This window comes from Variovorax sp. CCNWLW235, from assembly GCF_037204085.1.
Lineage (GTDB): Bacteria > Pseudomonadota > Gammaproteobacteria > Burkholderiales > Burkholderiaceae_C > Variovorax.
Genome location: NZ_JBBCBW010000022.1, coordinates 55,871 through 100,994, shown reverse-complemented (window position 1 = coordinate 100,994; position 45,124 = coordinate 55,871). Strand labels below are relative to the sequence as shown.

The following is a 45,124-nucleotide window of genomic DNA, read 5'->3' as shown; positions in this document are numbered from 1 at the left end:
TAAAGGAGGAGGGGCGCAGCCCCGGGGGACATTCGCGGAGGGGAGTACCCGGTGGCCTTTGCACAAGCCCCGAACAAGAGCGCCCCGAACAAGAGCCGCCAAACAAGCCCCTGAACACCGCACAAAGCGATCAACCACAGATGGCAAGAAACATAGAGATCAAGGCCCGCATCGACAGCGTGGACCGTGTGGCACTCATTGCTGCGAAGCTCGCCGATTCAGGCCCCGTCGAAATCGCACAGGACGACACTTTCTTCCGCTGCGAGAACAGCGCAGACCGTCTCAAGTTGCGCACCTTCGCGCCTGACCGCGCGGAGCTGATCTTCTATCGCCGCGCGAACAGCAGCGGCCCCAAGGAATCGTTCTACCTGATCTCGCCCAGCACCACGCCCGACACCTTGCGCGAATCGCTCACGCTAGCGTGGGGTCAGGCCGGCCGCGTGCGCAAGCAGCGCCGGCTCTTCATGGTGGGCCGCACGCGCGTGCACCTCGACCGTGTGGAAGGGCTCGGCGAATTTCTCGAGCTTGAGGTGGTGCTGAAAGAAGGTGAATCCGTCGAGGCTGGCGTGGCCGAGGCCCATGGGCTCATGGCGCAACTCGGCATTGCATCCGACCAGCTGGTGCAGGGCGCCTACGTCGATCTGCTGCAGCAGGCCGCCTGATCGCTATTGTCAGCGCCAGCCTGCGGCCTTGAGCTGGTCCGCAAGCTGCTCCGCGACTTTGGCATAGCCCTGTGCGTTGGCGTGGATGCGATCGGAGCGCAGCGACGTATCCGACAGCACGCTCGAATACACATTGGCAACCAGCAGCGCCTGCCCCGACTTTGCGACTTCCTCATAGAACGGTGCATCGCTCAGCGAGCCTACAGCCGCACGCATGGCATCGGGCGCCGGCGTGGCAAGCAGCGCGACATACGGCGTGTGCGCGCGTGCCTGGCTCACAAGCGACGCGAGGTTCTCGCGCGTGGCCGAGGGCGACACGCCGCGCAGCATGTCGTTGCCGCCGATGCCGATCAGGATGGCGTCATAGCTTTCCGCGGCCAGTAGCGCCGGCAAACGCTCCAGCGCTCCTGCCGACGTGTCGCCGTTGATGCCCGCGTTCTCGATCTGCCAGCCGGTGAGTTCACCCAGTTTCACGGGCCACGCCGCGCCGGGCGGTGCGCCGTAGCCGAAGGTCAGGCTGTCGCCCAGGGCGAGCACGCGGGCATCCGATTTCAACGCCGCGGTGGAGGGCTTGCGCTTGCCGCAGGCGGTCAGGAGGGCGGCTGCAGGCACGCCGGCCAGCAGGTGAAAGAGGTGTCGTCGCTTCATGCTGCGCGCGAGCTTAAACGCAGTCGCGGAACCACTGCTTCCGACACCCTGTTCAATCGGGGCGTTTGAAGAACCGGTACAGGCCGGCAACCACCATGACGGCGCCCAGGAACGCGACGGCCGTCTGGCCGCCCGCGTAGCCGCCCACTCCGGCAGGCGGGCCCGTCATGAACCACCGGAGGAGCATGCCTCCACCCCAGATTACGCCGATGGCACCGATGATCTTGTCGCGCATATGTGATTGATGGCGCCTCCAGCGCCTGATGATCTGTATTCATTCCCATTGTCCCCAAAGCTCTCGAGCCCGGCGCAAATCACCTATGCAAAACCGGGATTGAAGGACAACGCGCCGCCGCGATACCTGCGCTTACTTGATTTCACCTGACGGCGACCTGATGTGCTCCGGCCAGACACAAGCGCCACTGACAATGGACTCGTCATCAACACGAAGGAGTTCCAGATGATCATCAAGTCAAAGAGCATGGCCGTCGCTGCTGCGGCGCTCGCGATGTGCATGGCCGCGGGAAGCGCCTTCGCGCAAGACCGTGGCCATGGCCAGGATCGCGGTCATGACCGCGGCGACGACCGAGGCAATGGCCGCTATGAACAACAGCATCGCCAGTTCGATCGGCACGACAACCGGCGCGGCGACCGGAGCGACCGCGGCGATCGCTACAGCCGCGAGGACTATCGTGCGGGCCGCCACTTCGACCGCCGCGGTTATCCGCAACCGCACGCCGAATGGCGCCGCGGTGGACGCGTGCCCCATGAGTACCGTGGCCGCAACTACGTGGTGAACGACTACCGCGCCTACCAGCTGCAGGCGCCGCCCCGCGGTTACCAGTGGGTGGGTGTGGGCGGCGACTATGTGCTCGCGGCCATTGCCACCGGACTGATCGCGCAGATCATCGTGGGCAACCAGTAAGCGCCAAGCGTCCAAGCCTTCGCCATGCGCAGGCTTGGACGAAGAGAAGACCGTCGCAGGAACCTCCTGCGGCGGTCTTTTTTGTCTTGCGGGAGCGGAGCTCTCAGGCTGTCACGGTGGGCAGGGACTGGGCGCACACATTGCGCCCGGTAATGGTGAGCCGCAGGCCGCCGCCGTGCCATTCGAGCCAGTTAAGGCTCACATACGCTTCGATGTCACTGTCGTCGATGCGGTCGGCTTGGCGGCTTTGCAGCAGCTCCACGGTGGCGGGCAATGCCCGTCTCAGCCGCTCGCGCCGTTCGGCGGCGTCGGCCGCCTTGAGGGCGGCCTTGGTTTGCTGTTGCTGCTGCGGGGTCGATGCCATTGCTGATCCGTTCCGGGAAGCCAAGGAATTAACCCGAATGTACGCTCCCTGTGTGAAGCCTCATGCTTCTTTTTTAAACCTGTTGCTCGGAGCGTCGAATACGTTGCATCCGCGCTAGATTTCGTAGTGCGACCCCTTCGCTTCGCCGCCCAGAGCCTTTTCGACGACGGCTCGCGTCAACGTGGGTGCGAACGATTCGATGAACGCATAGACGTACTTGCGCAGGTAGTTGCCGCGCCGCACCGCGAGCTTGGTCAGGTTGATGCCGAAGAGCCGGCCCGCATCGAGTGCGCGCAGCTGCGTGTCGCGCTCGGCCTCGTAGGCCACGCCGGCCACGATGCCCACGCCCATGCCCAATTGCACGTAGGTCTTGATCACGTCGGCGTCCATGGCCGACAGCACGATGTTGGGTGCGAGTCCGCGCTGCGCAAAGGCCTCGTCGATGCGCGAGCGGCCGGTAAAGCCGGTGTCGTAGGTAATGAGCGGAAAGCGCGCCAGCGCCTCGAGCGTCAACGGTGCGTCGAGCAGCGCATGGCCCGGCGGCACCACCACCGAGTGGGTCCAGCGGTAGCAGGGCAGGGCCACCAGCTGGGCGTAGTCGCCGAGTGCTTCGGTCGCAATGCCCACATCGGCCTCGCCGTCGATCAGCATCTGCGCAATCTGCTTGGGCGAGCCCTGGTGCAGGTGCAGCTTCACGTTGGGAAACTGCGCGCGAAATTCCTGCACCGCCACCGGCATTGCATAGCGCGCCTGCGAGTGCGTGGCCGCCACCGAGAGCAGCCCGCTCTGCTGCGCCACGAACTCCTGTCCGGCATGCCGCAGGTTGCTGCTCTCCATCAGCATGCGCTCGATGATCGGCAGCACATGGCCGCCAGGTTCCGTGAGCCCGGTGAGCCGCTTGCCGGCGCGCACGAAGAGCTCGATGCCCAGTTCTTCCTCCAGCTCGCGGATCTGCCGGCTCACGCCCGGCTGGGAGGTGTGCAGCGTGTTGGCAACCTCGGTCAGGTTGAAGCCGCAACGAACGGCCTCGCGTACCGAGCGCAGTTGTTGGAAGTTCATCTGGCGCGAAGGAATCCGAGAGAGGGAAAACGGTGACAGGCCCGCAGCGGGCCGCCCGGCGATTCTCGGCAGAAGCGCTTATGCGGGGAACGATGCGTTTGTTGGTTTCACATGAGCAAATCATCTTTGCGGGCCTGCTGCATTGCGTCCGCAGGCCCGACTTGCAATTTCGCACGCATGTGCTAAAGTGGGTGCCATGGACGCCAAGACCCAGAAAAGCGAACTCACCCGCACCGCCATCATCGGTGCGGCGATGGACGTTGCCCTGACCGAGGGTCTGGAAGCCATCACGCTGCAGGCCGTGGCCAGCCGCCTGGCGCTTTCCAAGAGCGGCGTGTTCTCCCGCGTGGGCTCGCGCGAAGCACTGCAGAAGGCCGTCATCGAAGAGTACGGCCGCCGCTTCCTTGCCGACGTGTTCGTGCCCGCCATGCAAAAGCCCAAGGGCCTTGCGCGGCTCAACGACATCGTCGACCGCTGGATTGCCCGCACCCGCGACATCGAGGCCGAAACCGGCTGCATCTACACGGCGGGCGCTTTCGAATACGACGACCGCGAAGGCGAGCTGCGCGACCTGCTGTTCAGTGAGATCACGCGCTGGCGCGCCGCGCTGCGCCGCACGGTGCTGCAGGCGGTCGAAACCGGCGAGCTCCGCGCCGACACCGATGCCGGGCAGGTGGTCAGCGAAATCAACGGCCTCATCATCGGCCTCCTGCACGACGCGCGCTTTCTGCGCGATCCACAAGCCGCCGACCGCGCCATGCGCACCTGGCAGCGGCTTCTTTCCAGCTACCGCGCCTGAACCCCCGGACGGGCCATTTCCTTCGTCTTTCTTCGAACCAATTTCGCACAATCGTGCGATAAAAAGGAGCAGCACCATGCTGATCATCGCTCTCTGCCTCGTTGTCTATGTGGGCGCCATCGGCGCCGAAACCGTCCGCGATGCGTTGCGCAGCCTGCCGCGCAGCAACGACGACTGGGTCTGGTTCTGAACGCAGGAGTCCATTGAATGACAAGCACCGGCAGCACCTCTTCGTCCGCGACGACGCATGTTGCGCAATCGAACTACTACCGCGCGAGCCGCCTGATGCGCGCAGTGCGCCTCGGCCTGACCACTTCGGAGCGCCTTTGGCCCGCATTGGGCGTGCGTGCGGCGCATCGCATCTTCGGCACGCCGCTGCCGCTCAAGTGGCTCTACCGCGCGCAGGCGCCCGGTGCAGGATGGCGGCGCGAAGCCTGGAGTTTCGAGAACGCGAACCTCGGGCTCTATCACCTCGCCACGCAGGACTCAGGCGCCGAATCCGCGCCCGTCGTGCTGCTGGTGCACGGCTGGGGCGGTCATGCGGGCCAGATGCTGACGCTGGCGGAGGCCGTGGCCAACGCGGGCCTGCGGCCGGTGCTGCTCGAGCTGCCGGCCCATGGCCGCAGCGCCGGCATGATGAGCAACGCGCCGCAGTTCGCGCGTGCCATCTCGTATGTGGTGGCAAGGCTCGTGGCAGACGGCCTTGCCCTTCGCGCCGTGGTCGCGCATTCGATGGGCGCCAACGCGCTCGGGGTGGCCGCCGCGCAGGGCCTGCACGCCGAGCGGCTGGTGCTGCTGGCACCCCCGGCTTCGGCGCGCGAATTCACGCGCTACTTCACGCACACCTTCGGGCTGAGCGAGAAGACGCGGCTCGCCATGCAGCGGCTGTTCGAGGCACAGGAAGGCTTCTTGATGGCGCAGCTCGAACCGGCCGCCGTCGGGCCGCGCATCGTGCAGCCGACGCTCATCGTGCATGACCGCGACGACCGCGTGAACCGGTTCGCCGATGCGGAGGCCTACCGCGATGCAATCAAGGGGGCGCAGCTGGTGGCCACGCAGGGGCTGGGGCACCGCCGCATCCTCAAGGAGGAGGGGGTGATCCAGCAGGTGACGCGCTTCATTGCGCGTGGAGACTGACCGAAAGCCAGAGGCGGTTTGGGCTGGGCCGCCCTCCCGCCTGCCGGGCGCTCAGCGCGCCGGCGTGGGCGAGGCGTCGGGCAGTTCGATCTTGATGTCGAGCACTTCGAGGTCGTCCTGCTTTTCCAGGTGAACCTTGATGTCCTCGGCATTGATCTTCACGTATTTGGAGATCACCGCCATCAACTCGCGCTGGAGGTCGGGCAGGTAGTCGGGGCGCTTCTTGCCGCTGAGGCTGGACCGCTCGTGCGCGAGGATGATCTGCAGCCGCTCTTTGGCGACGCTGGCCGTCTTCTTCTTTTCGCCGAGCAGGAACGAGAAAAAGGACATGGCCTACTTGCCTCCAAAGATTCGCTTGAAGAAGCCCGGCTTTTCGGCGTCGACGAAGCGCATCGGGCGGTCTTCGCCCAGGAAGCGCGCGACCACGTCGCTGTAGGCCTTGGCCACGTCGGTGTCCTTGTCGTGGATGGCGGGCACGCCCTGGTTGGACGCCTGCAGCACGCTCTCGGATTCGGGAATGACGCCGATCAGCTTGATGCGCAGGATGTCCTGGATGTCTTCCAGCGAGAGCATCTGGCCGCCGGCCACGCGGTTGGGGTTGTAGCGGGTGATCAGCAGGTGCTCCTTGATGGGGTCGCCGCCTTCCTTCGCCCGCTTGGTCTTGCTGCTCAGCATGCCCAGGATGCGGTCGGAGTCGCGCACCGAGGATACCTCGGGGTTGGTCACCACCAGCGCTTCGTCTGCAAAGTGCATGGCCATCATCGCGCCGGTCTCGATGCCCGCGGGCGAGTCGCACACGATGTAGTCGAACTCCATGGCGGCCAGGTCGTTCAGCACCTTTTCCACGCCTTCTTGCGTCAGGGCTTCCTTGTCGCGCGTCTGCGAGGCAGCCAGCACGAAGAGGTTGTCGCACTGCTTGTCCTTGATGAGCGCCTGGCTCAGGTTGGCTTCGCCCTGGATCACGTTGATCAGGTCGTACACCACGCGGCGCTCGCAGCCCATGATCAGGTCGAGGTTGCGCAGGCCCACGTCGAAGTCGATCACCGCCGTCTTCTTGCCCGCGAGCGCGAGGCCCGACGCAAAGCTGGCGCTCGTCGTGGTCTTGCCGACGCCGCCCTTGCCTGAGGTCACCACCACAATTTTGGCCATGGCCATTCCTTCTTGTTTCGATTCGGTTGTTGGTTTTTAAGATTCGCCGCGGCCCGGTCAGGGAATCGCGTCGATCACTAGCTTTTTGCCATCGAGGCGTATCTGGGCCGGCTTGCCCAGCACCAGGTCGGGCAGCGGCACTTCGTTGGTGCGGTAGATGCCCGCAATGGCCACCAGCTGCGCTTCCATGCAGGTCGAGAAGATGCGCGCCTCGGTATTGCCGCGGGCGCCGGCAATCGCCTTGCCTCGCAGCGGTGCATACACGTGCACGTTGCCGTCGGCGATGACTTCGGCGCCAAAGCTCACCACCGCGGTCACCACCACGTCGCCGCCGCGGGCGTAGACCTGCTGGCCCGAGCGCAACGGCTTGTCGATCACCAGGGTGCCGTTGGCCGGCACCGGCACTTCGCGAACGATCTGCGGGGCTTCGCTGGCGGGCGCTGGCGCGGCCGCTGGCGGCGCGGGGGAGCGCGGCGCGGGCGCCACCGGCATGGCCGTCAGCGAGAGGCCGGCGGCGCGGGCCGCGGCATTCTGGGCGTCATTGCCCCCGCGCACCGCAATGGGTTGCGTCTGGTGGCGCGCCAAGAGGCCGCGCAGCGCCGCAAAGTCGAGCTCGGCGGGTTCCTCGCCGCTCTCTTCGTCGGGCTGGAGCTGCGAGAGATCGATGACCACCGGCTCCTGCTCGAAGAAATCGGGCGAGTCGGCCAGTTGCGCATCGAGTGCCTCGGCCAGCACGGCCAGGTCGGCCGTCTTGAGGATCACTGCAATCAGCGGCAGCGTGGCGCTTTTGAATTCGAAAACCGCCTTGGTGCGCGCGGCGGAGACATCGGCCATTGGAAAACGTCGGTGCGAAAAGCGTTGGAGTCTAACGGGCGCGGGCTTCGGGCCGGCGACCGGCCCCCGCATCAATCACCCGCAACAACACTTCTTGCACGGCGTTTCACTTTCAAAGCGCTCAGGCGTTGCGCGATCGGCCCAGCAGTGCGTAAAGAATGATTGCGCCGAAAGTGGCGGTTCCGATGCCGCCCAGAGCGAAGTCGCCGAACTTCAAGGTGAAGTCGGCAGTGCCGATGATCAGCGTGATCGCGGCCACGATCAGGTTCTTGTTCTGCGAGAAGTCGACCCGGTTGTCGACCCAGATCTTGGCGCCCGCAATGGCAATGAGGCCGAACACCACGATGCTCACGCCGCCCATCACCGGCAGCGGAATTGCCTGGATCAGTGCGCCGAACTTCGGGCTGAAGCCCAGCACCAGCGCAATGACCGCGGCCACCACGAACACCGCCGTCGAATAGATGCGCGTGGCCGCCATCACGCCGATGTTCTCGGCATAGGTGGTCACGCCCGTGCCGCCGGCAGCGCCGCTCACCACCGTGGCAATGCCGTCGCCGATGAACGCGCGGCCGATGTAGGGGTCGAGGTTGCGGCCCGTCATGGCGGTGACCGCCTTCAGGTGGCCGAGGTTTTCTGCCACCAGGATGATTGCCACGGGTGCGATCAGCAGCATGGCGTTGGCTGTGAACACCGGCGCGGTGAAGGTCGGCAGGCCGAACCATGCCGCGTTGGCAATGCCGCTCAGGTCCACCGGCTTGCCCAGGCCCATGCCGTTGGTGAGCGCGGCATAAACCACCGTGGCCAGGATGAGCCCGACCAGGATCAGCAGGCGCTGCAGCATGCCGCGCGTGAACACCGCCACCAGCCCCACGCAAAGAAAGGTCACGGCCTGCATCCAGGCGTCGAAGTTGCCGGCCGCCATGTTCTTGACCGGCACGCTCGCCAGGTTGAGCCCGATCACCGCCACCACCGCGCCGGTAACCACCGGCGGCATGAAGCGCTCGATCCACCCGGTGCCCACGGCCTGCACGATGGCGCCGATGAGGATGTAGATCACCCCGCAGGCCACGATGCCGCCCAGCGCCACCGCAATGTTCGCGTTAGGCCCCTTGCCCGCATAGCCGGTGGCCGCGATGACCACGCCGATGAAGGCAAAGCTCGAGCCCAGGTAGCTGGGTACCTTGCCGCCGGTCACCAGGAAGAAGATCAGCGTGCCGATGCCGCTCATCAGAATCGCGATGTTCGGGTTGAAGCCCATGAGGATGGGCGCCAGCACCGTGGCGCCGAACATCGCGATCACGTGCTGCACGCCCATGGCGCCGGTCTGCAGCCAGGGCAGGCGTTCGTCGGGCGCGACCACGCTGCCCTCGGTGGCGGCGACTTCGCGCCAGCTGAATAGATTGCTCATGAGTGGTTATCTCCTCGGTAGTCTTATGTGCCTTGCGGGCTTGTTCTGGCCGCTTTTTTACGGCCTGCTGCCGCCCGCGCGCCGGGCGGCTGTCTTGTTCGCTAGCGCGGCGGCAGCACCGCCATTGTGATGCGCGAGACGCAGGTCAGGTCGCCGGCGTCGTTGGTCATGTCGATCTGCCACACCTGGGTGGTGCGCCCGCGGTGCACCGGCCGGGCCGTGCCGGTGACCCAGCCGCTGGTGGCCGAGCGGATGTGGTTGGCGTTGATGTCCAGGCCCACGGCCCGGTCGCCCTCGGGCGCCGAATAGTGCGCGCCGCACGAACCGAGCGTTTCGGCCAGCACCACCGACACCCCGCCGTGCAGGATGCCGTAGGGCTGGCGGGTGCGCTCGTCTACCGGCACGCGGGCGCGGATGAAGTCGTCGCCCACCTCCAGAAACTCCATGCCCAGGGTGGAAACGGCGGTGCCGATGTGGTTGCGGGTCAGCTCTTCGACCGAGATGTCTTTCTTCCAGATGCGCATTCGTTTTCTCCGGTACGGATGTTCTGGAAACTATAGCGATGGCGGCTGACAATGGCAGTCTCCTTTGCGTGCTAACTTGCTGCGATGAAGCGCCCTCTCAGACTCTGGCTTGCCGGCATTGCCGCGGCGCTGCTGCTCGGGGCCGGGGTGCTGGTGTGGGTGGTGAGCACCCGCTTGCCCAGCGACGAAGAGGTGGCGGTCCGGATTTCCGAAGCCTTCGAGAAGCGTTTTGGCGTGGGCCTGAAGGTGGGCGGCGCGCATTGGGCGCTGCTGCCGTCGCCGGTTCTCGTGCTTTCCAACGTCTCCACCGACCAGCCCCGCCCGATCACGCTGCGCCGCATCACGCTCCAGCTCAAGCTCAGGGAGCTGCTGAGCCGGGTAGTCGCCGTCGACGAGGCCGAGATCGAAAGCCTGGTGCTGCCGCGCGAATCGTTCCGCGCATTTCGCGGCAAGGGCCCCAAGCCGAAGGACGGCGGCAACATCGTCGTGCTGCCCACGCCCTGGACGCTGGCGCCGGTACCGCTGGAGAAGCTGCGCTGGCGCGACGTGGTCTGGATCGACCGGCGCGACATTGCGCTGGCCTACGACGGCGAAATCAGCTTCGACGCCAACTGGCGGCCACGCCAGGCGCGGCTCGAACGTGCCGGCGCCTCGCCTCCCGCCCGGCTGCGCCTTGACCGCGCCGCCGCCGCGCAGGACCGATGGCGCACCCGCATCGACGTGGGCGGCGGCACGTGGAACGGCGTCACCCTGCTCGAAACGCTGCCGGACGCCAAGCTGCGCTTGTCGGCCGAACTCGAGCCGCGCCAGGTCGACCTCGAAGGCCTGGTGCAAGCCTTCGGCCGGCGCACCGCGGTGGCGGGCAAGGTGTCGGGCTATTCCCGCCTGGTGGCCGAGGCCGACGAACTGGGCGCGCTGATTCGCAGCCTGCACACCCGCACCACCTTCTCGGTGCGCCCCGCAACGCTCACCGGGCTGGACCTGGCCAAGACGGTGCTCACCGCGGGCACCGACCGCAGCGGCACCACGCCGCTCGACGAGCTCACCGGCACCCTCGACACCCAGGGCACCGAGGACGGCATCGTGCTGCGCTACACCAACCTCAAGGCGCGCTCGGGCGTGCTCACCGCCAGCGGCAACCTGCGGTTCTTCAACCGCAAGCTGGACGGCGAGCTGGCGGTCGATATCGTCGACGGCGTGGTGGGCATGCCGCTCAAGATCGGCGGCACCGCCAGCGATCCCGAGATCTCGCTGACCGGCGGCGCGCTCGCCGGCGCCGCGGTCGGCACCGCGGTGCTGCCGGGCGTGGGCACGGCCATCGGCGCGCGCGTGGGGCAGCAGATGGAAAAGCTGTTTGGCGCCGAAGAGCCCGCGAAGAAGAAAAACTCCTCGTCGCCGCAATCCCGGAAACCGGCGGCAGTTTCCCGCTGACTTGGCGCGGGGCTCGTGCCGCAGCGGCTCGAGACCTCTCAATGACCCGGGCGTATCACCTGCAGGTCGTGGTGCGCGCCGGCATGCAGCCGTGCCACGTCGGCCGCACGCCGCGTGAGCACCGCGCGCTGGTTGATGTAGCCCTTGTCGGTGATCTCGCCCGCATCGAGGCTCGGCGGCTCGGTGAGCACCAGCGCGCGCGTGGGGCACTGCGAAGATCCCGCGCCCTCATCGCGCAGGGTACGCAGCACGTCCGCGATTCGCGCGGCCAGTGCCTGCGGCGCAGCTTGGGGAGCGGCAAACACCAGCATGCCGATCTCGTCGCCGTCATGGCCGGTAAGCACCACGTCTTGCGCATGCGGCGCCAGCATCGACACCAGCTTGACGCGCAGGGTACCCACCGATACCCAGGTGCCGCTCGATAGCTTGAAGTCTTCGGCCACGCGGCCATTGAAGACCACGCCGCGCTCCGGTCGGCCGGTATCGGCCAGGTAGCCCGCATCGCCGATGCGGTAGTAGCCCTCTTCGTCGAAAGCCTCCGCCGTTTCGCGCGGCGCATGGCGGTAGCCCGGAAACACCGACACACCCTTCACGCGCATCTCGAGCTTCTGCCCATTGGGCACGAACTTGAGCTCCAGCCCCGGCAGCGGCGCGCCGATGCAGCCCGCGCCGTCGAGCTTCCAGTGTGCGGAAGTGATGGCGGGCGACGTCTCGGTCGCTCCCCACGAGGTGGTGAGCCACAGCGGCCGCTCGGGCCGCACGCGCTTGGCCACCGCCTCGAGCCGCTGCCAGGTCGAGGGCGCGAGCGCCGCCGCCGCATAGAAGGCCAGTCGCAGCCGCGAGAACACCTCGGCCGCGAGCGCATCGTCGGCTTCGAGAAAAGGCAGCAGCATGTCGAAGCCGCGCGGCACGTTGAACAGCAGCGTGGGCTTCACCTCGCGCAGGTTGCGCACCGTCTTCTCGATGAGCCCTGGTGCGGGCCGGCCCTCGTCGATGTAGAGCGCGCCGCCGTGGCAGAGTACCATGTTCAGGTTGTGGTTGGCGCCGAAGGTGTGGCTCCAGGGCAGCCAGTCGACCAGCACCGGTTTTTCCTGCGTGAGAAAGCGCCAGGTCTGCGCCATCATCTGCTGGTTGGCGCACAGCATGCGGTGCGTGTTGATCACCACCTTGGGCTTGCCGGTGGAGCCCGAGGTCAGCAGGTACTTGGCGTGGGTGTCGGGCAGCACGGCTTCGTAGGCCTGCATCACGGCCGGTGTTTCGCTGGCCTCGAGCAGCTGCGCAAAGGGCAGGGCGCCGTCGTATGCGCCGGCATTGCGGCTGAACACCGCCACCGCCTCCACGCCGCAGCCCGCGAGCGCACCGCCGTACACCTTGGCATCCGATGCATAAATCAATGCCGGTTTCAGCGCCTGCAGCATGCCGTGCAGCCGCGATGGATCTTTCGCCATGCGCGAATAGGCACTCGACAGCGAGCATGCCGTGCGGCCGATGTGCATCGTCGCGAGCATCAGCACCACATGGTCGATCGCGTTGTCCGAGAGGATGGCGATGGGCTTGCCCGCCGGCAGCTTCAGGTCGAGCAGGGCCTGCGCCACCGCACCCACGGCTTTGCGCAGCGCGCGGTAGTCGAGCCTGCGCCAGCCTTCGCCGCTCTCGTCGCGTTCCGCAAAGGCCAGCGCATCGGGCGTTTCGCGCGCCCAGCGCTCGATCCATTCGCCGATGCAGCGCGCATAGGGCTTGAGCGCCATCGGCGAACGCAGCGCGAAGGAGCCATCGTCGAAGTCGATGCGCACCGTGCGGGGCGGGGCGATCTGGCTCTCGTCCAGGAGGAAGTCGTCGTCGGTCATTTCTAGTCGAGTCTGCCGGTATCGGCTTTGGCGCGAATCAGGTCTAACAGCAGGATGTCCCGCGCGGCTTCCAGGTCGGCCACGCGCTGCGCACCCAACTCTTCTGCCACGCCTTCGGCCACCTGCTTCTTGAGCTCTTGCGTCATCGACGGCGCTCCGAGATCCTTCCACCAGTCCTCGATCGGCCCGCCCAGGTGCGCGAGCACGTGCTCGATGCCGCCCGCACCGCCGGAGAGATGCAGGTTCATGAACGGTCCCATCACCGCCCAGCGCAGGCCCGGGCCGTGCGCAATGGCGGCATCGATGTCGGCCACGCTCGCCACGCCTTCGTTGACGAGGTGAAAGGCTTCGCGCCAGAGCGCGGCCTGCAGCCGGTTCGCGATGTGGCCCTTGATTTCGCGCTTCACGTGGATCGGCCGCTTGCCGATGGCGGCATAGAAAGCCATCGTGCGTTCGATGGTCTCGGCCGAGGTGTGCTCGCCGCCGACCACTTCCACCAGCGGAATCAGGTGCGGCGGATTGAACGGGTGGCCCAGCACCACGCGTTCCGGGTGCTTGCACTCGGCTTGCACGGCACTGATGGCCAGCCCTGAAGAACTCGACGCCAGGATGGCGTGGGCCGGCGCGGCTTCGTCCATGCGCCGGAACAGGTCGATCTTGAAGTCCAGCCGCTCGGGGCCGCTCTCCTGCACGAAATCGGCGTGCGCCACGGCGTCTTCAAGCCGGGCGTGAAAGCGCAGTCGCTCCGGCGAGGCGCCCGCGGCCAAGCCGAAGCGTTCGAGCGTCGGCCAGTGCGCGGCCACGGCGGCGCGCAGACGCGCTTCGGCATCGGGCGAGGGATCGGTGGCCTCCACGTCCAGGCCCTTCGCCAGGAAAAAGGCGGCCCAGCTGGCGCCAATGACGCCCGTGGCAACCACCGCCACGCGTTGCGGGGATTCCGCAGGTTGGGGAGTCGGTTCCATCCGCATCGCCTCAGGAATCCGCCGTGAAGCCGATCTTCTTCACCAGCGGCCCCCAACGCTCCGCCTCGGCCCGCTGCGAACGCGCCATTTCATCGGCCGTGGAGCCCTGGGCGATCAGGCCGACCACAGCCAGGCTGTCCGTCACCACCTTTTCCTTGATGGCCGCATTGATCGCGGCATTGGCCGCGGCCACCACGCTGGCGGGCGTTCTCGCCGGTGCGTAGAAGCCGAACCACTCCTCGGTGGTCAGCTCTCCGAAGCCCTGTTCTGCAAAGGTGGGCACTTCGGGAGAGAAGGGTGAGCGCGCCTTGCCCGATGTGGCAATCAGCCGCAGCTTGCCGGCCTTGTGGTTGGGAATGAAGTCGCCGCTGGGCGTGACCATGGCGGCAATCTGCCCGCCCACCACATCGGTCACACCGGGAATCGAGCCGCGGTAGGGCACGTGCTTCAGGTCGACCCCGTTGTTCAGGCCCAGCAACGCGCCGATGAAGTGGGGCGTAGAGCCCGCCGCCGGCGAGCCGTAGCTCGCCTGGTTGGGGTTGGCCTTGGCCCAGGCGAGAAAGTCTTTCACCGTGCGCACCTCGGGCGGCACCAGCGGGCCGACTGCGAGGCCGTGGTGCATGACGGCGGCAATCGACACCGGCACGAAGTCCCTGGCCGGGTCGTAGCTGAGCTTGCTGTAGATGTGCGGATAGATCGACGTGCACGAGAACGGCGACAGCGCCAGCACGCTGCCGTCGGCCGGTGCGCTCTTCAGGGTTTCCAGCGCAATGCGGCCACCGGCGCCCGGCTTGTTTTCGACCACCGCCACGTTGCGGGTATAGGCCGAGCCCGCGAGCTTTTCGCCCACGCGGCGCGCCACGCTGTCGCCCGAACTGCCGGCCGGAAACCCGTAGTAGATCTTGACCTGCTCCAGCGCCTGGGCCAGCGCGGCCAAGGGCGAGAGGGTACCCAGCGCAGTGGCTGCGCCCAGGGTGTGGAGGAAGTGGCGGCGGTTGTTCATGGCATGTCTCCTGTTTTTCTGGCGGGTTCTGGCAAGGTTCTGCGGGGTCGATCGGCCGCTTCAACGCGGCGCGAACTCGGGGCGCGGCCCGCCTCGGCGCGGCAGTCCCATCATCTGCCTTGCTTCGGCCGGCGTGGCCACTTCCATGTCGAGCTCGTGGATAACGCGCACGATGCGTTCGGTGAGCTGCACGTTGGTGGCGAGCTCGCCGTGGCGAAAGTAGAGGTTGTCTTCCAGACCCACGCGCGCATGCCCGCCCAGCAGCAGCGCCGCCACGTTGGCCTCCAGCTGCGAGGTGCCGATGCCGCTCACGCCGAAGATGCTGCCGCGGGGCAATGTGTCGACCATCATCTGCAGGAAGCGCGGCGAGTACGGCATCGCGTTCTGGAAGTTGCGGTGCACGTTCATCACCAGGTTGATGAAGTAGGGCTCGTCGTCGTGGCCTTCTTCGATCAGCGTGGTCGTGTCCTGCAGGATGTGGGTGGGGCTGAACACCTCCCACTCGGGCTTGATGCCGCGCGCCTTCATGCCGGCGGCCAGTTCGCGGCCGCGGGTAATGGGCGTGTCCATCAGGATCTGCTTGCCCTCGAAGCTCAGGTTCAGCGTGGTCGCATCCAGCGTGCACATCTCGGCGCCTGCGTCCATGCCCTTGATGCGCTCTTCCCACGCAATCTCCCAGCGGTCGCCCGTCAGCGGCTTCACCATGTCGCCGTGCACACCGCCGCCCGTGGAGTTGTTGATGACGATGTCGCAGCCGGCGTTGCGGATGCGGCTGTTGATGTCGCGGTACACCTCGGCATCGCAGGTGGCGCCGTCGTCCGGGCGGCGTGCGTGGATGGCCGCCACGCTGGCGCCGGCGTTCCAGCAGCGCAGCACGTCGGCCGCAATTTCGGCCGGCTGGGTGGGAAGGTGCGGGTTCTGCGACTTGTGCGCCATGCCGCCGGTAGGGGCGATGGTCACGATCACTTTGCGCTTCGACGACATGCTCCGGGTCTCCTGGTGTCTTCGTTCATGAGGGGCGCGCTATTATTTTTTGGAGGGGCAGGCACACTCAGTCATTGCGACGACATTTGGAGTCAGGGTTTACGCGGCGCGGCCCCTTTTCCGCGCCATCAGGAGCTTTCTTTTCATGTCCACGACGAAGCCGGCCATCAAGGCGGCATCGCTGACGGTTCCACAACTGCTTCAGCGCTCGGCCTGGTTTCCGCTGCTCGACGAAGCGGCGCGCGAGCGCGTGCTCGACGAGATGCGCGAAGTCGAGGTTGCGGCCGGCGCCGCGCTGTGCCGGCGCGGCGATACGCCGCTGCACTGGTACGGCACGCTCGAAGGCCTGCTCAAGTGGTCCATTACCTCCAGTGACGGCCGCTCGGTCACCTTCGGCGGGCTCTCGGTCGGCTGCTGGTTCGGCGAAGGCACGCTGCTGCGCGCCGCCCCGCGCTCGGCCGACGTCATTGCGCTGCGCCCCAGCCGCGTGGCCCAACTGCCACTGGAAACTTTCGAGTGGCTGCACCGCACCCAGCGCGGCTTCGATCATTTCCTGCTGCAGCAACTCAACGAGCGGCTGCACTGGTTCATGGGCAACTACGCAGCGCACCGGCTGCTCGACGCCGACAGCCAGGTGGCACGTGCGCTGGCGGGACTGTTCCACCCGTGGCTTTACCCGGGCAGCGAGCTGCATCTGCAGACCTCGCAAGAAGAGATTGCGAATCTCTCGGGGGTCTCGCGGCAGCGGTGCAATGCGGCGCTGAACCGGCTCAAGGAGGCGGGCTTTTTGCGCATCGAGTACGGCGGCATCACCGTGATCGATCTGGAAGGGCTGCGGCGCTTCATCGAATAGGCGCGGCTCGCGGCGCCTGGGTGCCCTTCACTTCGCCGGCTTTGCCTTTTCCGCCAGCCGCTTGCGGTACTCGGTGGTCGTCAGGCCCGCAAACCCCCAGTCGTCGGTGTCGATCTCCTCGATCACGATGTGCGTCCATTCGGGCGGCTTGTTCAGCACGCGTTCAAGCGTTTCCGTGAACTCGGCGATGACCTGGGTCTTCTGTTCGCGCGTGACGCCGTCGCGGGTGATCTTCAGGTTGATGAAAGGCATGGTGTGCTCCTTTGGGTGAATGAGGTGATTACCACTTGCCCGTGCTCATGCCGCCGTCCACCGGCAGCACCACGCCCGTCGTGAAATCGGCGTTCGTGAGGTAGAGCACGGCGTCGGCGATCTCGCGCACCTGCGCGATGCGGCCCGAAGGCGAGAGGCCGTTCAGGAAGCCGTGCTGCTCGGGCGTGTACAGCGGCGTGTCGACGATGCCGGGCGCCACCGCATTCACCTTGACGTTGTGCGGCGCGAGTTCGAGCGCCAGCGCCCGCGTCGCAGCGTTGATGCCGCCCTTGATGAGCACCGGCAGCAGGGCAGGCACCTGCTGGTTCGGCTGCAGCGCGATGCTGGCCGTGATGTTCACGATGTGGCCCTGCCGGCGCGCCACCATGTGCCTTGCCGCAGCCTGCGAGGCGTAGACAAAGCCCTTGAGGTTGGTGGCCACCAGCTGGTCGAGCTCTTCCTCGGTGTATTCGACGAACGGCTTGGCGTTGAAGATGCCCGCGTTGTTGACGAGCACGTCGACGTGGCCGAAGCGCTCCACCGCGCGGTCGATGAGCTGCTGCGCGGTGTCGCGCTTGCCGATGTCGCCGGCCACGCCCACAAAGCGCGCCGGGTTGCCCAGCTGCTTTGCGGCGGCCGCAAGCCGCTCTTCGGTGCGCGCATTCGCGACCACGTTGAAGCCGCGCTCCAGGTAGGCCTGCGCAAGGCCCAGGCCGATGCCGCTCGAGGCGCCGGTAATGACGACGGTGGGTGAGTTGCTGCTGTCTTGCATGTCGGTTCTCCAAACAGGTTGATGACGTGAGGAGAACTGTATTGATGACGCCGCAATAGATAAATCACTAGACTCGCACTTCACTTGATACGCGAGGTAATCAATCCATGCAACGGCAGTTCGGCGACATCCTCCTGGGCAGCATCGAACTCTTCTGCCTTGCTGCGGAGACGGGCGGCTTCACTTCGGCGGCGCTTGCGGCGGGTGTGACGCCGGCGGCCGTGAGCCGCTCGATCTCGCGGCTCGAAAAGCGGCTGGGCCTGCGACTGTTCGTGCGCACCACGCGCAGCGTGCGGCTCACCGACGCGGGCCGCACCTACTTCGCGCAGTGCCAGCAGGCGCTGGCGCAGCTTGCCGATGCCGAGCGCGAGGTCATGGGCCAGCAGGCGCAGCCTTCGGGCACGCTGCGCATCAGCGTGCCGACCACCTACGGCCACCACCGCATCCTGCCGCTGCTGCCGGCGTTCCGCGAACGCTTTCCCGACATCCGGCTGCACGTGCACCTGAGCAACCGCAACATCGACTTCGTGGAAGAGGGCTACGACATGGCCGTGCGTGTGCGCGCCCAGCCCGACTCCACGCTGATCGCACGGCACCTGGAAGATGCCGGCCTGGTGGTGGTCGCCACCCGCAAGTACCTGAAGAAGGCCGGCACGCCGCGCACGCTGGACGACCTCGCCGCGCACGAGTGCATCCAGTTCGAGCTGCCCAGCAGCGGCCGCCGCATCTCGTGGCTCTTCAAGGAGAACGGCGAGGAGCGCGAGGTCTTCGCGGACAGCGCCTACAGCTGCTCCGACGACGTGCTCGGCGGCGTCACCCTGGCCAAGAGCGACGCCGGCCTGTTTCAGACCTATCGCTTCGTGGTGGAAAAGGAGCTTGCCGACGGCACGCTCGTCGAGGTGCTCAAGCCCTTCGCGGGCCGCTCGCGCCCCTACACGCTGCTGTACCCGGACGGGCGCCACGTGCCGCTGCGCATGCGGGTGTTCATCGATTTCCTCATGGCGCAGCGGCCGGGCTGAAGGCTCAGCGGCAGGCGAAGCTGGCCGCCGACTTCACGTCGCCGCCAAGGTAGGCAAGCTTCTTCGGATAGGTGCACAGCGGCCGTGCGAGCGATTGGTCGGCGTTCTGCAGCACCAGGTTGTCGGGCGCCACGCCTTTTTCGACCCAGTCGGTCAACGCGGCGAACAACTGGTTCGGTGCCGGCAGCGGTGGGTTGGCCGCTGGGCTCACGCCAGCGAGCCCGTTGACCGAGCCCACGCCCGCGCAATGCCCCATCGCAGGAATCTCGAGGTAGCGGTAGAACTTCTGCGTCTCATCGATGCCGCCCATCGTCTTGGCCGCGCGCTCGTAGTAGTTGGCCGTGCCCGAGTTCGGAATCAGCTGGTCGGCCAGCCCGTGGTACGTCAGCAGCTTGGCGCCGCGGTCTCGGAACCTGGCCAAGTCGGGGTTGTCGGCATTGATGTTCGCGAAGGCGGTTTGCAGTGCCTTGCCGCGGTCGCTGGCGTTGGCCAATTGCGCATACGACAGCGCCTTCCAGTTGTTTGCGCCGTTGCCTGTTGCGTTGATGAAATCGGGCGTGGCAATCGTCGGGTCCTGCAGGTTGAGCGCCACCTGGTGCGCCGCAATCGGAAACGGATTGGGCACCCCGCTTGTGGAGTCCGCGAGCGAGAACCCCGGCATGCCGGGGCTGTTGAGCGCGGTGCCGCGCGTGAGGCCGTACCAGAGCTGGCCCGACGCCAACGTGGCGCCATAGCCCACGTCGCTTGCAGGCGCCGGTGCGCTGCCGTCGCGCGTCTGGCCGTACCAGATCTTGTTGACGGCCTGCGCCTGCACGGTCGTCAGGCAGGCGGCGGTGGCATTGCTGCCGCCGCTGCCGGTGCATAGCACGGCGGGGTCCTGCGTGGGGTCGTACTTGCAGGCGGCAGGGTCGCTGATGAAGCCTTCGTGCTGTCCGGTCAGCGTGCTGTCGCAGGCACTCACCGCAGCGGACGACACCAGCGCGAGCTGGTCGGCCGTGAGCGGCGTGCCGCCCAAGTCGCGCTGCATCACGACCTGCGGGTACAGCTCGGCGGTGATGAAAGTGGTCCAGTTGATCGCGCTGTTGCCTGCCAGGATGCCGTCGAAATCGTCGGGGTTCACCTGCGCCTGCATGTGGCCCTGCCGGCCGCCGGTGGAGCAGCCGTCCCAATAGGCGTACTTTGCGTCGCGCTGGTAGAAGCCGGCCGCGAGCGCCTTGGTCTTCACCGCCATCTCGTGGATGCCGCGGCTCGCAAAGTCGGTCCAGAGCGTGGTGTTGATGGTGCCGTCGGGCTTCATTGCGAACGAACCGTCCACCGCGCCGATGGGCAATTTCGATGCATGCCCCGCGTCGGTCACAGCGCTCACAGAGCCTTCGCCCGCCGCAATGGCGGCTGCGCCGGCGCCGCCGATCTGCGTTTTGGAGCTGATGCCGGCATCGCCCACGAAGCCGCCACCGCCGAGCACGCGTAGGCGGTTGTTCCATTTGGCCGTTGCGGGCAGCCACACCTCGATGCCGATGCCGGGCGAGGTGGACGGCGCATCGGCCGGCCCTGCGTTGCCCGGCCCGACGTTGAGCTTGACCATGCACACGTCGCTGGCCGCCACGGTGCCAGAGGCGGTGCCGTCGAGGTTCAGGTCGTCACCCTGCTTGAAGTGCTTCACCACGGTCACAGTAGTGTTCGCGTCGGGCTTGAAGGCGGTCTTCAGGCTTTCGTCGCAGGCCAGCGCGGTGGGGGTTGCGGGGCCGGCGGGCGGCGGGGCTGTGGGAATGAAAGGCAGCGAAGGCCCTGAGGAGCCGCTGCCGCCGCAGGCCGTCAGCGCCGCGGCGGCGCAAATGCCCATGCACAGGGCGGCCAGTGCTGGGGGTGCGATGCGCGAAGGGGTCCGCGTGTTTTGTCTGGTGCGCAGGGTCGTTCGGGGCATCTTCTTGTCTCCTGTTGTGTGGAGATCGAATTTGCCTTTCCGCCGGCCTTCCGGTCTATCGACAAGCGATCATCGCTTGCGGGATCCATTCACCTCGCACCGGGACTTACCCGAGCCGTGCGCGCGCGGGCGTGGTGCCCACCAGTTGCTTGAACACCTGCGTGAAGTGCGCCTGGCTCGAAAAGCCGACCGTGTGCGCGATCTCGGCGAGCGACAACCGGCCTTCCAGCAGCGTGAGTGCGTGGCGCACGCGCTGCTCCATCACATAGCGGTACGGCGTCGAGCCGGTGCTGGCCCTGAAGAGACGCGTGAAGTGCACCGCGCTCATGTTCAGCTCGGCCGCGAGTTCGTCGATGCCGAAGTCTTCGCCCAGGTGCTGCATCACCCAGTCGTAGATCTTGCGCAGGTCCGCCTGCGAGAGCCGCCCCGGCGCGCGCTTCGCGTTGCGCGCGCCGCCGTAGCGGCTTTGCAGATAGCTCACCAATGCCATGGACAGGCCTTGCGCGTGCATGCGGCCCGAGGTGCAGCCGCGCTCGACCTCGTCGCGCATGGCAATGGCAAGCGAGGTCAGCGTGGCGTCTGTGGTCGAGAGATGCGTCTGCAGGTGCAGCTCGCCGTCGCTCTCGGGCATCAGGCTGCGCAGGGTTTCGGGGCGGATCTCCAGTGCGATCACCTCGTCGCATTGGCCGGACCACGTCACGCGGTCGACCTCGTAGCCCTGGTCGAAGATGCACACGCTGCCGGGCCGGCTCTCGACGTGGCTGGTGCGGCGCCCCGTGGTCATCGCGGACGTCACATGGCCGCGCATGCAGAAGGCGAGCAGCGGATGGGGGTTGTAGCAGGCCGGGTTTTCGCCGTCGCCGTGCATGGCGCGCACCTCCAGCGCAAAGCCCTGCCATGGCGTGGCGGCCGCGTTCATCAGCATCCTGCCGTCGAACCGCACTGGCTTGCCCGAAAGGTCGAGGAGGCTGATCTCGCGTGCCATCGCCATGCGCTCCTTCTACATCCCGCGCTACACGCCCAGCAGTTCCTCGAGCGCCTTCGGCTCGGCCAGCAAGTCGGCCGATGCCCCGTGCCGCACGATCTGGCCCTTTTCCATCACCACCGCAAGATCGGTGTGCGCAAGCACCTTGCGGTAGTCGCGGTCGACGATCAGCGTGGCGATGCCGGTTGCGCGAATCTCGCCGATCACGCGCCAGATTTCCGCCACGATGAGCGGCGCGAGCCCTTCGGTGGCCTCGTCGAGAATCAGCAGGCGCGGGTTGGTCATGAGCGCGCGGCCGATGGAAAGCATCTGCTGCTCGCCGCCCGAGAGCTGCTGGCCGCCATGCGAGAGCCGTTCGGCCAGCCGCGGAAAGGTGGCCATCACGCGGTCGAAGGTCCAGGCGCGGCGGCCGTCGATGCCCGCGCGCTCGCTCATCACGAGGTTCTCGCGCACCGAGAGGTTCGGGAAGATGCCGCGGCCTTCGGGCACATAGCCGATGCCCAGGCGCGCCATTTTTTCGGGCGGCCAGCCGGTCACGGTGCGGCCGTCGACCTGCACTTCGCCCGAGGCCGGACGCACATAGCCCATCATGCTGCGGATGAGCGTGGTCTTGCCCATGCCGTTGCGCCCGAGCAGGCCCACCGATGTAGCGGCAGGTATGCCGGCATGCACGCCGCGCAGGATGTGGCTGTTGCCGTAGTAGGTGTTGAGATCGCGGACGACGAGCATGTCAGTGTTCCTCTCCGAGATAAGCCGTGCGCACTTCGGGGTTCTCGCGGATCGATTTCGGGTCGCCGGTGGCGATGACCGTGCCGTTCACCATCACCGTGATGCGGTCGGCAATGCGGAACACCGCATCCATGTCGTGCTCCACCAGCAGGATGGCGTGCGTGGCCTTCAGCCGCGCAAGCAGGGTGAGCATGCGGTCGGTTTCCTCGGCACCCATGCCCGCAAGGGGCTCGTCGAGCAGCAGCACGCGGGGCTTGGTGGCGAGGCACATGGCCACTTCGAGCTGGCGCTGCGCGCCATGGCTCAGCGTGCCGGCAATGCGCTGGGCTTCGTTCGCAAGCCCCGCCGCTTCCAGCGCCGCATCGGCCGCCGCATTGCTGGCCGCGCAGCGCTGCGACGACTGCCACACCGTCCACGGCCGCGCCGTGGCCGCCTGCGCCGCGAGCCGGCAGTTCTCGTGCACGCTGAACTCCGGAAAGATGGTCGTGCGCTGGTAGCTGCGGCCCACGCCGGCGCGGGCACGGCGCCATTGCGCGCGCTGCGTCACGTCGGCGCCGTCGAGCGTGATGCGGCCTTCGGAGGCCTCGATCTCGCCCGAGAGCATGTTGATGAGCGTCGACTTGCCCGCGCCGTTGGTGCCGATGACTGCATGCACTTCGCCGACATGCAGGTCGAGGGTGACGGCGTTGACTGCGGTGAGGCCGCCGAAGCGGCGGGTCAGTTTTTCGACGGAAAGCAGTGCGTTCATGGTGTTGCCCCCTCTCCCCTCGGGGAGAGGGTTGGGGTGAGGGCTCTGGGCGGTAGCAAGCGCAGGGCGATGGGCAGGGCCGCAGCCCTCACCCTAACCCTCTCCCGCTTGCGGGAGAGGGGACAGATCCGGAACGTCGGGCCGCTCATGCAGCCCCCTTCGGCGACAGCCGCTTCGCAAGGCCTATCAGCCCCTTTGGCAACAGCGCCACGAACACGATGATCGCGATGCCCAGCGTCAATTGCCAATGGTCCGCCAGCGGCCCCATCACGGCATGCGTCGAGAAGATCTCCTTCAGCAGCGTGAACGCAACGGCACCGATGACCGCGCCGCGCAAATGCCCCAGGCCGCCCAGGATCACCATCAGCAGCACCTCGCCCGAGTTGTGCCAGGCCATGAGCTCGGGGTTGACCACGCCGTCGCGCGAGGCCAGCAGAAAGCCCGCCAGCCCGGCCAGCGCACCCGCCAGCACGAAGGCTGCGAGCTTGTAGCCGTACACAGGAAAGCCCGCCGCGCGCATGCGCTGCTCATTCACGCGAATGCCCGCCAGCGCCGCGCCGAAGCGCGAGCGGCGCACCAGCGCCAGGAGGCCGTAGGTGAACACCAGCGATGCGAGCACCACATAGAACAGCACCATGCGGTTCTCCATGTCGAGCTTGCCGATGGCGGGCCGCACATACATGTAGATGCCGTCGCTGCCGCCGCCCACCTTGGTGTCGTGGAACACGAAGAACGCCATCTGCGCGAACGCCAGCGTCACCATGATGAAGTACACGCCGCGCGTGCGCAGGCTGAGCGCCCCCACGAACAATGCATAGAGCGCAGCAGCACCCATGGCCGCGGGCAGCAGCAAAGCGAGGTTGCCGCCCTCGTTGCCCGACGCCAGCACCGTGACATAAGCGCCGATGCCGTAGAACGCCGCATGGCCCAGGCTCACGAGGCCGGTCATGCCGACCAGCAGCTCGAGGCTCAGCGCGAAGATCGACAGGATCATCACCTTGACCACAAAGTCGGAGACGTAGTTGCCCATGAGCGGGCCCAGCACGCCGATCGCAATGGCGCAGATCAGCGGCACGAGAAACGCGCCGCGCCGCATGGAGGTGTGGGCTTGCGTCATGGCCGCCTCCCCATCAGCCCTTCAGGCTTCCATATCAGCACGATGGCCATCAGCAGGTAGATGCCGATGCCGGCAAGGTCCGCGAAGAACACCTTGCCGAAGGTGTCGACAAAGCCCACCAGCAGCGACGCCAGCAGCGCGCCGGTGATCGAACCGATGCCGCCGATCACCACCAGCACGAAGCAGATGATGAGCACGCTCGCGCCCATGTTCGGATACACCGACGACATCGGCGCGGCGATCATTCCGGCCAGCGCCGCAAGCGCCACGCCCGCCGCAAACACGATGCGGTAGAGACGCTTCACGTCGATGCCCAGGCCGCGCACCATGTCGCGGTTGCTTGCGCCGGCGCGAATCATCATGCCCAGCCGCGTGCGGTTGACCACCCAATACAGCGCCACCGCCAGCACGATGCAAGCGGCCGAGGCGAAGAGCCGGTACCACGGATAGCTCATGACGTTACCAAGCGCAAAGCTGCCGTCCAGCCACGCCGGCACCTTGACCCCGTGCACGTCGTTGCCCACCAGAATGGAGCGCAGCTCCTCGAACACCAGGATGAGCCCGTAGGTCATGAGCACCTGCTGCAAGTGGTCGCGCTGGTAGAGGTAGCTGAAGAAGGCCCATTCGAGCAGATAGCCGAAGACCGCCGCCAGCACCACGCCGGCCACCAGCATCAGCAGAAACTGGTCGCCGAACAGCGGTGCGAGCGTGAACGCCATGTACGCGCCGATCATGTAGAAACTGCCGTGGGCGAGGTTGATCACGCCCATGATCCCGAAGATCAGCGTGAGCCCCGAGGCCACCAGGAAGAGCAGAAGTCCGTACTGAACCGAGTTCAGGCACTGGACAAGGAAGGTGCCGAAATCCACGTTAGATCATCCCGGTAGAGGGGCTGGAGAAGGAGCGTGGCGCGCAGCGCCCGCGATGTTCGGGGGACACCGCGGAACCGGCTTTGCCGGGCCGCTGGTGTCGCCCCTTGAGGGGGAGTCGAGCTACACGAAGTGAGCGAGGGACGGGGTGGTCGACTACATCCTGCAGCCTCGGGCCGGGTCGGCCAGCCCCTTGGCCGCAATGCTCACCAGCCGGTTCTCCTTGCCTTCCACCTTGCGCAGGTAGATGTCCTGCACCGGGTTGTGCGACTTGCTCATCGTGAACGCACCGCGCGGGCTGTCGATCTTGGCCTTCTCGATGGCGGCCGTGAACTCGGCCTTCTTGCCGATGTCGCCCTTGGTGGCGGCCAGGCCCACGCCCAGCATCTGCGCCGCGTCATAGCCTTGCACGGCATACACGTCGGGCTGCAGCTTGAACGACTTGGCATACGCCACGCGGAACGCGTTGTCGCGCGCCGTGTTCAGGCCGTCCGCATAGTGCAGCGTGGTCAGCATGCCCTGCGCCGCTTCGCCCTGCGCGTCGAGCGTGCCGTCGGTCAGGAAGCCCGGGCCGTAGAGCGGAATCGTCTTGTTGAGGCCGGCGGCCTGGTAGTCCTTGACGAACTTCACCGCGCCGCCGCCCGCGAAAAAGGCATACACCGCGTCGGGCTTGGCCGCGGCAATCTCGGTCAGGAGCGCCTGGAACTCGACATTGGGGAACGGCAGCGTGAGCTGCTTGTCGACCTTGCCGCCGGCCTTCTCGAAGCCTTCCTTGAAGCCGTTGACCGACTCCTCGCCGGCCGCGTACTTCCAGGTGATGGTCATGATCTTCTTCTTGCCCTGCTGCTTGGCCGCCACTTCGCCCATGGCGTAGGCCGGCTGCCAGTTGCTGAACGAGCTGCGGAAGATGTTGGGGGCGCACATCGGGCCGGTGACCGCGTCGGCGCCGGCGTTGGGCACGATGAGCACGGTGCCGCTTTCCTTCGCGGCCTTGGCCATGGCCATGGCCACGCCGGAGTGCACGGTGCCCACGATCACGTCGACGTTGTCGCGCTTGATCAGCTTGTTGACGTTGTCGGTGGCCTTGGCCGGATCGGACTCGTCGTCGACCTTGAAGAACTCGATCTCGCGGCCCGCGAGCTTGCCGCCCTGCTCCTCGACGTAGAGCTTGAAGCCGTTCTCGATGGCCACGCCCAGCGCGGTGAAGGTGCCGCTGTAGGGCAGCATCAGGCCGACCTTGAGTTTGCCGGTGCCCTGGGCGCCGGCGGCGGATGCCAGTGCGGCGAATGCAATCGCGGTGAGCGCGAGGCGTGCTGTGCGAACCGGGGTGAATGGGGTCATGGTGTTTGTCTCCTGTTTTTGGCAATGAAAGAAGTGGTCGCGACGATGACACGATCCGGCTGATCGCGATGCGGGGAATGCCCGCATTCAGGGATTTCGAGCAGCTCGCATCCACTGACGCGCGCCGCGATGCCGTGGATCTGCGCGAGCGTGCCGTACTCGTCGTCGATACCCTGGATGGCCAGCACCGGGCAGCGGACGGCGTCGAGCTCGGCCTCGATGTTCCATTCGCGAAACGGCGGATGCAGCCAGATGCGGTTCCATCCCCAGAAGGCCGAATCGGCGCTGTCGTGATAGCGGCCGAGCTTCTTCGGCAGGTCGGTGCCCAGGTAGGCGGTGCGGGCCTGCTCGATGTTTGCGACGGTCACGTCTTCCACGAAGATGTGCGGCGCCAGGACCACCAGGCCCTGCACCTTGTCGGGAAAGCGCGAGGCATACAGCAAGCTGATCGAGCCGCCGTCGCTGTGGCCGAAGAGCCAGGGCTTTTCATCGCCGAACTGCAGTGCGGCGAACAGGGCGGGCAGCACCTCGTGCGCCTGGCGGTGCATGAAGTCGACGTCCCAGATTTCGTTTTCTTCACGCGGCGTGGAGCTGCCGTAGCCGGGGCGGGAGAACACCAGGCCGCGGGCGTTGGCGGTTTCGCTGACCTGGGCGGGAAAGTCCTTCCACATGGCGACGGAGCCGAGGCCTTCGTGGAGGAAGACGATGAGCGGGGCATCGGTGCGCTCGGGGGCGATCCATTGGCATTCGATACGGATGGGGCGGTTGCGCCAGTTGATGGTGGCGAAGTCGGAGGTGCTCATTGCCCGGGTCCCGGCTGTTGCTCCCTCTCCCTCTGGGAGAGGGCGGGGGTGAGGGCCAGCGGCGCTGGCAAAAGCAGTGCGCTTGCGAAGGCCGATGCCCTCACCCTAACCCTCTCCCAGAGGGAGAGGGGACCATGCGGGAACCTCACGCCCATGCTCATGCCTGCCTCTCTCGCTCACGCAACCTGAACCTCTGGATCTTCCCCGTCGCCGTCTTCGGCAGCTCCTGCACAAACTCCAGAAACCGCGGGTACTTGTACGGCGCGAGCCGTTCCTTCACGAACGCCTTCAGTTCCTCGTCCGTGACCGACTGGCCATCTTTCAGCACGACAAAAGCCTTCGTCTTGGTCAGCCCGTCCGCGTCTTCCTTGCCGATGACCGCGGCCTCGAGCACGGCCGGGTGCTGCATCAGCGTGGCTTCCACTTCGAACGGCGACACATAGATGCCGCTGACCTTCAGCATGTCATCGCTGCGACCGGCGTAGGTGTAGTAGCCGTCGGCGTCGCGCGTGTACTTGTCGCCGCTCTTGGTCCAGCCGCCCTGGAAGGTTTCGCGCGACTTCTCGCGGTTGCACCAGTACATGAGCGCCGCGCTCGGGCCGCGGATGTAGAGGTCGCCCACTTCGCCGTCCGGCACCGGGCGGCCGTCTTCGCCGCGCAGCTCGACTTCGTAGCCTTCCACCGGCCGGCCCGTGGTGCCGTAGCGCACGTCGCCGGGGCGGTTGGAAATGAAGATGTGCAGCATCTCCGTGGAGCCGATGCCGTCGATGATCTCGCAGCCGAAGTGCGCCTTGAAGCGCTGTGCAATCTCGCCGGGCAGTGCCTCTCCGGCGGAAGAGCACATGCGCAGCGCCACCTGCTCACGCGTCGGCAGCTTCGGCGAGGCAAGCATGCCGGCAAAGCCGGTGGGCGCGCCGAAGAACACCGTCGGTTTGTGTTCGGTCCAGCGGCGGAAAGTGGCGTCGGGCGTGGGGCGCTCGGCCATGAGCACCACGGTCGCACCGACCGACAACGGAAAGGTCAGCGCATTGCCAAGGCCGTACGCAAAGTACATCTTCGCGGCCGAGAAGCACACGTCGTTCTCGGTGAGCCCGAGCACCGGCTTGCCGTAGAGCTCGGCCGTCCACCAGAGATTGGCATGCGTGTGGACCGTTCCCTTGGGCTTGCCGGTGGAGCCGGATGAATACAGCCAGAAACCGGGGTCGTCGGAGGCGGTGGGCGCAGCGGATGCCATCGGCTCGGCGGCGGCAATCAGGCTGTCGAACTCCAGCGCGCCTGCGGGCAGCGCGCCCGTCGGTTGCGAGACGATCAGTGTGTGCACTTCATGCGTGCCGCGGCCCATCGCCTCCTGCAGGCCCGGCAGCAGCGCACCCGACACCAGCGCGGCCTGCGCGCGGCTGTGGTCGAGCATGTAGGCGTAGTCGTCGGGCGTGAGCAGGGTGTTGACCGCAACGGGCACTACGCCGGCATAGAGGCAGCCCAGAAAACTCACGGGCCAGTCGCTGCTGTCGAGCATGAGCAGCAGCACGCGTTCTTCGCGGCGCACGCCGGCAGCCTTGAGCGCGGCGGCCAGGCGGCGCGCGCGGTCTTCCAGCTGGCCATAGCTCAGCGTGCCGCGGTCGTCGATGTAGGCGATGCGTTCGGCGCGGCCGCGGTTAAGGGCGAACAGGTGTTCGGCAAAGTTGAATCGTGCGGGCGGGCTTGTCATGCGTGTCTCCTGGGGCCGTGTTCTTTTCTTCTCGGGTCTTCTTGTTTAAGAGCTAGAGGCCGAGTTGCGCGAGCACGCCGGGGCTCGCTTGCACCGCGCTGCGGCGGTGATAGAAATCCAGCGCGCGCAACCCGCCGAGCTCGGCGCCGCCACCCGCGCGGCCGGGGCCGCCGTGCAGCGACATCGGCATCACGTTGCCATGGCCGGTGTGGGCCTGCGCCACCTCGGGCGTGATCACGTGCACGCGTCCGTGGCTCGGCGCAACGGCAACTGCGGCCTGTGCCAACGCGGCGTCATCGCTGCCGTAGAGCGACGTCACCAGCGAGCCCTGACCACGATGCGCCAGCGCAATGCCATGCGCAAGATCGCGGTAGGACAGCAGCGTGGCAACAGGGCCGAACACTTCCACGTCGTGCACCCGCTGCGCGGCATCGGCATCGCGCGCGCCCAGCAGCACCGGGCCGATGCAGGCGGCCACCGAGGGCTCGGCATCGATCAGCGGCGTGTTGCGGCCGTCGTACAACACGGTGGTCTGCGCGGACAGCGCTTGCAGGCCCTCGTTCACCGCATTCAACTGCGCGCGGCTCACGAGCGAACCCATGCGCACGCTCTCGTTGCGCGGGTTGCCCACCGTCACACCCTTGAGCTTGGCGCCAATCGCCTCGGCCGCGGCTTCGTACAGTTCCGCCGGCACCAGGATGCGGCGGATGGCGGTGCATTTCTGACCGGACTTCACCGTCATCTCGCGCACCACTTCGCGCACCAGCAGGTTGAAGGCATCGCTGCCGGGCGCGTCGCCGGGCAGCAGCAGGGCGCTGTTCAGGCTGTCGGCTTCGATGTTCACGCGCACCGAGCGCTCAGTAACGGCGGCGTGAGAGCGGATGACCGCCGCGGTTTCGGCCGAGCCGGTGAACGAAGCCACGTCGAAGGGCTGCAGCGCATCCATCAGGCCGGCCGAGCTGCCGCAGACGACGGAGAGCGCACCCGCGGGCAGCACGCCCGCATCGACCACGTCGCGCACCATGCGCTGCGTGAGCCAGGCGGTGGCCGTGGCCGGCTTCACGATCACGGGCACGCCAGAGAGCAGTGCCGGCGCCGCCTTTTCCCACAGGCCCCACGACGGAAAGTTGAACGCGTTGATGAACAGCGCCACGCCATGCGTCGGCACCTGCAGGTGCTGCGACATGAACACCGGCTCCTTGCCGAGCTTGGCCGCATCGCCGTCGCGCAGCGCGCGCGCGTCGCCGAGCGCATCGCCCCACTTGGCGTACTGGCCCAGCGTGAAGATCGCACCGTCGATGTCGACGGCCGAGTCGTTCTTCACCGTGCCGGAGTTGGCCGTCGCAATCTCGTAATAGGTATCGCGGTTGGCCTGCAGCACCTTCACGATGGCAGCAAGCAGCCCCGCGCGCTGGCGGTAGGTGAGGGCGCGCAATGCGTTGCCGCCCTGTTCGCGTGCAAAGGCAAAGGCCCCGGGTAGGTCGAGGCCGGTGGCGTCGACGCGCACGAGCTCGGCGCCCAGCACCGGGTCGAACAAGGGCGTGCCGGCGCCCGATCCGCTTTGCCAGCGGCCGGCGACGTAGTTGGAAAGAAGCTCGGTCATTGGGTGAACTTGATCTGCCCTTCGGGCAAGAGGTAGAGGACGAGCGCGCGGCCTTGCGCGACGGTCGGGCGGTGCGCGGTGCCGGGGCCGTAGACGCACCAGCCCGCAGGCCGGCCGTCGAAGGTGGCGCTGGCGCTGCCTTCGAGCGGCATGATCAGGTCGATCTCGCCGTTGGGATGCGTGTGGTGCGGCCCGTCGATGTCCTGCATGTCGACCACGTCGACCGAGAACCGGTGCAGTGCGTCTTCGGCCTTGAACACGCGGCCGTAGCGGATGCCGCCGCCCTCGCGCTCGCACAGCCAGCCTTCGGCCACGCCGCCGATGCAGGCCTGGCGCAGTTGCTCGAAGGTGGCGGTGCCCGCGCCGTGCGTGGCGTTCAGCCACTGGTCGAGCTGTTCGTCGAGCGGCCGGTCGGCAATTTCGGCGGTCAGACCGGCAATCAACTGGTGAAATGCTTCCTTGCTGGACATTGGCGGGCTTCCTTTTTGGAGGCTGGCTGGCAGGGTGGCGCCACAGCGAACTTATGAACTACATTGCAGGATTGTTGCGCGTGCAGTATCTTGCTTGTGGTCGAACAATAAGCACCGAGCCAATAGGTGTCAAGCAATATAGTGCATATATGGTGTTTACCCTGAGCGCGCACAATCCCGGCCAAGAACGAGGACTTGCATGAACGAGCATGTAGACGCGGTGCTGTCCACCGCGCACGACGGCAATCACGCCGGCAACGCAGTAGCCGCCGCATCGGCCGGGGAGGCCAGGAACCCGTTGCTGGCGGCATTGGGCGACCGCGTGCGCAACCTGCGCGCGCAGCGCGGCCTCACGCGCAAGGCCGTGGCCATTTCGGCCGGCGTGTCGGAGCGGCACCTGGCCAACCTCGAATACGGCATCGGCAACGCATCGATCCTGGTGCTGCAGCAGGTGGCCGGCGCGCTGCATTGCTCGCTGGCCGAGCTGGTCGGCGACGTGACCACCAGCTCGCCCGAGTGGCTGCTCATTCGAGAACTGCTCGAAAACCGCAGCGAAACCGACCTGCGCCGCGTGCGCCTGGCGCTGGGCGAGCTGCTGGGCACGGCCTCGGTCGATCCGGCGCGGCACCGCCGCATTGCGCTGGTGGGCCTGCGCGGCGCAGGCAAGTCGACGCTCGGGCAAATGCTGGCCGACGACCTGGAGTTGCCTTTCGTGGAACTGAGCCGCGAGATCGAGAAGCTCGCGGGCTGCAGCGTGCGCGAGATCCACGACCTGTACGGCACCAATGCCTACCGCCGCTACGAGCGCCGCGCGCTCGAGGAAACGATCCAGATCTATAGCGAAGTGGTCATTGCCACGCCGGGCGGCATCGTGTCCGACCCCGCCACCTTCAACGAACTGCTCGCGCACTGCACCACCGTGTGGCTGCAGGCCGCACCCGAAGAGCACATGGGCCGCGTGGCCGCGCAGGGCGACACCCGCCCCATGGCCGCCAGCAAGGAAGCCATGGAAGACCTGCGGCGCATCCTGAACGGGCGCGCCGCCTTCTATTCGAAGGCCGATCTCTCGGTTGACACCAGCGGCAAGACCCTGGCGCAGAGCTTCCAGGCGCTGCGGGCCGCCGCGCGCCAGTCGATCGGCATCGGCGCCTGAACTGAAGTATTGAAAAAAAGCGATTCAGGCATTGACTTGCCTGTTCGCATGCAGCATGATGCATGTTATCGGAACCAGAAGATGCATTATTCTTCCGGTTTGCATCTGGCCCCCACAGGAGACTTCCGTATGACCGAGACCACCACCCTTCAGGCGCCCCCGCGCGTCGACTACCGCATCGAACCCGCGCAGTACAAGCACTGGAAGCTCAGCTTCGACGGCGCGGTGGCGCGCCTGGTGCTCGACATTGCGGAAGACGGCGGCATTCGCCCGGGCTACAAGCTCAAGCTCAACAGCTACGACCTGGGCGTGGACATCGAACTGAACGACGCGCTCAACCGCGTGCGCTTCGAGCACCCTGAAGTGCGCAGCGTGATCGTCACCAGCGGCAAGGACCGCATCTTCTGTTCGGGCGCCAACATCTTCATGCTGGGCGTCTCGAGCCACGCCTGGAAGGTGAACTTCTGCAAGTTCACCAACGAAACGCGCAACGGCATCGAAGACTCGTCGAAGCATTCGGGCCTGAAGTTCATCGCAGCCGTGAACGGCGCCTGCGCCGGCGGCGGCTACGAGCTGGCGCTGGCCTGCGACGAAATCTTGCTGGTGGACGATCGCTCTTCGGCCGTGTCGCTGCCCGAAGTGCCGCTGCTCGGCGTGCTGCCCGGCACCGGCGGCTTGACCCGCGTGACCGACAAGCGCCACGTGCGCCATGACCTCGCCGACATCTTCTGCACCAGCGTCGAAGGCGTGCGCGGCCAGCGCGCGGTCGACTGGCGCCTGGTCGACGCCGTCGCCAAGCCCGCGCAATTTGCGGCCGCCGTGCAAGACCGCGCCGCGCAGCTCGCCGCCGGCAGCGACCGCCCCGCGGGCGGCAAGGGCGTGGCGCTGACCCGCCTGGAGCGCGAGGAAACCGCCGACAGCCTGCGCTATTCGAACGTCGAGATCCAGATCGACCGCAGCAAGCGCACTGCCACCATCACAGTGAAAGCACCCACCGGCACGCAACCGGCCGGCGTTGCCGACATCGAGGCCGCGGGCGCCGCTTGGTGGCCGCTGGCCGTGTGCCGCGAGCTGGACGACGCCATTCTTCACCTGCGCACCAACGAGCTCGACATCGGCACCTGGCTGCTCAAGACCGAAGGCGACGCACAGGCCGTGCTCGCATCGGACGCCGTGATGCTCGCCCATAAGGACCATTGGCTGGTGCGCGAAACCATCGGGGCTCTGCGCCGGACGCTGGCACGCCTCGATGTGTCGTCGCGCAGCCTGTTCGCACTGGTCGAGGCGGGTTCGTGCTTTGCCGGCACGCTGGCGGAGTTGGCCTTTGCAGCCGATCGCAGCTACATGCTGGCGCTGCCCGACGATGCCGAGCGCGCGCCGAAGCTCGTGCTCAACGAATTCAACTTCGGCTTTTATCCGATGGTCAACGACCAGAGCCGCCTGGAGCGACGCTTCTATGAAGAGGCCGCGCCGCTCGACGCAGCACGCGCCGCCGCCGGCAAGCCGCTGGACGCGGACGAAGCGCTGAAGCTCGGCCTGGTAACCGCCGCGCCCGACGACATCGACTGGGACGACGAGATCCGCATTGCCGTCGAGGAGCGCGCCGCCATGTCGCCCGACGCGCTCACCGGCCTGGAAGCCAACCTGCGCTTTGCAAGCAAGGAAAACATGGCCACCCGCATCTTCGGCCGGCTCACCGCCTGGCAGAACTGGATCTTCAACCGCCCCAACGCCGTCGGCGAAAAGGGCGCGCTCAAGGTCTACGGCACCGGCGAAAAGGCCGGATTCGATTTGAACCGCGTTTGAACCCGCAGTCCTTCGCACAACCCAAGGAACAACGATGAGCACGATCAACTACAGCGAGAAGATCCCCAACAACGTCAACCTCGGCGAAGACCGCACGCTGCAGCGCGCGCTCGAAGGCTGGCAGCCCAACTTCATCAACTGGTGGGACGACGTGGGCCCCGAGGGTTCGACCAACCACGAGGTGTACCTGCGCACGGCCGTGAGCGTCGATCCGCAAGGCTGGGCGCAGTTCGGCCACGTGAAGATGCGCGACTACCGCTGGGGCATTTTTCTGAACCCGGGCGACGCCAACCGCGAGATCCACTTCGGCGACCACAAGGGCGAGAAGGCCTGGCAGGACGTGCCCGGCGAGCACCGCGCCAACCTGCGCCGCATCATCGTGACGCAGGGCGACACCGAACCCGCGTCGGTCGAGCAGCAGCGCCACCTGGGCCTCACGGCGCCGAGCATGTACGACCTGCGCAACCTGTTCCAGATCAACGTGGAAGAGGGCCGCCACCTTTGGGCCATGGTCTACCTGCTGCACAAGCACTTCGGCCGCGACGGCCGCGAGGAAGCCGAGGCGCTGTTGCAGCGCACCTCGGGCGACCAGGACAACCCGCGCATCCTGGGTGCCTTCAACGAGAAGACGCCTGACTGGCTCGCGTTCTTCATGTTCACCTACTTCACCGACCGCGACGGCAAGTTCCAGTTGGCCGCGCTGGCCGAGAGCGCCTTCGATCCGCTGGCGCGCACCACCAAGTTCATGCTGACCGAAGAAGCGCACCACATGTTCGTGGGCGAAAGCGGCGTGTCACGTGTTCTGGCGCGCACCGCGCAGGTCATGAACGAGCTGAAGACCGACGATGCGCAGAAGGTGCGTGCCGCGGGCGCCATCGACCTGGGCACCATCCAGCGCTACCTGAACTTCCACTACAGCGTGACCATCGACCTGTTCGGCGCCGACCAGTCGAGCAACGCCGCCATCTTCTACAGCTCGGGCCTGAAGGGCCGCTACGAAGAAGGCAAGCGAGGCGACGACCACGTGCTCAAGGGCCAGACCTACAAGGTGCTCGAGGTGAAGGACGGCCAGCTCGTCGAGAAGGACGTGCCGATGCTCAACGCGCTGAACGAAGTGCTGCGCGACGACTTCATCAAGGACTCGGTGGCCGGCGTCGGCCGCTGGAACAAGGTGCTCGAGAAGGCCGGCATTCCCACCCGCCTGGTGGTGCCGCACAAGGCCTTCAACCGCCAGATCGGCGCGCTTGCCGGCATCAAGATGTCGCCCGAAGGCCGCGTGGTGAACGAGGTCGAATGGGCCGCCAAGAAGAACGAATGGCTGCCGAGCGCCGAAGACTTTGCTTTCGTGGCATCGTTGATGGGCCGCGTGGTGGAGCCGGGCAAGTTTGCCGGCTGGATCTCGCCGCCGGTGATGGGTATCAACCGCCAGCCGGTGGATTTTGAATACGTGCGTTTCGGCTGATTGGGGTATTACTCCCTCTCCCCTCGGGGAGAGGGCAGGGGTGAGGGTAGGCGGCGTCCCCACGACAAGCTGCCGCCCCCTCACCCTGACCCTCTCCCCAAGGGGCGAGGGAAAGGAGAAAAAACATGGACATGGCCGTTGAAGCCGGGGTCATCAAGCAGCACCTGATCGACCCCGAGATCTGCATCCGCTGCAACACCTGCGAGGCCACCTGCCCCGTCAACGCGATCACGCACGACGACAACAACTATGTCGTTCGGGCCGACATCTGCAATGGCTGCATGGCCTGCATCTCGCCGTGCCCCACGGGCTCGATCGACAACTGGCGCACGATGCCGGTGGTGCGCGCGTACTCCATCGAGGAGCAGTTCACCTGGGAATCGCTGCCGGCGGAACTCTCGCCCGAAGAACTCGAAGCCGCAGGCGTTGCCGCCGACAGCGGCGGTGAAGCCTCGCCAGCCGCGCCCGTGCCGGCGCAATCGCAGGCCGCTGCGGAAGCCGTTGAGCCCGTCTTCAATTCGGCCCAGTACGGCGCCACCGTGCCGCCATGGTCGGCCGCGCACGCCTACACCAATCTCTTTCCGCCGAAGACGCCGACGACCGCCACCGTGGTCGGCAACTTCAACTGCACCGAAGCGGGCTTCGACAGCGAGACGCATCACATCGTGCTCGACTTCGGCGTGGTGCCGTTCCCGGTGCTCGAAGGCCAGTCGATCGGCATCGTTCCGCCGGGTGTGGACGCCATCGGCAAGCGCCACCATGCGCGCCAGTACTCGGTGGCGAGCCCGCGCAACGGCGAGCGGCCCGGCTACAACAACGTGTCGCTCACCGTGAAGCGCGTGACTGAAGACCACCAGGGCGACCCGGTGCGCGGCGTGTGCTCCAACTATGTGTGCGACCTGAAGGTGGGCGACACGGTGCAGGTGGTGGGGCCGTTCGGCGCCTCGTTCCTCATGCCCAATCATCCCAAGTCGCACATCGTGATGATCTGCACCGGCACCGGCAGCGCACCGATGCGTGCCATGACCGAGTGGCGCCGGCGCCTGCGCAAGAGCGGCAAGTTCGAAGGGGGCAAGCTCATGCTGTTCTTCGGTGCACGCACCCAGCAGGAGCTGCCGTACTTCGGCCCGCTGCAGTCGCTGCCCAAGGACTTCATCGACATCAACCTGGCGTTCTCGCGCACGCCGGGCCAGCCCAAGCGCTATGTGCAAGACCTGATGCGCGAGCGCGCCGCCGATTTGGCCGCGCTGCTGAAAGACGGCGCGAGCCACTTCTACGTGTGCGGCCTCAAGAGCATGGAAGAGGGCGTGGTGCTCGCATTGCGCGACGTGGCGAAGGAAGCGGGCCTGGACTGGGACACCGTGGGTGCCGCACTGAAGCGCGAAGGCCGGCTGCACCTGGAGACGTATTAAGCTGCGGCGGATGAAGTTCTCCGACTTTCACGCGGGGCAGGTCATCGAGGCCGGGCCTTACGTTGTTACCGAGGCGGAGCTCGTCGGGTTTGCGCAAGCGTACGACCCGCAGTGGTTTCACACCGATCCCGAGGCCGCAGCGGACAGCGCCTTTGGCGGACTCATCGCGAGCGGCTGGCACACCTGCTCGATTGCCATGCGCCTGGTGGTCGATGCCGCGCTCGCAGGCTCCGAGTCGTTCGCATCGCCGGGGCTCGAGCATGTGCGCTGGCCGCACCCCGTGCGGCCCGGCGATGCCTTGCGGCTCGTGGCCGACGTCATCGAGGTGCGGCGCTCGGAGAAGCGGCCCACGCTGGGCATCATGCGCTGGCGCTGGCGGCTCTTCAACCAACGCGAGCTGATGGTGCTCGACGTGGAGGTCACCAGTCTTTTCAGGCTTGAAGCGACCGGCTGACGCTTCATGAAAAAGCCCGCAACGCGCGAGCGCTGCGGGCTTCCGAGGCCTCTGCTTAGAGGCCTATGCGACCGAAGTACTTACTTCGTCACGTCGACCGCACCCGAGCCCTTGGCCTTGCCACTGGCCTTTGCGCCCACGCCGGCGCCCGAAGGCTTCACGGCCCCGCCGGCCGACCCCACCGCACCTGTCGCGCTGTTCAGCGTGCCGCCCACCGTGTTGGTCACACCGCCGGCTGCATTGGTTGCGCCGCCCACGGCGCCCGTAGCACCGCTCACGGCCCCGGTGGCACCGCCTACCGTGTTCGTTGCGTTACCTACGGCACCCGTTGCACCGCCGACCACGCCTCCGAGCGTGTTGCCCAGGCCGCCCGCTGCGCCGCCGGTGCCACCGCCGGCATTGCCGCTGGCAGAGGTGCCCGCTGTGGCGGCCGTTCCCGCCCCCCCCGCCCCTGCACCTGCACTGCCCTGGGCCGGTGCGGTCTTCACCGCGCCCGACGTGTTGACATCGGCATTCACGCCTACACCGACCCCAACGCCTTGCGCCTGTGCAAAGCCGCTCAGTGCGAGCAGGCTTGCGAGCAAGGCGCCGACGACGATGGACTTGTGTTGTTGTTGCTGCTTCATAGGTAACTTTTCCTTTCGATTGAATGGTCGGATGACCAGAACCGGCTTTGGGCCAGTTCGGTCGCTACCGTGACCACGCCGCCATATGTCGCCGTGTGCGAAGCAGTCGCTCACTTGCGTGGGACGCCTCCGTCAGCGGAAAAGAGGGCTCGCGCGTTAACCCCGCCGCGCCCACCGCACGTTCACAACCGTTCGATCCGTAGGGGCAAATCGCCTTCGTTTCGGCATGCTTCATTTCACGCAACTAATAATGTTGCATGAAACGAGACAGCAAGCTTTCCGCAGTTCTTCACGTGCTGCTGCACATGGCCGAGACGGACGGGCCCGTCACCTCCGAATCGCTGGCCGTGGCCATGCACACCAACCCGGTCGTGGTGCGGCGGGTCATGTCGGGCTTGCGCCAGGCCGGCTTCGTAAGCTCGGCCAAGGGCCACGGCGGCGGGTGGGTGCTGTCGTGCTCGCTGGCCGCGGTCACGCTGGGCGACATTCACAACGCGGTCGGTTCGCCCGCGCTGCTGGCCATGGGCAACCGCACCGAGAGCCCCGGCTGCGTGGTCGAGCAGGCGGTGAACGCCGCGCTCGACAGCGCCTGCGAGGAGGCCGAGGCCTTGCTGCTCAAGCGTTTCAACAGCATCACGCTGGCCGACTTGTCGAAAGACTTTCATCGCCGTATGACGGGCGGCGGCTTCACTCACAAGGACATTGAACATGCGCTATGACGCTCTGGTCGTGGGCGGCAGCTTTGCCGGCCTTTCCGCTGCAATGCAGCTTGCCCGTGCGCGCAAGAAGGTGTGCGTGGTCGATGCGGGCGCGCCGCGCAACCGCTTTGCCGCGGCCTCGCACGGCTTTTTCGGCCAGGACGGCACGCCGCCGCTGAAGATGATTGCCGATGCGCGCGCCAAGGTGCTGGCGTATCCGAACGTCACCTTCATCGAAGGGAGCGTGGCGAGTGCACATGCCGATGGTTCAGGCGGATTCAATGCGTCCCTGGAAGGCGGCCGGCAGCTATCGGCCGGCAAGATCGTTCTGGCGTTCGGCGTGCAGGACGGCTTTCCGGACATTGCAGGCGTGCGCGAGCGCTGGGGCACCAGCGTGCTGCACTGCCCGTATTGCCACGGCTATGAGTTCAGCGGCAAGCAACTCGGCATCCTGCTCGAGAGCCCGCACCCACCGGAGCACGCAATACTCATCGCCGAATGGGGGCCGGCCACACTGTTCTTGAACGGCAACCACATGGTCGACGACGAAGTGCGCGCCAAGCTGGAGACGCGCGGCGTGGCCATCGAATCCGCGCGCGTCGTGGCGCTCGAAGGGCCGGGGCAGGAACTGTCCGCCGTGCGCCTCGAAGGCGGCCGCCTCGTGCCGCTCGACGCCCTGTTCCTGGCGCCCCGCACGCGGCCGGGCAGTCCGCTCGCTGAACAACTGGGCTGCGCCTTCGACGACGGCCCGTTCGGCCCGGTGATCCGCACCGACGCGATGAAGATGACCACAGTGCCCGGCGTTTTCGCCGCGGGCGACGCCGCCATGCTGATGCACAACGCCACGCTGGCCTCCGCCGACGGCGTGATGGCGGGGGTGTCTCTGCACCGGTCGCTGGTGTTCGAAACCTGACCCCGCCGAAACGGCCCCAAAATCCCTCTATAATTCGACTCCTGAAATGCGGGAATAGCTCAGTTGGTAGAGCGCAACCTTGCCAAGGTTGAGGTCGAGAGTTCGAGACTCTTTTCCCGCTCCACATTTCATGCAAAAGGCCACCTCACCGGTGGCCTTTTCTTTTGGGCGCCGCAAAGTTTCTCAGCCCCGTGCCGGCAGCACCGTCCCCCGGCTTTCGCCAAAACCGATGCGCGCATGCCCCGGCTTCTCGCACCAGCCGCGCAGCAGCACCGCATCGCCGTCTTCCAGAAAGCCGCGCTGCTCGCCGTTTGCCAGCGTGACCGGGCTTTGCGCGGCACGCGTCAGTTCGATGATGGCGCCGGCCTCTCCGGGCCCCGGCCCCGAGATGGTTCCGCTGCCGAACAGGTCGCCTGGGTTCAGGCTGCAGCCGCCCACGGTGTGGTGCGCCACCATTTGCGCCACGCTCCAGTACTGGTGCTTGAAGCTCGTGCGCGACAGGCGGGAAGGGCCGCTCTTGTCGCTCCGCGCCTTTTCGCTTTCGAGCCACACCTCGAGCCGTATGTCGATGGCGCCGCTTTCGCGATTCGCTTCGTTCTCCAGGTAGTCGAGCGGCTGGGGCTCGTTCGCGGGCCGCGTCCAGGCCTGGCGATACGGCGCCAGCGCCTCCATCGTCACGATCCACGGCGAGATGGTGGTCGCAAAGTTCTTTGCCAGAAAAGGCCCGAGCGGCGCCATCTCCCAGAACTGGATGTCGCGCGCCGACCAGTCGTTGAGCAGGCAGATGCCGAAGATGTGTTCTTCCGCATGCGCGAGCGGAATGGGCTCGCCCGCCGCATTGCCTTCGCCGATCCACACGCCCAGCTCGAGCTCGTAGTCGAGCCGCGCGCAGGCGTGGTACGTCGGCGCCTTGGCGCCCGGCGCCATCGTCTGCCCCATCGGGCGGTGAAAGCGCTGGCCGCTCACGCCGATGGTCGACACGCGCCCGTGGTACGCCGTGGGAATCCAGCGGAAGTTGGGCGTCACGTCCCCATCGGGATTCATCAGGCGGCTGATATTGAGCGCGTGGTCGATGGAGGTGTAGAAGTCGGTGTAGTCGCCGATGCGCGCGGGCACGGTGTACTCGACCTCGGCTTGCGGCACCAGGCATTCGCGCACGGCGTTTCTCGTCGCGACCGGTGCGTCGCCCCGCAGCAATGCGAATACTGCGTGGCGCAGCGCCTGCCATGCGGCCCCGCCGAGCGCGAAGAAGTCGTTGAGCGCCGGCAGCGCGGCGGCACGGGCCGCATCGAGTGCGAGTCCGTCGAGCAACTGGCGCGCCGAAAGCGCCGCCATGTCGAGCACCTGGTCGCCAATGGCGACACCGCCGCGAAACGGCTCCGGACTGCCCGCGCGGCGGAACACTGCGTACGGCAGGTTCTGGATCGGGAAGTCGGTTCCCGCGGCATTGGCCGTGTCGAGCCAGCTCCTGGCGGCGGCGTCATGCGTGTGGTTGAGCGCAATCATTTGTCTTGCTGCTCCAGGTTCAGACCGATGCCATCAGCGCATCGTCGAAGATTGCCACCGCGCGCGTCCAGCCCGCGGATGCGCCTCGGATCTTGTGCGGAAAGCAGCTGATGAAGAAGCCCGTGGGCGGCAGCACCTCCAGGTTGTGCAGCTTCTCGATGTGGCAATAGCCGATGTCGCGGCCGGCCTTGTGGCCTTCCCAGATGAGCGAGGCGTCCTTCGTTTCGCCGTACTTCTTGGCCGTGTGCACAAAGGGCGCATCCCAGCTCCACGCATCGGTGCCCGTCAGGCGCACGCCGCGCTCCAGCAGGTACATGGTGGCTTCGTAGCCCATGCCCGCGCCGGCCGAGACGTAGTCGGGGTTGCCGTAGCGCGAACCCGCGCGCGTGTTCACCACCACGATCTCCAGCGGGCTCAGCGTGTGGCCGATGCGCTTGAGCTCGGCTTCCACGTCTTCTGCCGTAACCACGTAGCCATCTGCAAAGTGGCGAAAGTCGAGCTTCACGCCCGGCTGAAAGCACCATTCGAGCGGCACGTCGTGAATGGCAATGGCCGGCTTCTTCTCGCCCAGCGCCTTGTCCATCGTGGAGTGAAAGTGATAGGGCGCATCGAGGTGCGTGCCGTTGTGCGTGGAAAGCTGCACCAGCTCCACGGCCCAGCCTTCGCCGTCGGGCAGGTCTTCCTTCTTGAGGCCGGGAAAGAAGGGCTCGATCTGCTCGTATGTTTGCTCGTGCGTGAAGTACTGGATCTTCGGCGCGAACGCGGGCGGGTCGGAGAGCACATCGTTTTCGAGAAAGATCGACAGGTCGACAAACTTGCGTGGCATGGCGGGGCTCCTTGCAGGGTATTGATGTTGGCGTGAAGGGTTCGTCAGGGCTGCTGCCAGCGCAGCAGCCGCTTCTCGGCAAAAGCCAGCAGCGCATTGCTCACGAAGCCGATGAGCCCGAGCAGCACGATGCCGGCGAAAAGATCGCTGGCGCGAAACGCGCGCGCCGCGAGAAGAATGGCCTGGCCCAGGCCGCTTTGCGAAGCGATCATTTCGCCCACCACCGCAACGATGAGCGCAATGGTCAGCGCGAGCCGCATGCCGGCCAGGATGTCGGGCATGGCGTTGGGCAGGCCCATCTTCCAGACGAAGGCTGCGCGCGACATCTGCAGGCAGCGCGCCACTTCCGAAAGCCGCGGTTCCACGGCCGCAAAGCCGTGCACCGTGGCCAGCAGCACCGGCCACATCGCGCCGAAGGCCACCACGAAGAGCACCATGCCCGGGTTCAGCCCGAAGATCGAGATGGCCAGCGGCAGCAGCGCCGAGGCCGGCAGCGGGCGAATGAATTCGAGCGTCGGCTGCACCCACGCGCGCACCGCGGGCGACACGCCAATGGCCGCGCCCAGCACCACGCCGAACAGCGAGGCCAGCAGCCAGCCCTGCACCATGCGGCCGACGGTAGCCTGCGTGAAGGCGAGCAGTTCGCCGTTGCCGTTCGCATCCGAAAGGTTGAGCCCTTCGAGCAGGCTCGCAAAGGTGGCTTGCGGCGTGGGCAGGAACACGCGGCTCACCCAGCCCGCGTTGCTGGCAACCCACCACAGTGCGATGAGCGCGCACAGCACGGCGACCGAGCCGAACCATTCCGTGCCGATGCGGCGGCGGCCTGCCCCGTTCATGGAAGCACCCCCATGCGCCGGGCCACCACGCGCTGCAGCAGCACCATGCCCGCATTGATCGCAAAGCCCACCACGCCGATCCAGCCTAGCCAGGCGAGCATCAGCGCCGGGTCGAAGCTTTGCTGCGCGATCATCATCGCGTAGCCCATGCCGTGCGGGTTGGCCGCAATCTCCACCGTCACGGCCACCACCAGCGCCACCGCCACGCCGAGCCGCAGCGCGACGAACAGGCGCGGCGCGATGGCTGGCAGCACGATCTTGAAGGCGCGCTCGCGCGGCGAGAGCCCCAGCACGCGGCTCACTTCGAGCAGCCGGGGCTCGATCTGCTGCACCGCCGACTGCACAAGCACCAGCAGTGGCCAGAAGGTGGCGAACGCAACGATGGCCAGCTCCATGCGCACGCCGAAGCCGAAGGTCAGCATCGCGAGCGGGATCAGCGCCACCGAAGGCACCGGCCGCAGCACTTCGATGGAAAGCGAACCGAGCTGCGCCGCGCGGCGCGAGAGCCCGATCACCAGCCCGAGTGCAATGCCGAGCACCGCGCCCAGCAACAGGCCGAGCGCGGCCGTGCCCAGTGTGAAGCCCGTGGCCTGCCACAGCGAACCGTCGAGCGCTGCGCCCATGAAGGCCTTGGCCGCGGCACTCGGCGGCGCAAGCGCATCGCTGCCCAATGCGGCCGCGCGGCGTGCGTACCACTCGAAGGCGCCGACCAGCGCGGCCGGAAAGACCCACGGCCGCAGCCAGCGAAAGAAGCCGCTTTCAGTCATGGCCCTGCTCGATGAAGGCAAACAACTCGCGGCGAAGCCGCAGATACTCCGGATGCTCCTTGGTCGTGAGCTGGTCGCGCGGGCGCGGAATCTTCACGTCGATCATTCGCGCCAGGCTGGGCCGCCCCGGCCCGGGGTTGGCCTGCAGGGCGATCACGCGGTCGCCCAGATAAATGGCTTCTTCCAGGTCGTGCGTGACGAACAGCACCGTCAGCCCGTCGTCGCGCACCAGCCGCGCGAGTTCATCCTGCAGGCTCTGCCGCGTGAGCGCATCGAGCGCGCCGAAGGGCTCGTCCATCATCATGAGTTCGGGCTTCTGCGCCAGGCAGCGGGCAATCTGCGCGCGCTGCTGCATGCCGCCCGAAAGCTGCACCGGAAACTTCTGCGCGTGCTTAGCAAGCCCCACCTTGCCGAGCACGTCGGCAATGCGCGGCGCACGCTCTGCGGCAGGCACGCCTGCGGCTTCGAGCGCCAGGCTCACGTTGCCCTCCACCGTGCGCCAGGGCAGCAGCGCGCGGCCATAGTCCTGGAACACGAAGGCCACTTCGCGCGAAGGCTCCGTCATCTTCACGCCGTTGCGCCGCACCTCGCCGGCACTGGCGGTGACAAGGCCGCTGGCCGCGCGCAGCAGCGTGGTCTTGCCGCAGCCGCTCGGGCCGACGATGCAGACGAACTCGCCGCGCGCCACGTCGAACGAAGTGGGCGACAGGATCTCGCGCCCGCCGAGCCGGATCGCGACGCCATCGAAGCGAAGGAAGTCGGCGGCAGCGTTCACTTGGCAATCAGCTTTGCAACGTCGATGGAGGTCTTCAGCATGTCCTGGTCCTTCATCAGGCCGACCCAGTAGCCCAGCTGCTTTTCGTTCACGGTGGCGCCCGGCGGCGAGATCTGGATCTTCGCGAGCACTTCGGGCGGCAGCTTGATGTACTTGCCGATGGCCGCGCGCACCTTGGCGTCGTTCTTCGGCTGCTGCATGAAGGCCGCGGCCTCGACCAGCGACTCGCGGAACGCGCGCGCGGCACCCGGGTTCTTTGCCACCCACTGGCGCTTGGCCGCATGCACGATGGTCTGGTTGTTCTCCGGCAGGAAGGTGGAGTAGTACGAGGCCACGTAGCCCGCGCCGCTCTCGGTGATGCGGCTCATGAATGGGTCGGCCGACACCACCGCATCGACCGAGCCGCCGCGCAGCAGGTCGGCGTGCTGCGGAAACGACGCCTCGACGAAGTTGACCTTGCGGTAGTCCACGCCGCTGTCCTTGAGCCAGGCGCGAAAGGTCACGTGCAGGAAAGCGCCGAGCCCCGGCACGCCGATCTTCTTGCCCACGCAATCCTGCGGGTTCTTGATGCCCGAGCCCGCGCGCGCCACCAGTCCGAAGCCGGTGATCGTCTTCGACGTGAGCCCACCGCCCGCGACCAGCACCAGGTCGAGTCCGCCGTCCACCGCCTGCAGGAACACCGAGGGCGTGGGCCCGCCGATCTGCAGCGAGTCGGACTGCAGCGCCGCGGGAATGGTGGAGTTGAGCGGGATGAACTTGAGCTCCACCTCGAGGTTGCGCTTCTTGAAGTAGCCCTCCTCGGCGGCCACGAACACCGAGGCGAAGTCCGACACGGCCGTGTAGCCGAACACGATCTTCGGGTTCGATTGCGCGCGCGATGGCAGGGCCGCGGCGGCCGATGCGGCGCCCAGCACCGACAGCAGGGTGCGTCGTTTCATCATGTCTTTTGTCTCCTGGGGGG

General features: G+C 66.7%; 48 protein-coding genes and 1 tRNA gene (1 of these 49 only partly in view). 15 read left to right on the top strand and 34 right to left on the bottom strand.

All coding sequences use genetic code 11. The features are described 5' to 3' along the window. The first annotated feature begins 140 nt into the window (after positions 1 to 140). A complete protein-coding gene (locus tag V9L21_RS21365) occupies positions 141 to 662 on the top strand; it encodes a class IV adenylate cyclase (protein ID WP_337314910.1) in 522 nt (173 codons plus the stop codon). 9 nt (positions 663 to 671) lie between these two features. Here V9L21_RS21365 and V9L21_RS21360 read toward each other — a convergent pair whose 3' ends face one another. Both V9L21_RS21360 and V9L21_RS21355 read right to left on the bottom strand, forming a co-directional pair. Then, positions 672 to 1,310 carry a GDSL-type esterase/lipase family protein gene (locus V9L21_RS21360; protein WP_337314909.1) on the bottom strand — a complete coding sequence of 213 codons (639 nt, stop codon included), beginning with the start codon at positions 1,308 to 1,310 and terminating at the stop codon, positions 672 to 674. 52 nt (positions 1,311 to 1,362) lie between these two features. After that, positions 1,363 to 1,545 carry a hypothetical protein gene (locus tag V9L21_RS21355; protein ID WP_337314908.1) on the bottom strand — a complete coding sequence of 61 codons (183 nt, stop codon included), beginning with the start codon at positions 1,543 to 1,545 and terminating at the stop codon, positions 1,363 to 1,365. A 225-nt stretch (positions 1,546 to 1,770) separates the two neighbouring features. Here V9L21_RS21355 and V9L21_RS21350 point away from each other — a divergent pair, with 225 nt between their 5' ends. Further along, positions 1,771 to 2,235 (top strand): RcnB family protein, encoded by a 465-nt coding sequence (locus V9L21_RS21350; RefSeq protein ID WP_337314907.1) that lies wholly within the window; start codon positions 1,771 to 1,773, stop codon positions 2,233 to 2,235. Between the two features lie 103 nt (positions 2,236 to 2,338). On the opposite strand, the gene V9L21_RS21345 is transcribed toward V9L21_RS21350, so the two are convergent. After that, positions 2,339 to 2,599 (bottom strand): hypothetical protein, encoded by a 261-nt coding sequence (locus tag V9L21_RS21345; RefSeq protein WP_126746599.1) that lies wholly within the window; start codon positions 2,597 to 2,599, stop codon positions 2,339 to 2,341. A gap of 114 nt (positions 2,600 to 2,713) precedes the next feature. After that, positions 2,714 to 3,658 (bottom strand): CysB family HTH-type transcriptional regulator, encoded by a 945-nt coding sequence (locus V9L21_RS21340; RefSeq protein ID WP_337314906.1) that lies wholly within the window; start codon positions 3,656 to 3,658, stop codon positions 2,714 to 2,716. Between the two features lie 196 nt (positions 3,659 to 3,854). On the opposite strand from V9L21_RS21340, the gene V9L21_RS21335 reads away from it, so the two are divergent. Continuing rightward, positions 3,855 to 4,457 (top strand): TetR/AcrR family transcriptional regulator, encoded by a 603-nt coding sequence (locus V9L21_RS21335; RefSeq protein ID WP_157611177.1) that lies wholly within the window; start codon positions 3,855 to 3,857, stop codon positions 4,455 to 4,457. A 207-nt stretch (positions 4,458 to 4,664) separates the two neighbouring features. Beyond that, positions 4,665 to 5,594, top strand: a complete 930-nt coding sequence (locus V9L21_RS21330) for an alpha/beta hydrolase (RefSeq protein WP_337314905.1) — start codon at positions 4,665 to 4,667, stop codon at positions 5,592 to 5,594. A 51-nt stretch (positions 5,595 to 5,645) separates the two neighbouring features. Here the strand turns inward: V9L21_RS21330 and minE are convergent, their stop codons facing one another. From minE to V9L21_RS21305, 5 genes are all read right to left on the bottom strand, one after another. Further along, a complete protein-coding gene (gene minE, locus V9L21_RS21325) occupies positions 5,646 to 5,924 on the bottom strand; it encodes a cell division topological specificity factor MinE (protein WP_126746603.1) in 279 nt (92 codons plus the stop codon). A 3-nt stretch (positions 5,925 to 5,927) separates the two neighbouring features. Beyond that, a complete protein-coding gene (minD, locus tag V9L21_RS21320) occupies positions 5,928 to 6,743 on the bottom strand; it encodes a septum site-determining protein MinD (protein ID WP_157611179.1) in 816 nt (271 codons plus the stop codon). Positions 6,744 to 6,800: 57 nt separating this feature from the next. Further along, positions 6,801 to 7,577 (bottom strand): septum site-determining protein MinC, encoded by a 777-nt coding sequence (minC, locus tag V9L21_RS21315; RefSeq protein WP_337314904.1) that lies wholly within the window; start codon positions 7,575 to 7,577, stop codon positions 6,801 to 6,803. A 121-nt stretch (positions 7,578 to 7,698) separates the two neighbouring features. After that, positions 7,699 to 8,985, bottom strand: coding sequence for a solute carrier family 23 protein (locus V9L21_RS21310; protein ID WP_337314903.1), 1,287 nt, complete (start codon positions 8,983 to 8,985; stop codon positions 7,699 to 7,701). Between the two features lie 101 nt (positions 8,986 to 9,086). Further along, positions 9,087 to 9,509, bottom strand: coding sequence for a hotdog fold thioesterase (locus V9L21_RS21305; protein WP_021004772.1), 423 nt, complete (start codon positions 9,507 to 9,509; stop codon positions 9,087 to 9,089). Positions 9,510 to 9,593: 84 nt separating this feature from the next. Here V9L21_RS21305 and V9L21_RS21300 point away from each other — a divergent pair, with 84 nt between their 5' ends. Then, on the top strand, positions 9,594 to 10,940 hold the full coding sequence (locus tag V9L21_RS21300; protein ID WP_337314902.1) for a hypothetical protein: 1,347 nt from the start codon (positions 9,594 to 9,596) through the stop codon (positions 10,938 to 10,940). Between the two features lie 38 nt (positions 10,941 to 10,978). Here V9L21_RS21300 and V9L21_RS21295 read toward each other — a convergent pair whose 3' ends face one another. Genes V9L21_RS21295 through V9L21_RS21280 form a run of 4 tightly spaced genes read right to left on the bottom strand, consistent with a single transcriptional unit; the run spans position 10,979 to position 15,736 of the window. Then, entirely contained in the window at positions 10,979 to 12,787 is a 1,809-nt protein-coding gene (locus V9L21_RS21295) for a feruloyl-CoA synthase (RefSeq protein ID WP_337314901.1), read from the bottom strand. A gap of 2 nt (positions 12,788 to 12,789) precedes the next feature. Beyond that, positions 12,790 to 13,749: a 3-hydroxyacyl-CoA dehydrogenase NAD-binding domain-containing protein gene (locus V9L21_RS21290; protein WP_337314900.1), complete on the bottom strand. Its 960-nt coding sequence runs from the start codon at positions 13,747 to 13,749 to the stop codon at positions 12,790 to 12,792. 10 nt (positions 13,750 to 13,759) lie between these two features. Further along, positions 13,760 to 14,752: a Bug family tripartite tricarboxylate transporter substrate binding protein gene (locus V9L21_RS21285; protein WP_337314899.1), complete on the bottom strand. Its 993-nt coding sequence runs from the start codon at positions 14,750 to 14,752 to the stop codon at positions 13,760 to 13,762. Between the two features lie 60 nt (positions 14,753 to 14,812). Then, complete coding sequence (locus tag V9L21_RS21280) at positions 14,813 to 15,736, bottom strand: 3-keto-5-aminohexanoate cleavage protein (RefSeq protein ID WP_337314898.1); 924 nt, start codon at positions 15,734 to 15,736, stop codon at positions 14,813 to 14,815. Positions 15,737 to 15,881: 145 nt separating this feature from the next. Here V9L21_RS21280 and V9L21_RS21275 point away from each other — a divergent pair, with 145 nt between their 5' ends. Beyond that, positions 15,882 to 16,589 carry a Crp/Fnr family transcriptional regulator gene (locus tag V9L21_RS21275; RefSeq protein ID WP_337314897.1) on the top strand — a complete coding sequence of 236 codons (708 nt, stop codon included), beginning with the start codon at positions 15,882 to 15,884 and terminating at the stop codon, positions 16,587 to 16,589. 27 nt (positions 16,590 to 16,616) lie between these two features. Here V9L21_RS21275 and V9L21_RS21270 read toward each other — a convergent pair whose 3' ends face one another. Together V9L21_RS21270 and V9L21_RS21265 are read right to left on the bottom strand one after the other, a co-directional pair. Then, positions 16,617 to 16,841 (bottom strand): tautomerase family protein, encoded by a 225-nt coding sequence (locus tag V9L21_RS21270; protein WP_157611192.1) that lies wholly within the window; start codon positions 16,839 to 16,841, stop codon positions 16,617 to 16,619. A 28-nt stretch (positions 16,842 to 16,869) separates the two neighbouring features. Next, positions 16,870 to 17,613 carry an SDR family NAD(P)-dependent oxidoreductase gene (locus V9L21_RS21265; RefSeq protein WP_337314896.1) on the bottom strand — a complete coding sequence of 248 codons (744 nt, stop codon included), beginning with the start codon at positions 17,611 to 17,613 and terminating at the stop codon, positions 16,870 to 16,872. A gap of 107 nt (positions 17,614 to 17,720) precedes the next feature. Between V9L21_RS21265 and V9L21_RS21260 the strand changes: the two genes are divergently transcribed. Next, on the top strand, positions 17,721 to 18,632 hold the full coding sequence (locus V9L21_RS21260) for a LysR family transcriptional regulator (protein ID WP_337314895.1): 912 nt from the start codon (positions 17,721 to 17,723) through the stop codon (positions 18,630 to 18,632). 4 nt (positions 18,633 to 18,636) lie between these two features. Here V9L21_RS21260 and V9L21_RS21255 read toward each other — a convergent pair whose 3' ends face one another. The 11 genes from V9L21_RS21255 to V9L21_RS21205 all read right to left on the bottom strand — a co-directional run bounded on the left by V9L21_RS21255 (position 18,637) and on the right by V9L21_RS21205 (position 30,929). Continuing rightward, positions 18,637 to 20,556, bottom strand: a complete 1,920-nt coding sequence (locus V9L21_RS21255; protein WP_337314894.1) for a tannase/feruloyl esterase family alpha/beta hydrolase — start codon at positions 20,554 to 20,556, stop codon at positions 18,637 to 18,639. Positions 20,557 to 20,662: 106 nt separating this feature from the next. Then, positions 20,663 to 21,547, bottom strand: a complete 885-nt coding sequence (locus V9L21_RS21250) for a helix-turn-helix domain-containing protein (RefSeq protein WP_337314893.1) — start codon at positions 21,545 to 21,547, stop codon at positions 20,663 to 20,665. 21 nt (positions 21,548 to 21,568) lie between these two features. Further along, positions 21,569 to 22,270, bottom strand: a complete 702-nt coding sequence (locus tag V9L21_RS21245; RefSeq protein WP_126746614.1) for an ABC transporter ATP-binding protein — start codon at positions 22,268 to 22,270, stop codon at positions 21,569 to 21,571. Position 22,271: 1 nt separating this feature from the next. Continuing rightward, positions 22,272 to 23,018, bottom strand: a complete 747-nt coding sequence (locus V9L21_RS21240; protein ID WP_337314892.1) for an ABC transporter ATP-binding protein — start codon at positions 23,016 to 23,018, stop codon at positions 22,272 to 22,274. A gap of 145 nt (positions 23,019 to 23,163) precedes the next feature. Next, positions 23,164 to 24,135 carry a branched-chain amino acid ABC transporter permease gene (locus tag V9L21_RS21235; RefSeq protein WP_337314891.1) on the bottom strand — a complete coding sequence of 324 codons (972 nt, stop codon included), beginning with the start codon at positions 24,133 to 24,135 and terminating at the stop codon, positions 23,164 to 23,166. Beyond that, entirely contained in the window at positions 24,132 to 25,004 is an 873-nt protein-coding gene (locus V9L21_RS21230; protein ID WP_337314890.1) for a branched-chain amino acid ABC transporter permease, read from the bottom strand. Before V9L21_RS21230 ends, V9L21_RS21235 begins: the two co-directional genes overlap by 4 nt. 156 nt (positions 25,005 to 25,160) lie before the next feature. Beyond that, positions 25,161 to 26,345: an ABC transporter substrate-binding protein gene (locus V9L21_RS21225; protein ID WP_337314889.1), complete on the bottom strand. Its 1,185-nt coding sequence runs from the start codon at positions 26,343 to 26,345 to the stop codon at positions 25,161 to 25,163. Beyond that, entirely contained in the window at positions 26,342 to 27,148 is an 807-nt protein-coding gene (locus V9L21_RS21220) for an alpha/beta fold hydrolase (protein ID WP_337314888.1), read from the bottom strand. The genes V9L21_RS21225 and V9L21_RS21220 overlap by 4 nt, the downstream gene beginning before the upstream one ends. Positions 27,149 to 27,305: 157 nt before the next feature. Beyond that, positions 27,306 to 28,856, bottom strand: coding sequence for a benzoate-CoA ligase family protein (locus V9L21_RS21215; RefSeq protein WP_337314887.1), 1,551 nt, complete (start codon positions 28,854 to 28,856; stop codon positions 27,306 to 27,308). Positions 28,857 to 28,908: 52 nt separating this feature from the next. Beyond that, positions 28,909 to 30,459: a 3,4-dehydroadipyl-CoA semialdehyde dehydrogenase gene (locus V9L21_RS21210; RefSeq protein WP_337314886.1), complete on the bottom strand. Its 1,551-nt coding sequence runs from the start codon at positions 30,457 to 30,459 to the stop codon at positions 28,909 to 28,911. Next, entirely contained in the window at positions 30,456 to 30,929 is a 474-nt protein-coding gene (locus V9L21_RS21205) for a 4-hydroxylaminobenzoate lyase (RefSeq protein WP_337314885.1), read from the bottom strand. The genes V9L21_RS21210 and V9L21_RS21205 overlap by 4 nt, the downstream gene beginning before the upstream one ends. A 199-nt stretch (positions 30,930 to 31,128) precedes the next feature. On the opposite strand from V9L21_RS21205, the gene V9L21_RS21200 reads away from it, so the two are divergent. The 5 genes from V9L21_RS21200 to V9L21_RS21180 all read left to right on the top strand — a co-directional run bounded on the left by V9L21_RS21200 (position 31,129) and on the right by V9L21_RS21180 (position 37,216). Beyond that, positions 31,129 to 32,082 (top strand): helix-turn-helix transcriptional regulator, encoded by a 954-nt coding sequence (locus V9L21_RS21200; RefSeq protein ID WP_337314884.1) that lies wholly within the window; start codon positions 31,129 to 31,131, stop codon positions 32,080 to 32,082. A 129-nt stretch (positions 32,083 to 32,211) separates the two neighbouring features. Further along, positions 32,212 to 33,888 carry a 2,3-epoxybenzoyl-CoA dihydrolase gene (gene boxC, locus V9L21_RS21195; protein ID WP_337314883.1) on the top strand — a complete coding sequence of 559 codons (1,677 nt, stop codon included), beginning with the start codon at positions 32,212 to 32,214 and terminating at the stop codon, positions 33,886 to 33,888. A gap of 34 nt (positions 33,889 to 33,922) precedes the next feature. Further along, positions 33,923 to 35,350, top strand: coding sequence for a benzoyl-CoA 2,3-epoxidase subunit BoxB (gene boxB, locus V9L21_RS21190; protein WP_337314882.1), 1,428 nt, complete (start codon positions 33,923 to 33,925; stop codon positions 35,348 to 35,350). Positions 35,351 to 35,475: 125 nt separating this feature from the next. After that, entirely contained in the window at positions 35,476 to 36,762 is a 1,287-nt protein-coding gene (gene boxA / locus V9L21_RS21185) for a benzoyl-CoA 2,3-epoxidase subunit BoxA (RefSeq protein ID WP_337314881.1), read from the top strand. A 10-nt stretch (positions 36,763 to 36,772) separates the two neighbouring features. Continuing rightward, positions 36,773 to 37,216 carry a MaoC family dehydratase gene (locus V9L21_RS21180; protein WP_337314880.1) on the top strand — a complete coding sequence of 148 codons (444 nt, stop codon included), beginning with the start codon at positions 36,773 to 36,775 and terminating at the stop codon, positions 37,214 to 37,216. An 80-nt stretch (positions 37,217 to 37,296) separates the two neighbouring features. On the opposite strand, the gene V9L21_RS21175 is transcribed toward V9L21_RS21180, so the two are convergent. Continuing rightward, complete coding sequence (locus tag V9L21_RS21175; protein WP_337314879.1) at positions 37,297 to 37,842, bottom strand: adhesin; 546 nt, start codon at positions 37,840 to 37,842, stop codon at positions 37,297 to 37,299. Between the two features lie 257 nt (positions 37,843 to 38,099). Between V9L21_RS21175 and V9L21_RS21170 the strand changes: the two genes are divergently transcribed. From V9L21_RS21170 to V9L21_RS21160, 3 genes are all read left to right on the top strand, one after another. Beyond that, positions 38,100 to 38,561, top strand: coding sequence for an RrF2 family transcriptional regulator (locus V9L21_RS21170; RefSeq protein WP_337314878.1), 462 nt, complete (start codon positions 38,100 to 38,102; stop codon positions 38,559 to 38,561). After that, entirely contained in the window at positions 38,551 to 39,453 is a 903-nt protein-coding gene (locus tag V9L21_RS21165; protein ID WP_337314877.1) for an NAD(P)/FAD-dependent oxidoreductase, read from the top strand. Before V9L21_RS21170 ends, V9L21_RS21165 begins: the two co-directional genes overlap by 11 nt. A 48-nt stretch (positions 39,454 to 39,501) precedes the next feature. Beyond that, a tRNA-Gly gene (locus V9L21_RS21160) sits at positions 39,502 to 39,577 on the top strand. 59 nt (positions 39,578 to 39,636) lie between these two features. Here the strand turns inward: V9L21_RS21160 and fahA are convergent. The 7 genes in view from fahA to V9L21_RS21125 are tightly spaced (at most 44 nt apart) and all read right to left on the bottom strand, a layout consistent with a single transcriptional unit that may run on beyond the window. After that, positions 39,637 to 40,959, bottom strand: a complete 1,323-nt coding sequence (gene fahA / locus V9L21_RS21155; RefSeq protein ID WP_281149020.1) for a fumarylacetoacetase — start codon at positions 40,957 to 40,959, stop codon at positions 39,637 to 39,639. 19 nt (positions 40,960 to 40,978) lie between these two features. Further along, entirely contained in the window at positions 40,979 to 41,785 is an 807-nt protein-coding gene (locus V9L21_RS21150; RefSeq protein ID WP_337298382.1) for a cyclase family protein, read from the bottom strand. Positions 41,786 to 41,829: 44 nt separating this feature from the next. Then, complete coding sequence (locus tag V9L21_RS21145; RefSeq protein WP_337314876.1) at positions 41,830 to 42,621, bottom strand: ABC transporter permease; 792 nt, start codon at positions 42,619 to 42,621, stop codon at positions 41,830 to 41,832. Next, complete coding sequence (locus tag V9L21_RS21140) at positions 42,618 to 43,388, bottom strand: ABC transporter permease (protein ID WP_337314875.1); 771 nt, start codon at positions 43,386 to 43,388, stop codon at positions 42,618 to 42,620. Before V9L21_RS21140 ends, V9L21_RS21145 begins: the two co-directional genes overlap by 4 nt. Further along, positions 43,381 to 44,163 (bottom strand): ABC transporter ATP-binding protein, encoded by a 783-nt coding sequence (locus V9L21_RS21135; protein ID WP_126746635.1) that lies wholly within the window; start codon positions 44,161 to 44,163, stop codon positions 43,381 to 43,383. The genes V9L21_RS21140 and V9L21_RS21135 overlap by 8 nt, the downstream gene beginning before the upstream one ends. Beyond that, a complete protein-coding gene (locus V9L21_RS21130) occupies positions 44,160 to 45,104 on the bottom strand; it encodes an ABC transporter substrate-binding protein (RefSeq protein ID WP_337314874.1) in 945 nt (314 codons plus the stop codon). Before V9L21_RS21130 ends, V9L21_RS21135 begins: the two co-directional genes overlap by 4 nt. Next, positions 45,101 to 45,124, bottom strand: partial view of a TetR/AcrR family transcriptional regulator gene (locus tag V9L21_RS21125; RefSeq protein ID WP_337314873.1) — the end only. The gene runs 708 nt beyond the window's last position; 24 of the gene's 732 nt are visible here — the last part of the coding sequence; the start codon falls outside the window, past its right edge — the gene reads right to left on this strand; it ends in the stop codon at positions 45,101 to 45,103. Before V9L21_RS21125 ends, V9L21_RS21130 begins: the two co-directional genes overlap by 4 nt.

Excerpts from the sequence above, each read along its gene's own strand:
- V9L21_RS21200 (WP_337314884.1), top strand. The coding sequence starts at position 31,129 with ATGAACGAGCATGTAGACGCGGTGCTGTCCACCGCGCACGACGGCAAT.
- boxA (WP_337314881.1), top strand. The coding sequence starts at position 35,476 with ATGGACATGGCCGTTGAAGCCGGGGTCATCAAGCAGCACCTGATCGAC.
- V9L21_RS21170 (WP_337314878.1), top strand. The coding sequence starts at position 38,100 with ATGAAACGAGACAGCAAGCTTTCCGCAGTTCTTCACGTGCTGCTGCAC.
- fahA (WP_281149020.1), bottom strand. The coding sequence starts at position 40,959 with ATGATTGCGCTCAACCACACGCATGACGCCGCCGCCAGGAGCTGGCTC.
- V9L21_RS21355 (WP_337314908.1), bottom strand. The coding sequence starts at position 1,545 with ATGCGCGACAAGATCATCGGTGCCATCGGCGTAATCTGGGGTGGAGGC.
- V9L21_RS21180 (WP_337314880.1), top strand. The coding sequence starts at position 36,773 with ATGAAGTTCTCCGACTTTCACGCGGGGCAGGTCATCGAGGCCGGGCCT.
- V9L21_RS21310 (WP_337314903.1), bottom strand. The coding sequence starts at position 8,985 with ATGAGCAATCTATTCAGCTGGCGCGAAGTCGCCGCCACCGAGGGCAGC.
- V9L21_RS21130 (WP_337314874.1), bottom strand. The coding sequence starts at position 45,104 with ATGATGAAACGACGCACCCTGCTGTCGGTGCTGGGCGCCGCATCGGCC.
- V9L21_RS21270 (WP_157611192.1), bottom strand. The coding sequence starts at position 16,841 with ATGCCTTTCATCAACCTGAAGATCACCCGCGACGGCGTCACGCGCGAA.
- V9L21_RS21295 (WP_337314901.1), bottom strand. The coding sequence starts at position 12,787 with ATGACCGACGACGACTTCCTCCTGGACGAGAGCCAGATCGCCCCGCCC.
- V9L21_RS21260 (WP_337314895.1), top strand. The coding sequence starts at position 17,721 with ATGCAACGGCAGTTCGGCGACATCCTCCTGGGCAGCATCGAACTCTTC.
- V9L21_RS21175 (WP_337314879.1), bottom strand. The coding sequence starts at position 37,842 with ATGAAGCAGCAACAACAACACAAGTCCATCGTCGTCGGCGCCTTGCTC.
- minD (WP_157611179.1), bottom strand. The coding sequence starts at position 6,743 with ATGGCCAAAATTGTGGTGGTGACCTCAGGCAAGGGCGGCGTCGGCAAG.
- V9L21_RS21330 (WP_337314905.1), top strand. The coding sequence starts at position 4,665 with ATGACAAGCACCGGCAGCACCTCTTCGTCCGCGACGACGCATGTTGCG.
- V9L21_RS21285 (WP_337314899.1), bottom strand. The coding sequence starts at position 14,752 with ATGAACAACCGCCGCCACTTCCTCCACACCCTGGGCGCAGCCACTGCG.
- V9L21_RS21240 (WP_337314892.1), bottom strand. The coding sequence starts at position 23,018 with ATGAACGCACTGCTTTCCGTCGAAAAACTGACCCGCCGCTTCGGCGGC.
- V9L21_RS21335 (WP_157611177.1), top strand. The coding sequence starts at position 3,855 with ATGGACGCCAAGACCCAGAAAAGCGAACTCACCCGCACCGCCATCATC.
- minC (WP_337314904.1), bottom strand. The coding sequence starts at position 7,577 with ATGGCCGATGTCTCCGCCGCGCGCACCAAGGCGGTTTTCGAATTCAAA.
- V9L21_RS21265 (WP_337314896.1), bottom strand. The coding sequence starts at position 17,613 with ATGCAAGACAGCAGCAACTCACCCACCGTCGTCATTACCGGCGCCTCG.
- V9L21_RS21360 (WP_337314909.1), bottom strand. The coding sequence starts at position 1,310 with ATGAAGCGACGACACCTCTTTCACCTGCTGGCCGGCGTGCCTGCAGCC.
- V9L21_RS21345 (WP_126746599.1), bottom strand. The coding sequence starts at position 2,599 with ATGGCATCGACCCCGCAGCAGCAACAGCAAACCAAGGCCGCCCTCAAG.
- V9L21_RS21300 (WP_337314902.1), top strand. The coding sequence starts at position 9,594 with ATGAAGCGCCCTCTCAGACTCTGGCTTGCCGGCATTGCCGCGGCGCTG.
- V9L21_RS21210 (WP_337314886.1), bottom strand. The coding sequence starts at position 30,459 with ATGACCGAGCTTCTTTCCAACTACGTCGCCGGCCGCTGGCAAAGCGGA.
- V9L21_RS21235 (WP_337314891.1), bottom strand. The coding sequence starts at position 24,135 with ATGACGCAAGCCCACACCTCCATGCGGCGCGGCGCGTTTCTCGTGCCG.
- V9L21_RS21275 (WP_337314897.1), top strand. The coding sequence starts at position 15,882 with ATGTCCACGACGAAGCCGGCCATCAAGGCGGCATCGCTGACGGTTCCA.
- V9L21_RS21140 (WP_337314875.1), bottom strand. The coding sequence starts at position 43,388 with ATGACTGAAAGCGGCTTCTTTCGCTGGCTGCGGCCGTGGGTCTTTCCG.
- V9L21_RS21340 (WP_337314906.1), bottom strand. The coding sequence starts at position 3,658 with ATGAACTTCCAACAACTGCGCTCGGTACGCGAGGCCGTTCGTTGCGGC.
- V9L21_RS21305 (WP_021004772.1), bottom strand. The coding sequence starts at position 9,509 with ATGCGCATCTGGAAGAAAGACATCTCGGTCGAAGAGCTGACCCGCAAC.
- minE (WP_126746603.1), bottom strand. The coding sequence starts at position 5,924 with ATGTCCTTTTTCTCGTTCCTGCTCGGCGAAAAGAAGAAGACGGCCAGC.
- V9L21_RS21350 (WP_337314907.1), top strand. The coding sequence starts at position 1,771 with ATGATCATCAAGTCAAAGAGCATGGCCGTCGCTGCTGCGGCGCTCGCG.
- V9L21_RS21145 (WP_337314876.1), bottom strand. The coding sequence starts at position 42,621 with ATGAACGGGGCAGGCCGCCGCCGCATCGGCACGGAATGGTTCGGCTCG.
- V9L21_RS21255 (WP_337314894.1), bottom strand. The coding sequence starts at position 20,556 with ATGCCCCGAACGACCCTGCGCACCAGACAAAACACGCGGACCCCTTCG.
- V9L21_RS21245 (WP_126746614.1), bottom strand. The coding sequence starts at position 22,270 with ATGCTCGTCGTCCGCGATCTCAACACCTACTACGGCAACAGCCACATC.
- V9L21_RS21250 (WP_337314893.1), bottom strand. The coding sequence starts at position 21,547 with ATGGCGATGGCACGCGAGATCAGCCTCCTCGACCTTTCGGGCAAGCCA.
- V9L21_RS21150 (WP_337298382.1), bottom strand. The coding sequence starts at position 41,785 with ATGCCACGCAAGTTTGTCGACCTGTCGATCTTTCTCGAAAACGATGTG.
- V9L21_RS21165 (WP_337314877.1), top strand. The coding sequence starts at position 38,551 with ATGCGCTATGACGCTCTGGTCGTGGGCGGCAGCTTTGCCGGCCTTTCC.
- boxC (WP_337314883.1), top strand. The coding sequence starts at position 32,212 with ATGACCGAGACCACCACCCTTCAGGCGCCCCCGCGCGTCGACTACCGC.
- boxB (WP_337314882.1), top strand. The coding sequence starts at position 33,923 with ATGAGCACGATCAACTACAGCGAGAAGATCCCCAACAACGTCAACCTC.
- V9L21_RS21365 (WP_337314910.1), top strand. The coding sequence starts at position 141 with ATGGCAAGAAACATAGAGATCAAGGCCCGCATCGACAGCGTGGACCGT.
- V9L21_RS21205 (WP_337314885.1), bottom strand. The coding sequence starts at position 30,929 with ATGTCCAGCAAGGAAGCATTTCACCAGTTGATTGCCGGTCTGACCGCC.
- V9L21_RS21225 (WP_337314889.1), bottom strand. The coding sequence starts at position 26,345 with ATGACCCCATTCACCCCGGTTCGCACAGCACGCCTCGCGCTCACCGCG.
- V9L21_RS21215 (WP_337314887.1), bottom strand. The coding sequence starts at position 28,856 with ATGACAAGCCCGCCCGCACGATTCAACTTTGCCGAACACCTGTTCGCC.
- V9L21_RS21290 (WP_337314900.1), bottom strand. The coding sequence starts at position 13,749 with ATGGAACCGACTCCCCAACCTGCGGAATCCCCGCAACGCGTGGCGGTG.
- V9L21_RS21280 (WP_337314898.1), bottom strand. The coding sequence starts at position 15,736 with ATGTCGTCGAAGCGCAAAGTGATCGTGACCATCGCCCCTACCGGCGGC.
- V9L21_RS21220 (WP_337314888.1), bottom strand. The coding sequence starts at position 27,148 with ATGAGCACCTCCGACTTCGCCACCATCAACTGGCGCAACCGCCCCATC.